The 57,671-nt window shown below is 61.1% G+C and carries 48 protein-coding genes and 4 pseudogenes (1 of these 52 running past the window's edge); 32 read left to right on the top strand and 20 right to left on the bottom strand.

Going from position 1 to position 57,671, the window contains the following annotated elements; genetic code table 11:
* The 3 genes and pseudogenes from FJ941_RS29090 to FJ941_RS25890 all read right to left on the bottom strand — a co-directional run.
* Positions 1–341 (bottom strand): annotated as a pseudogene (locus FJ941_RS29090) (DUF1810 domain-containing protein); it reaches 32 nt to the left of the window's first position.
* 205 nt (positions 342–546) lie between these two features.
* A pseudogene (locus tag FJ941_RS29550) lies at positions 547–764 on the bottom strand (metallophosphoesterase); the annotation flags it as partial.
* 154 nt (positions 765–918) lie between these two features.
* Positions 919–1,101, bottom strand: a complete 183-nt coding sequence (locus FJ941_RS25890; protein WP_027143691.1) for a CsbD family protein — start codon at positions 1,099–1,101, stop codon at positions 919–921.
* Between the two features lie 296 nt (positions 1,102–1,397).
* Between FJ941_RS25890 and FJ941_RS25885 the strand changes: the two genes are divergently transcribed.
* Together FJ941_RS25885 and FJ941_RS25880 are read left to right on the top strand one after the other, a co-directional pair.
* Positions 1,398–2,432, top strand: a complete 1,035-nt coding sequence (locus FJ941_RS25885) for a PAS domain-containing protein (protein ID WP_140510091.1) — start codon at positions 1,398–1,400, stop codon at positions 2,430–2,432.
* A gap of 313 nt (positions 2,433–2,745) precedes the next feature.
* Positions 2,746–4,833: an HWE histidine kinase domain-containing protein gene (locus FJ941_RS25880; RefSeq protein WP_140510089.1), complete on the top strand. Its 2,088-nt coding sequence runs from the start codon at positions 2,746–2,748 to the stop codon at positions 4,831–4,833.
* A 450-nt stretch (positions 4,834–5,283) separates the two neighbouring features.
* Here FJ941_RS25880 and FJ941_RS25875 read toward each other — a convergent pair whose 3' ends face one another.
* The gene (locus FJ941_RS25875; RefSeq protein ID WP_140510087.1) at positions 5,284–5,805 is read right to left on the bottom strand and encodes an SRPBCC domain-containing protein; all 522 of its coding nucleotides are present in this window, start codon (positions 5,803–5,805) and stop codon (positions 5,284–5,286) included.
* Entirely contained in the window at positions 5,783–6,148 is a 366-nt protein-coding gene (locus tag FJ941_RS25870; protein WP_140510085.1) for a metalloregulator ArsR/SmtB family transcription factor, read from the bottom strand. Before FJ941_RS25870 ends, FJ941_RS25875 begins: the two co-directional genes overlap by 23 nt.
* Positions 6,149–6,610: 462 nt before the next feature.
* Between FJ941_RS25870 and nadE the strand changes: the two genes are divergently transcribed.
* On the top strand, positions 6,611–7,450 hold the full coding sequence (gene nadE / locus FJ941_RS25865; RefSeq protein ID WP_140510083.1) for an ammonia-dependent NAD(+) synthetase: 840 nt from the start codon (positions 6,611–6,613) through the stop codon (positions 7,448–7,450).
* A gap of 115 nt (positions 7,451–7,565) precedes the next feature.
* On the opposite strand, the gene FJ941_RS25860 is transcribed toward nadE, so the two are convergent.
* Positions 7,566–7,772 (bottom strand): hypothetical protein, encoded by a 207-nt coding sequence (locus FJ941_RS25860; protein ID WP_140510081.1) that lies wholly within the window; start codon positions 7,770–7,772, stop codon positions 7,566–7,568.
* Positions 7,773–8,073: 301 nt separating this feature from the next.
* Here FJ941_RS25860 and FJ941_RS25855 point away from each other — a divergent pair, with 301 nt between their 5' ends.
* Positions 8,074–8,379, top strand: coding sequence for a hypothetical protein (locus FJ941_RS25855; protein ID WP_140510079.1), 306 nt, complete (start codon positions 8,074–8,076; stop codon positions 8,377–8,379).
* Between the two features lie 339 nt (positions 8,380–8,718).
* Here the strand turns inward: FJ941_RS25855 and FJ941_RS25850 are convergent, their stop codons facing one another.
* The 7 genes from FJ941_RS25850 to FJ941_RS25820 all read right to left on the bottom strand — a co-directional run bounded on the left by FJ941_RS25850 (position 8,719) and on the right by FJ941_RS25820 (position 15,875).
* Entirely contained in the window at positions 8,719–8,922 is a 204-nt protein-coding gene (locus FJ941_RS25850) for a KTSC domain-containing protein (RefSeq protein WP_027143699.1), read from the bottom strand.
* 147 nt (positions 8,923–9,069) lie between these two features.
* On the bottom strand, positions 9,070–10,710 hold the full coding sequence (locus tag FJ941_RS25845; protein ID WP_140510077.1) for an ABC transporter ATP-binding protein: 1,641 nt from the start codon (positions 10,708–10,710) through the stop codon (positions 9,070–9,072).
* Positions 10,700–11,524 carry an ABC transporter permease gene (locus tag FJ941_RS25840; protein ID WP_246674006.1) on the bottom strand — a complete coding sequence of 275 codons (825 nt, stop codon included), beginning with the start codon at positions 11,522–11,524 and terminating at the stop codon, positions 10,700–10,702. Before FJ941_RS25840 ends, FJ941_RS25845 begins: the two co-directional genes overlap by 11 nt.
* 65 nt (positions 11,525–11,589) lie before the next feature.
* On the bottom strand, positions 11,590–12,636 hold the full coding sequence (locus FJ941_RS25835) for an ABC transporter permease (RefSeq protein ID WP_140510073.1): 1,047 nt from the start codon (positions 12,634–12,636) through the stop codon (positions 11,590–11,592).
* A gap of 63 nt (positions 12,637–12,699) precedes the next feature.
* A complete protein-coding gene (locus FJ941_RS25830; RefSeq protein WP_140510071.1) occupies positions 12,700–14,307 on the bottom strand; it encodes an ABC transporter substrate-binding protein in 1,608 nt (535 codons plus the stop codon).
* A gap of 120 nt (positions 14,308–14,427) precedes the next feature.
* Positions 14,428–14,781: a Rieske (2Fe-2S) protein gene (locus FJ941_RS25825; protein ID WP_140510069.1), complete on the bottom strand. Its 354-nt coding sequence runs from the start codon at positions 14,779–14,781 to the stop codon at positions 14,428–14,430.
* A gap of 11 nt (positions 14,782–14,792) precedes the next feature.
* On the bottom strand, positions 14,793–15,875 hold the full coding sequence (locus FJ941_RS25820; RefSeq protein ID WP_140510067.1) for an amidohydrolase family protein: 1,083 nt from the start codon (positions 15,873–15,875) through the stop codon (positions 14,793–14,795).
* 132 nt (positions 15,876–16,007) lie between these two features.
* Here FJ941_RS25820 and FJ941_RS25815 point away from each other — a divergent pair, with 132 nt between their 5' ends.
* Both FJ941_RS25815 and FJ941_RS25810 read left to right on the top strand, forming a co-directional pair.
* The gene (locus FJ941_RS25815; protein ID WP_140510065.1) at positions 16,008–16,865 is read left to right on the top strand and encodes a LysR family transcriptional regulator; all 858 of its coding nucleotides are present in this window, start codon (positions 16,008–16,010) and stop codon (positions 16,863–16,865) included.
* Between the two features lie 89 nt (positions 16,866–16,954).
* Positions 16,955–18,034, top strand: a complete 1,080-nt coding sequence (locus FJ941_RS25810; protein ID WP_140510063.1) for a hybrid-cluster NAD(P)-dependent oxidoreductase — start codon at positions 16,955–16,957, stop codon at positions 18,032–18,034.
* 452 nt (positions 18,035–18,486) lie between these two features.
* Here the strand turns inward: FJ941_RS25810 and FJ941_RS25805 are convergent, their stop codons facing one another.
* Positions 18,487–18,909, bottom strand: coding sequence for a low affinity iron permease family protein (locus tag FJ941_RS25805; protein ID WP_140510061.1), 423 nt, complete (start codon positions 18,907–18,909; stop codon positions 18,487–18,489).
* 685 nt (positions 18,910–19,594) lie between these two features.
* Between FJ941_RS25805 and FJ941_RS25795 the strand changes: the two genes are divergently transcribed.
* Positions 19,595–19,816 carry a DUF768 domain-containing protein gene (locus FJ941_RS25795; RefSeq protein WP_140510059.1) on the top strand — a complete coding sequence of 74 codons (222 nt, stop codon included), beginning with the start codon at positions 19,595–19,597 and terminating at the stop codon, positions 19,814–19,816.
* A 969-nt stretch (positions 19,817–20,785) separates the two neighbouring features.
* Here FJ941_RS25795 and FJ941_RS29545 read toward each other — a convergent pair.
* Positions 20,786–21,199, bottom strand: coding sequence for a hypothetical protein (locus FJ941_RS29545; protein WP_246674004.1), 414 nt, complete (start codon positions 21,197–21,199; stop codon positions 20,786–20,788).
* 397 nt (positions 21,200–21,596) lie between these two features.
* A complete protein-coding gene (locus FJ941_RS25780; protein ID WP_281405578.1) occupies positions 21,597–21,890 on the bottom strand; it encodes a helix-turn-helix transcriptional regulator in 294 nt (97 codons plus the stop codon).
* A gap of 593 nt (positions 21,891–22,483) precedes the next feature.
* Here FJ941_RS25780 and FJ941_RS25770 point away from each other — a divergent pair.
* From FJ941_RS25770 to FJ941_RS25750, 5 genes and pseudogenes are all read left to right on the top strand, one after another.
* Positions 22,484–23,561: pseudogene (locus FJ941_RS25770) on the top strand (PHB depolymerase family esterase).
* Between the two features lie 498 nt (positions 23,562–24,059).
* Positions 24,060–25,235, top strand: a complete 1,176-nt coding sequence (locus FJ941_RS25765; protein ID WP_140510055.1) for a zinc-dependent alcohol dehydrogenase — start codon at positions 24,060–24,062, stop codon at positions 25,233–25,235.
* A 10-nt stretch (positions 25,236–25,245) separates the two neighbouring features.
* Positions 25,246–25,794 (top strand): hypothetical protein, encoded by a 549-nt coding sequence (locus FJ941_RS25760; RefSeq protein WP_140510053.1) that lies wholly within the window; start codon positions 25,246–25,248, stop codon positions 25,792–25,794.
* A 414-nt stretch (positions 25,795–26,208) separates the two neighbouring features.
* Positions 26,209–26,445, top strand: a complete 237-nt coding sequence (locus FJ941_RS25755; RefSeq protein WP_140510100.1) for an AbrB/MazE/SpoVT family DNA-binding domain-containing protein — start codon at positions 26,209–26,211, stop codon at positions 26,443–26,445.
* Positions 26,442–26,833, top strand: a pseudogene (locus FJ941_RS25750) (type II toxin-antitoxin system VapC family toxin). Before FJ941_RS25755 ends, FJ941_RS25750 begins: the two are co-directional and overlap by 4 nt.
* Positions 26,834–27,346: 513 nt before the next feature.
* Here FJ941_RS25750 and tssH read toward each other — a convergent pair.
* Positions 27,347–30,091, bottom strand: a complete 2,745-nt coding sequence (tssH, locus tag FJ941_RS25740; protein ID WP_140510051.1) for a type VI secretion system ATPase TssH — start codon at positions 30,089–30,091, stop codon at positions 27,347–27,349.
* Between the two features lie 332 nt (positions 30,092–30,423).
* Between tssH and tssA the strand changes: the two genes are divergently transcribed.
* From tssA to FJ941_RS25655, 17 genes are all read left to right on the top strand, one after another.
* Positions 30,424–31,599 carry a type VI secretion system protein TssA gene (gene tssA, locus FJ941_RS25735; protein ID WP_140510049.1) on the top strand — a complete coding sequence of 392 codons (1,176 nt, stop codon included), beginning with the start codon at positions 30,424–30,426 and terminating at the stop codon, positions 31,597–31,599.
* 5 nt (positions 31,600–31,604) lie between these two features.
* Positions 31,605–32,141, top strand: a complete 537-nt coding sequence (gene tssB, locus FJ941_RS25730; protein WP_027143717.1) for a type VI secretion system contractile sheath small subunit — start codon at positions 31,605–31,607, stop codon at positions 32,139–32,141.
* A 3-nt stretch (positions 32,142–32,144) separates the two neighbouring features.
* Positions 32,145–33,650: a type VI secretion system contractile sheath large subunit gene (tssC, locus tag FJ941_RS25725; protein ID WP_140510047.1), complete on the top strand. Its 1,506-nt coding sequence runs from the start codon at positions 32,145–32,147 to the stop codon at positions 33,648–33,650.
* An 81-nt stretch (positions 33,651–33,731) separates the two neighbouring features.
* Complete coding sequence (locus tag FJ941_RS25720) at positions 33,732–34,181, top strand: Hcp family type VI secretion system effector (protein WP_027143719.1); 450 nt, start codon at positions 33,732–33,734, stop codon at positions 34,179–34,181.
* Positions 34,168–34,920: a type VI secretion system baseplate subunit TssE gene (tssE, locus tag FJ941_RS25715; RefSeq protein ID WP_140510045.1), complete on the top strand. Its 753-nt coding sequence runs from the start codon at positions 34,168–34,170 to the stop codon at positions 34,918–34,920. The genes FJ941_RS25720 and tssE overlap by 14 nt, the downstream gene beginning before the upstream one ends.
* 1 nt (position 34,921) lies before the next feature.
* A complete protein-coding gene (gene tssF / locus FJ941_RS25710; protein WP_140510043.1) occupies positions 34,922–36,796 on the top strand; it encodes a type VI secretion system baseplate subunit TssF in 1,875 nt (624 codons plus the stop codon).
* Positions 36,760–37,827 carry a type VI secretion system baseplate subunit TssG gene (gene tssG, locus FJ941_RS25705; protein ID WP_140510041.1) on the top strand — a complete coding sequence of 356 codons (1,068 nt, stop codon included), beginning with the start codon at positions 36,760–36,762 and terminating at the stop codon, positions 37,825–37,827. The genes tssF and tssG overlap by 37 nt, the downstream gene beginning before the upstream one ends.
* Positions 37,824–39,278, top strand: coding sequence for a type VI secretion system-associated FHA domain protein TagH (gene tagH, locus FJ941_RS25700; RefSeq protein ID WP_140510039.1), 1,455 nt, complete (start codon positions 37,824–37,826; stop codon positions 39,276–39,278). The genes tssG and tagH (FJ941_RS25700) overlap by 4 nt, the downstream gene beginning before the upstream one ends.
* Before the next feature lie 3 nt (positions 39,279–39,281).
* On the top strand, positions 39,282–39,734 hold the full coding sequence (gene tssJ, locus FJ941_RS25695) for a type VI secretion system lipoprotein TssJ (RefSeq protein WP_140510037.1): 453 nt from the start codon (positions 39,282–39,284) through the stop codon (positions 39,732–39,734).
* Positions 39,735–39,770: 36 nt separating this feature from the next.
* Complete coding sequence (tssK, locus tag FJ941_RS25690) at positions 39,771–41,105, top strand: type VI secretion system baseplate subunit TssK (RefSeq protein ID WP_140510035.1); 1,335 nt, start codon at positions 39,771–39,773, stop codon at positions 41,103–41,105.
* A 4-nt stretch (positions 41,106–41,109) separates the two neighbouring features.
* Positions 41,110–42,438 (top strand): type VI secretion system protein TssL, long form, encoded by a 1,329-nt coding sequence (tssL, locus tag FJ941_RS25685; RefSeq protein ID WP_140510033.1) that lies wholly within the window; start codon positions 41,110–41,112, stop codon positions 42,436–42,438.
* A gap of 1 nt (position 42,439) precedes the next feature.
* The gene (tssM, locus tag FJ941_RS25680; RefSeq protein WP_140510030.1) at positions 42,440–45,982 is read left to right on the top strand and encodes a type VI secretion system membrane subunit TssM; all 3,543 of its coding nucleotides are present in this window, start codon (positions 42,440–42,442) and stop codon (positions 45,980–45,982) included.
* Positions 45,964–46,506, top strand: a complete 543-nt coding sequence (gene tagF / locus FJ941_RS25675) for a type VI secretion system-associated protein TagF (protein WP_140510027.1) — start codon at positions 45,964–45,966, stop codon at positions 46,504–46,506. Before tssM ends, tagF begins: the two co-directional genes overlap by 19 nt.
* Positions 46,506–47,603, top strand: a complete 1,098-nt coding sequence (locus FJ941_RS25670; RefSeq protein ID WP_140510024.1) for a DUF2169 domain-containing protein — start codon at positions 46,506–46,508, stop codon at positions 47,601–47,603. Before tagF ends, FJ941_RS25670 begins: the two co-directional genes overlap by 1 nt.
* Positions 47,600–48,625, top strand: coding sequence for a 3-oxoacyl-ACP synthase (locus FJ941_RS25665; protein WP_140510021.1), 1,026 nt, complete (start codon positions 47,600–47,602; stop codon positions 48,623–48,625). Before FJ941_RS25670 ends, FJ941_RS25665 begins: the two co-directional genes overlap by 4 nt.
* Positions 48,622–49,689, top strand: coding sequence for a PAAR-like domain-containing protein (locus FJ941_RS29540; protein ID WP_246674002.1), 1,068 nt, complete (start codon positions 48,622–48,624; stop codon positions 49,687–49,689). Before FJ941_RS25665 ends, FJ941_RS29540 begins: the two co-directional genes overlap by 4 nt.
* A 28-nt stretch (positions 49,690–49,717) precedes the next feature.
* Complete coding sequence (locus tag FJ941_RS25655) at positions 49,718–50,623, top strand: hypothetical protein (protein WP_140510019.1); 906 nt, start codon at positions 49,718–49,720, stop codon at positions 50,621–50,623.
* A 55-nt stretch (positions 50,624–50,678) separates the two neighbouring features.
* Here FJ941_RS25655 and FJ941_RS25650 read toward each other — a convergent pair whose 3' ends face one another.
* The 3 genes from FJ941_RS25650 to tssI are packed head-to-tail and all read right to left on the bottom strand — an operon-like array spanning position 50,679 to position 53,779.
* The gene (locus FJ941_RS25650) at positions 50,679–51,017 is read right to left on the bottom strand and encodes a hypothetical protein (RefSeq protein WP_140510017.1); all 339 of its coding nucleotides are present in this window, start codon (positions 51,015–51,017) and stop codon (positions 50,679–50,681) included.
* Entirely contained in the window at positions 51,017–51,442 is a 426-nt protein-coding gene (locus FJ941_RS25645) for a DUF6484 domain-containing protein (RefSeq protein WP_140510015.1), read from the bottom strand. The genes FJ941_RS25650 and FJ941_RS25645 overlap by 1 nt, the downstream gene beginning before the upstream one ends.
* Before the next feature lie 9 nt (positions 51,443–51,451).
* Entirely contained in the window at positions 51,452–53,779 is a 2,328-nt protein-coding gene (gene tssI, locus FJ941_RS25640) for a type VI secretion system tip protein TssI/VgrG (protein WP_140510013.1), read from the bottom strand.
* Positions 53,780–54,025: 246 nt separating this feature from the next.
* Here tssI and tagH (FJ941_RS25635) point away from each other — a divergent pair, with 246 nt between their 5' ends.
* From tagH (FJ941_RS25635) to FJ941_RS25625, 3 genes are all read left to right on the top strand, one after another.
* Positions 54,026–55,105 carry a type VI secretion system-associated FHA domain protein TagH gene (gene tagH / locus FJ941_RS25635; protein WP_140510011.1) on the top strand — a complete coding sequence of 360 codons (1,080 nt, stop codon included), beginning with the start codon at positions 54,026–54,028 and terminating at the stop codon, positions 55,103–55,105.
* A gap of 437 nt (positions 55,106–55,542) precedes the next feature.
* Positions 55,543–56,895 (top strand): type VI secretion system protein TssL, long form, encoded by a 1,353-nt coding sequence (gene tssL, locus FJ941_RS25630; RefSeq protein ID WP_348640757.1) that lies wholly within the window; start codon positions 55,543–55,545, stop codon positions 56,893–56,895.
* Positions 56,896–56,915: 20 nt separating this feature from the next.
* Positions 56,916–57,671, top strand: a 756-nt coding sequence (locus tag FJ941_RS25625) for a type VI secretion protein IcmF/TssM N-terminal domain-containing protein (protein ID WP_348640761.1), incomplete at its 3' end; no start/stop codon positions are given.

Here is a 57,671-nt window from a genome sequence, read left to right as displayed (position 1 = left end):
CGCCGCGAAGAAGCGGTCTAGTGCCTCGCGGAAGATTGAGCCGTCGACGCCGGCGGTTTCGCCAAACAGCGTCATTGATGAGCAGAACTTCACATCGTCTGGAGAGCCGAAGATGAGCCGCGGCTGTCGCATGATGCAGGCGTTCGCGGCGCTTCATCCTTGGACGAGATGCCATAGTACTGCGCGTTCGGCGAGTGTCCGAGTCCGCGCAGCTGCGGGAAAACAAACCACATCCAGTGGGAATGCTTGCGGCCAGCGCGCAGCTCGGCCAGGGCGGCTTCGAAGACCGGCTCCTGGGCGGCACGAAAGCGCGCCAAGTCGTATGGATCGTCAAAGGCCATGCTTAGCTGACTGGCCGGTTCTGGCGTGCGCCGGCGAATAGCGCGCGCTTTAGTCGGTGGCTGCAATAATATACCCCAACCAAATATGCAGATCGTCGCTGGCCGCGAATTTTGTAAGTTCGTAACGGTTCCAGGGCATGGTGGTCTCACATCTTGTAGCCGGGCTTTTTTAGATCTTGTCCCCCTGGTGGATGAGGTCGGGAACAATCGAGGTCTGGTCGCCATCGTAAAGATCTCCGGCAATGACCAGAGCATCGACACGCGCCGCTAGGCAAAGGTCCACTATTGCAGCGAATGCCTGTCGGCTGGCATCACCGACGAGCTCGGCGACCTCAGAATTTCTGAGCGCGAGCGAGCGCAACGGGAATCGAGATGGATGTCGGCCGTATGAATAGATCGAAATTTATTCCGTGAACTCTCCAAGCCTGAACAGAGGGCTGTAGTTCGTCCAGATTAGCAGAAAGGTGCTACAGGCAGTTCAATGGCCTGATGAAGACTGAAAGCGGCATCTTTTCCTATTTGGGTTAGCCCAGCAACCTGAACCCTCGCAGCATCGCCGCGTCGTCAAGCTCGGCGTTCAATCCTTCAAGGCGTCCCGAATTGCGTCCTTTGCCTTGCCAACCCCTTTTTGCAGGCTGCCTTCGGCCTTGTCGGCGGCCCCATCAGCGCGAAGCTTGTCGTCGCCCGTTGCCTTTCCGACCTTGTCCTTTACCTCTCCGCGCAGCTTCTTTGCTGAGCCCTTGACTTCGTCCTTGTGCATGGTCTTTCTCCTCGGTTGATCAGAACCAACGTGTGCGGCATCTGAAATGTTCCAGAGGAGCAGGAATAGCCACGTGCCGGCGCCGTGCCACCCCACCCGATGCGCTAACCTCATTGCACACCTTCCCGAATGGCGGCGGGTGATAAACGCCATTCTCCCGCAGTTGATTGCACCTTTTGCCTTCGAACAGCCACCGAAGCTTTGAAGGACGGTGAGGTGTACTGACCATTTCCAAGGGAAACGTTTTAGTTCCATCGACGTTGTTCCTGAGCTCATGTCAGCTCAGGGAAACATCGATGGACAAGGAAGGCACATCCGGTCTCCACGGTGATGAACCGGTCGCCGTTACCGATCGGGCTATGCCTGATGTAAAGGAACTGGCTACGATAGCCCTGCAACGGACGAGAATGCCGATGGTGGTGACTGACGCCACCAAGGAAGATTTTCCTATCGTACTAGCGAACCAGGCTTTTCTGAACCTCACGCGCTATGGGGCAAGTGAGGTGCTTGGACGCAATTGCCGGTTTCTTCAAGGCGCAGCGACTTCCCCTGCGGCCATCGCCGAGATCCGAGCAGGATTGCAGGAGGAGCGTGAGATCAACGTCGAGTTGCTGAATTACCGGAAAGATGGATCGGCGTTCTGGAATCTGCTGCACATCAGTCCAATCCATGACGACGATGGCCGTCTGGTTTACCATTTCGCATCTCAGATAGACCGCACAGATTTTCGCAGGATCGAGAGCCTAGAAGCGTCAGAGCATCGGTTGCTTTTGGAGGTGGACCATCGAGCCAACAATGTACTTGCCCTTGTCGACAGCATCGTACGCTTGACGAGATCTGACGACCCCGCGCTATATGCCGCCTCGGTCCAAAGGCGCATACAGGCCCTGGCTAGGGCGCATGGCTTGTTGTCGCAGCGGGGCTGGCACGAGATTCCATTGCAGGAAACAATCTCGTCTCAGATTGAGCCGTACGGAGCGTCTCGCGCTCTGCTGGATGGTCCTGATGTCATGCTTGCAGCGCATTCTGTTCAGCCCTTGGCGCTGTTCATTCATGAACTAGCAGTCAACGCCGCTTCCCACGGCTCGCTTTCGAAAGAGACGGGTCAGCTACAAATCAAATGGCAAGCCAGACCCCAGAATAATGGGTTTATCCTCGAGTGGCAGGAGACCGGTGGACCGCCCCCACCCACGCCTCGGCGAAAGGGTTTCGGGACACTCATGACCGAAGCTACAATACGGCGACAGCTTCAGGGGTCGTTACACCGCGAGTGGTCCGATCAAGGGGTAAGGATCGTAGCTGAAGTGCCCAACGTCACAGTCTCGCGATAAAGAGAGGCTGCATGTCCATGGCGGTCTCTGCCTAGCATTGTGCTCGCACCTGAACGCCTTCGCCCTTCTGGTTTGCACGATGGCTGCTTCGGCAGCGACAACCCTGCTGCCACAATCCAAAGCTTGCGGAAATGAAGAGCAAAGGCGGACCGGTTCCGGGCTCGACCTTGATGGGCCCGCGCAAGCCGGCAAGCGAGACGACAGCGCCCGCTTCGCCGGACCAGGGGTCCAACGGCACTATATTCGCTTGAACTAACGCTTGCTGTTCCTGGCCCGCTGACTATGGTTGAGCGTTCCTGAGGCGGCACGGGATATGGACTTGCCTCGTCGATCAGTTCGATCGCACCTGCTTGGTTTGATCGCCGCCGCGGTTGTCCCGGTTTGGCTGTTTGCCGGCTATTTACTAGGCCAGTATGCCCTGCATGAACGATATCGTTTTGAACAGGATGCCGTGCAAACGGCTCGACAGGTGTCGCTCGTTGTAGAAGGCGAGCTCGCAAATCTCCAAACCATTCTCGACGGCCTTTCCAGATCCGCCGCGCTCGCCAATGGCGATCTGCGAGCCTTCCACCGCGAGGCGCTCGATCTTGTCCATGGGACGGACCGGACGATTGTCCTGCGCGATCTTGGCCGCAATCAGCTGATGAACACCGAAATCGGCTACGGCGCCGCTTTACCGTCCGTGGAACCGATAGCTGCTGTTGACCGCGAGAAACTCAACCGCTCAGGTGTTTTCGTCAGCGATGTTTTCACCGGCAAGGGGTCAGGCGAATACCGCGTTGCTGTTGCCATCCGGGTGCCCGCCCCGAAGGGGGAGGACCTGCTTCTTTCGCTTTCTGTACCGACTGCCCGGATCCGCGATGTTTTGATGCCGGCCGTACCGGAAGGATGGACTGTGGGCGTGGGAGATCGCGACGGAAACTACGTGGCACGTTCCAAGTTGCACGACGAATGGACCGGAAAGCGCGGATTGCCCGAATACGTGGCAAAGATCGTTGGGCGCTCCGGTTCCTTTACGTCCCACAACTTCGAAGGGGTGACGCTGCTGGCCGGCTACTACAGATCCCCGTACTCTGATTGGTTCTACACCGCAAACGTGCCTCTTTCAGCGGCGCAGGCGCCGCTTTGGCGCTCGCTTGTGGCGATTTGCGCGATAGGTCTCCTGTCGCTCCTTGTTTCCGTTGCTCTCGGATATGTCGTCGGCAAGAGATTTACACAGGCCACCGCTGAACTGGCGACACGGGCCGAGGCGCTCGGTCATGGCCGCAGCGTCGAACCCCTGTCGACTTCCGTTACGGAGTTCGCCACCATCGCCCATGCGATGGTGGACGCAGAGCGTGCGATCGCCGAACGGCGGTATGAGTTGGAGGCGGTGTTGGAGACAGCGCCGGCGGCGGTCTGGTTTACTTATGATCCGAAAGCCCTTCAGGTGATCCGCAACCGCTTCGCGGCCGAACTCATGGGCCTGCCGACGGATGCGCACAAGTCCTTCGGCAGGCCCGAACTCGTCATCGACACCGTGGCCGTCAAGGACGGCCACATAGTGAGCCGCGAAGACCGCCCACTTAGCCGCGCCATGCGCGGGCAGCTGACCGATCATGAAGAGTTCGCCTACACGCTGCCATCAGGGGTCGAGCGCTTTCTACTTTCCAGCGCACGTCCAATTCGCAACCCGGCCGGCGACATTATAGGCGCCGTACAAATCAGTCTCGACATCACGGACCGCAAACGCGGTGAGGAGCACCTGAAACTGTTGACCAACGAGCTGAACCATCGCGTGAAGAATATCCTTGCTGTGGTTCAGTCCATTGCCACCCAGACACTCCGCAACGCCACAAGTTTGCCCGAAGCAGGACGCACGCTCTCCAGCCGTCTCGTCTCGCTGGCCAAGGCTAACGACCTGCTGACGCAGCAGAACTGGAGTGGCGCCGACGTCAAGGATCTGATTGCCACATCAATCCGCTCACACGCTCCGATCGAGCGCTTCAAGATCAGTGGCGAGTCTGTTTGGCTTCCACCGAACGTCGCTCTTTCAGCCGCTCTTGCTTTTCATGAGCTTACGACGAATGCGCTAAAGTATGGAGCGCTGTCGAACGATACAGGCACGGTGTCGATTCAGTGGAAGCTTCTCGGTCAAAAACAGCATCGCTGGCTGGATCTAGAATGGCGCGAACGGGGAGGTCCGGCTGTGGAACCTGTCGAGCGAAAGGGCTTCGGCACGCAGCTCCTCGAGCGTGTATTCGCGTCCCGCACCTCAGGACGTGTCACTCTGAAGTTCCTTAAATCGGGACTGATCTGCAACATGCGAGTGAGTTTTGCGTCTGAGCTCAATCCCGTGGTGGACAACAACGACACCTCCGAGCGGAATCGTAGAAAGTTTTCCCGGCAACGCTCCGGGTGATCGAACGCGCCGCTCACCCGGGGACGCGAACCGCTATGGCGGTTGCCACTGGCGGTCATCGGGTCATCACCGCTCACCCATTCGTCGGGATCTCTGTCCACGTTGGCCGAGGCATCGTTCTTGCGCGTAGGTCTTCCATGCAATCTCGTGTCGCCGCGGTTCATTTGAGTGATGTCTAGCGCCAACCTAATGGTGGAGGTCGGTCAGGCCTTGGCATCAAGCGGGGGGCTGCGCTTGGCCGCTTCGCTGAAGGTCGAGAGCATCCTGTGCCGGCTCGGCCTCAGTAACTCATCGACGGCCTCAATGTCCTCGGCCGCCGCCCTCAACTGGCAGCCCCCTCGCCCAGGCGCACCGAGCCAAATGCCCGGTGAAGCGCTCGACCTCGACGCTCCCTGAGCTAGGGGACACCGCAGGTGACAGGCTATGCGGCCGAGCGCGAGATCTAAGACTTCATGAACGGCCGGCGCTGCCGTGCAGCGTGACGAGAAGCTTGTCCAGTTGGTCGAATGCCTCGCCCATCGCATCAGCTGCCCCGGTGCCGGCGGCGTCGAGAGCTTCCTTCGAAGGATAGAGCTCATTGACGACTAGCAGTGTCTTGCCCCCCTTTTCCTCGAAGGTTACCGTGGTGAGGGATCCCTCGTCACCGCCTTCGTCATTGCTCCAAACAAGGCGAGAGTACGGTGTCACCTCGATATACCTGCCGAAGAACTCGTCAGTATTCGAGGCATCATGTCCGAACACCAAACGGTACCCGCCCCCTACACGAACGTCCATCTCGCAGGAACGCAGCACCATGCCCGTCGACTTCGGCACCCACCATTGCTTGAACAGCTCGGGTTTGGTCCAGGCCTCAAACACGACGCGCGCCGGACCGTTGAAGCTCCGTGTGACGACCAACTCACGCTCCGACGTCCGTTCCACCGTCGTGGGGTTGTTCGAGGGGGTAGGCTCACTGTTTCTTCTTTTGTCCATCGACTTTCTCCTTGCGTTTCAATTCCTCGACCACCTTGTCCAACGCGTCGAAGCGTGCGTCCCAGAGTTGCCGGTATCTCTCGATCCATGCCGCCTCCTGCTCCAGTCCGCCAAGGCCGAGCTTGCAGGTCCGCACGCGCCCAACCTTCTTCGTGACAACCAGCCCCGCCTGCTCCAGCACGCCCACATGCTTCTTCATGCCGGTTAGGGTCATGTGGAATTTCTCGGCAAGCTCCGTGATCGAAGCGTCCGCACGTCCGAGCTGCTCGAGAACGCCGCGTCGGGTGGAGTCCGAGAGCGCGGCGAACGAGGTATCGAGAGGGACTCTTAAATACTGAACCATGTGGTTCAGTATCTAGCGCTCGGATTGGCGCAATGCAAGGGAGATCAAGCGAACTGGGCGGCGCCTCTGCTGTGGGACGCTCGGCCCGGATCGCGACAACCAACGCAAAGCGCCTGGTCTCGCTTTGCGTGACGATGGCGGGCCAATCAGGCCCGTGGGTCTCCTGAAGGGCTCTCGCATTTCACCGTCGCGAGCTTGATCCACAGCACGCAAGCGTCTCGATCGAGGTTGGGCGTGGACGCGGTGCGATGCCCCTTAAGTGGTCGGATGCGATACACGGTTAAAAGGACCAGAATTCCGCTTCGGCCAAGGTGATGAGCGACCGCCCTGGTCTGACGGCATGGGCTCGGTTATTGAAACATTTTCCGGTTTTCCCACGCAGAACGAGACCGGGTTGCCAAATCTGAATCGGGGGCACCAACGACTGCCATGAATCAAGGGATGACAGGAGCATATCTCGACATGACAGAACAAGAAGCGATCATCAGCGCCTTGGGCGTCGCTCCGGATTTCGATGCCGCATTGGAGGCGCGCCGGCGCAGCGACTTTCTTGGCACCTACCTGCGTGCAGCCGGCCTCAGCACGTATGTGCTGGGCATCAGCGGCGGGGTGGATTCGCTCGCGGCCGCACTTCTGGCTCAACGAGCCGTAACCGAACTGCGGAGCTCAGGATACGATGCCAAGTTTGTTGCTGTCCGGCTGCCGTACGGCACACAGGCCGACGAGAGGGACGCTCAGCGAGCACTCGACACCATTGGGGCGGACGAAGTGCACAGACTCGACATCAAACCGGCGGCCGACGCAATGCTTGACTCGATCAAGGTGGCTGGCGTGGAACTCGGGGATGCCCATCGGGAGGATTTCGTGCTGGGCAACATCAAGGCCCGCCAGCGCATGATTGCCCAATTCGCGCTCGCTGCTGGCAGCCGAGGACTGGTGATAGGCACCGATCATGCGGCCGAGGCAATGATGGGCTTCTTCACCAAATTCGGCGACGGCGCCGCTGACGTCCTTCCCCTTTCCGGGCTAAACAAACGCAGGGTGCGCGCCCTGGCAGCGCATCTGGGCGCTCCGTCCGAACTTGTCAACAAGGTGCCGACCGCAGATTTGGAGAACCTTGTCCCACTTCGTCCTGACGAAGATGCATATGGGATCACATATGATCAGATCGACGATTTCCTCGAAGGTAAGGAAATCAACGAGGCGGCGCGAAGGCGTATCCTTGATGCGTATTTCAGCACCGCTCATAAGCGCTCGCTTCCGGTGACACCCGATTTTCGGACAGGCTTGCCGGTACCGTAACGTTGTTTCGTCTGTCCTGCCTGTTATCGGATGGGGCACGACAATGCTGGCATTTGCTTACCGTTGAGGTTCGGCGGCCGAGCCGGGATGACAGGTCCGACGGGGGCCGGAGCGATTAGGCCGCTGTGGCCTTGAGCTGTTCGAGATGCTCAACAGCGAGCTTGTACAGCGTCTCCGCCGTCTCTTCCGGAGTCCACCCCTGGGCGGTGGAGGTGGCGACAAGGGCCGCGAAGGCAGTTTCCAGAGCGACCTCGCAATTGACAGGTCGGTCGGGGCTGGTCTCGGCGAGAAGGGGTGGGGCAACTTCAGGGGTTTTTGTCATGCAGAGGAATCCGCGCCGCTGAAAAAGGTTCCAGCGACGGCGGAGGAGTTGTTGGCACCCGTACTTCGCACCCCACTCCGCCACCCAAAAGGGCGCAGTGAACGTGGCAGCGCCAAGCCCGATCGGCTGCGGTGGGCAGCCTTCACACATGCCGGTACGCAGATCCTCGGTTCTCAGCTGCAATTCAAATGATAGGAGGCGCCATGCCTTCCAGGCATGGCCGCGCGGTCGTTTGTTCCTCTGCGCCGTGACACATTACCGCTCGCTTGACGAAGCCGTTGGCCGCCCCAGAATCATGGGAATGGCAAAGGGCATCAACATCGGCGACGAGGTCGTAATCACCGCGACAGTGCGCAAGCGTGTCACTGAGGACCGGGTGAGCGTTTCCATACCCTCCTATGGGCAACCCCACTCGGTCGTGGACCAAACAACGAAGCTGCAGAAGGGACAGCACATCGAGTTGATCGGCAACGTTACCCATATCCAGGAAAACCGTGTAACCGTGAACCTCGGGACTCCCGTCACGGTCGATGCCGCTGTCGTCAGGCTGGTGAACGCCTATAAGGCCCCTACGAGGAGCACACCCCTGGTGGACAAGCCGACATGAGGCCGCCTCCCCACAACAGCAACGAAGTGGAAGAATGCTGGTCGCATAAACCAATGGCTTACTGGATGATTAGCCAACCCACATCCTTCGTATGATCCCGCATGGTGGATCTGGCGAACTAGAGACACTGCAAGTGGATCATTAGCTATTTAGCGCGCCGCCCTGACCGCCCACCGCAGGCTCGCAATTCGCGTTTGCCGAACATCCTGCGAGGTTGTTGGCTCCGGCCTGGTTGGACCCACCTCCCCTCTGATGACGAACATGGGGGCCTTGCGGACGGTCACTCATGGAAGGCAGGCGTGGCAAGCCGCCCCCTAGATAGGATACGCTTGAAGCCTGTTAGCTGTCGCTTCGGCGGTAACGGAAATGGTTGCGGATGTGGCTGTTGAAGTACCGCCCCTTGGCGAAGGCGGATCGAAATGCATCAAAGGTTTCGGGCGGTACATCCTCGAAATCATAACGCTTGTCGCTGGTCATTAGCCATACAGAGAGGATCCGTCTGTCCGGATCGTACTCCGTTCTGCGTATCAAGGTGGATGGCATCGCAGTCAACGGAAGACGGGACCACGCGTTCCTAAGGGCGTCGAAGGGGACCGTTGGCGCGACAACCCTTAGCTCGAAGATGGCCCCTGAGTTTCGGCTAACAGAGAACCGGAAGATAGTCGGCGAATGCCGGTACCGCTTCTATTGCTATTTGAAAATTGGGTCCCGTCGAGCAAGCAGGCCCGTGAGCCAGTCCGGATCCATCTGCGGCACCGAGGAGAGAAGCAGTTCGGTGTAGGCTGCGTGGGGTGGCGTCAGTATCTCGGTTTTCAAACCCTGCTCCACCACCTGCCCTTTGTGCATAACCACGACCTCGTCAGCAATCGCTCTTACCGTCGCGATATCGTGGGTAATGAAGATATAGCTGATGCCGAGTTCGTGCTGCAGGCGCATCAGGAGCTTCAAGATTTCTTCCTGCACAATTTGATCCAGTGCCGAGGTGACCTCGTCACAAATGATGAGCTCCGGATTGGCAGCGAGCGCGCGGGCTATGCAGATCCGCTGCTTCTGGCCACCGGACAATTCACCGGGCAGTCTGTCGAGGAAGCTTTCGTCCATCTCGATCATGTGCATGAGCTCGCCGACCCGCTCGTCGCGCTGCTGCCCCTTCAAGCCTAAGTAGAACTCGAGCGGACGCGAAATTATCTCCTCCACAGTCTGGCGAGGGTTAAGGGCGCTGTCCGGCGACTGATAGACCATTTGGATGCGGCGCAGCAGGTCTTTCGAACGTCCTTTCAAGAAGAGGGCAAGCGGCTTGCCATCAAATGACATCGATCCGGACATCGCAGGCAGCAAACCGGTAACGACGCGCGCGAGCGTCGATTTCCCCGACCCTGATTCGCCCACGACTGCTACCGTCCGGCCGCGCGGAACCTTGATGGACACATCAAGGAGCACCTTAACCCTTCCAGAGTAGGCCGCGGTGACGTTGTCGATGGTCAGTAGATGATCCTGGGTCCGAATCTCCGGCTTCGCAAGCTTGCGCACGGCCCAGAGGGTCCGAGTGTATTCTTGGGTAGGAGCCGTAAGCATCTGTCGCGTATCGGCTTCCTCAACAGTCTGTCCGTGTTGCAAGACCATAATCCGGTCCGCCATCTGCGCCACCACCGCCAGATCGTGCGTCACATAGATCGCTGCTGTGTTGAATTCCTCGACAATCCTGCGGATCGAGGCCAGGACCTCCACTTGCGTCGTCACATCGAGCGCAGTGGTCGGCTCATCGAACACGATCAGGTCGGGCCGGCAAGCCATGGCCATGGCCGTCATGGCTCGCTGCAACTGACCACCGGACACCTGATGCGGATACCGGAAGCCGATGGTCTCAGGTTCTGGAAGCTGGAGGCGTCGATAAAGCTCAATAGCGTCGCGATTGGCCTTGTCTCTGCTGGCGATCCCGTGCGCAACTGCCGTTTCCACGGTTTGATCGAGGAGCCGGTGAGCCGGGTTGAACCAGGCGGCTGCGCTTTGCGCCACATAGGCGATGCGGGAGCCCCGGAGCCGCCGACGGCGGGCTTCGCTCATTGACAAAAGATCGGCACCGTCGAACAGCACCGAGCCCTGGCTAATACGGCACCCCGGCTTGGCATAACCCATTGCCGCAAGGCCGATGGTCGACTTCCCGGCGCCGGATTCGCCGATCAGGCCAAGCACTTCTCCGCGTTTAAGCGAGAGATCGACGCCCCGAACAATCGGGTGCCAGCGCTCGTCCGAGAAGCCTTCAACGTGGAGGTCCCGGACCTTGAGAAGATCTGTTCCCTTTTCGCGCGCCGTGGCACTGCTACTTTTCATCACGAAGTCCGCTGGTTGAATGTAGAAACCAGTCCACGACGAAGTTCACCGCTACCGTCAGGAGGGCAATGGCGCCGGCCGGCAGCAGCGGCGTGACATCGCCATAGGTGATCAGTGTTGCGTTTTCCCGCACCATCGACCCCCAGTCAGCCGATGGCGGCTGTATGCCGACGCCCAGGAACGACAATGCCGCGATGGTCAGAAACACAAAGCAGAATCGCAGGCCAAATTCCGCGATGAGCGGCGGCAGGATGTTGGGCAGGATTTCCTTGCGGAGAATCCATGCGGGACCTTCGCCGCGCAATTGCGCGACCTCGACATACTCCATAACCACTACGTTCAGGCCAACGGCGCGCGCCAGACGAAACACGCGTGTGGAATCCAGCAATGCGATGATCAAGACGAGACTGGTTATCGAAGAGCCGAATATCGAAAGCAGCATCAGCGCAAAAATCAGGCTTGGGATCGACATCAACACGTCCACCGCACGTGACAATATCTGGTCTGGCCACCCCCGGTACATTGCCGCCAGCAGGCCGAGCGTCACACCCGCTGCAAAGGATATGATAGTTGTGGTGACGGCGATGCCGATCGTGTTGCGAGCCCCGTAGATGAGTCGAGTGAGCATGTCGCGACCGAGCTGGTCAGTCCCGAACATAAACTCGTGGCTCCACGGGGCGAATGCCTCGCTAAAGACCTGCGTCTCTCGATAAGGAGCGATGAGAGGCGCAAATAGAGCGACCAGAACGTAGCAGAGGGTTACAACCATGCCGAACCAGGCACTGAGCGGCGCCTTCTTCAGCGCTATCCTCATCCGAGATCGGCGTGTGCGCCTTACCCTGGGCGCTCTCGTGGTCTGGATGAGGGGCTCCGCACTTGTCATCTTGGGTGCAAAAGCCTCGGATTGGTGGCGATCGAAATGATATCGGCGATCAGATTGAGCAGGATGTAGGTGGCGGCGAAGACAAGGGCGCAGGCTTGCACGACTGGTACGTCCCTCGATTTCACGGCATCGACCATCAGTTGGCCGACGCCGGGGTAGACGAACACTACCTCTACGACCACGACGCCGACGATGAGGTAGGCAAGATTGAAGGCGACAACCGTCACGATCGGGGCCCAGGCGTTTGGCAAAGCGTGCCGGAGCACGACCACCATTGGCGTCATTCCCTTCAACCGAGCCATGTCGATATAGGGGCTTGAAAGCATGTTGATGATCGCCGCGCGCGTCATTCGCATCATGTGAGCGACGATGACGAGTGTAAGCGTGATGGACGGCAGAGCCGCACGCCAGACATGCTCCCAAAACGGAGTCTGGTCGCTGATATTCGCCAGGGTCGGGAACTTAGGTACGACGTTCAAGGTCCAGTCGATCGAAGCTGCGAGCCAGACGGGTAAAGACTGTGCGAGATCGGTGCCGGCGAACGTGTCGCGCGAGATGATCAGGAAGGCGAGCATGTAGGCGACGAAGAATTCAGGGAACGAAATTGTCGTAAGTGTCACCGTGTTTACAAGCCGATCGAACCAGCTGTTGCGGTAGAGGGCCGCAAGAATACCCAACCCCAACGCCAGCGGCACCGCGACCAGCGCGGTCATTACCGCCAGGAACATGGTGTTGTAGAGACGTGGTGCGATGATCTCCGCGACCGTTCGCCGGTAGCCGGTCCGGCTGGCGAAGGAGGAACCAAAATCACCCTGTGCCATCTTACCAATCCAGCTGAAGTAGCGCTCGATTGGCGGGCGATCGAGGCCGATCTCGTGTTGAAGGGCCGCGACTGTTTCGGGGGTAGCGGCTTGACCGAGCGTCGCCTTGGCGAAGTCGCCAGGCAGCATTGCGATCGCCGAAAAGATGATGATGGAAACGACGAACAACGTGATCAGGCCGAGGCCTAACCGTTGCATAACCGTTTTTGCGACCGGATTCACACGCATGCGCGCAGTCCCAAGAGCGCGCCGTCCGCGGTGCGGGCGGCGCGCTTGGCAAACACCCTATGCCACAGCCATCCACCAGCGCTCGGCCATCTTCAGTCCGTCATTTTCCCAATTTGGCGCCACATCGCCATGGGCGAGTTTCTTGGATTTGGCGCTGACAAAGTTGTTGAACACCAGCACGATAGTACCGCCATCATCATGGGTCAGCTGCTGCATTTCGGCATACATGGCGGCGCGCTTGGCGTCATCCGTCTCGGCTCGGGCTTGGACAAGCAATTCGTTGAAGCGTGGATTCTTCCAGAACGACTCGTTCCAGCTGGATTCGGCTGCGAAGGCTTGCGTGAACATCCAGTCGGCGGTGGCGCGACCGCTCCAATAGGAAGCGCACCAGGGCTTCTTGAGCCAGACGTTGTCCCAATAGGCGTCCTCCGCTTCGCGCACGACATTGACCTCGATGCCGCACTGTGCGGCCGTCTCGCGAATGAGTGCGGCCGCGTCTACTGCACCTGCGAAAGCCGCATCTGCGACCGAGAGCTCGACCTTCAGCTTATCCAGCCCCGCCTTCTTCAGATAATGGCGCGCCTTGTCGGGATCGAAACTGTGCTGCGGCTCCGGGTTCTTGTAAAACTTGATGGCCGGCGCGATTGGATCGTCATTGGCTACGGTAGCATGTCCAAGGAAGATCTTGTCGGCGATCTCTTGTCGGTTGATCGCCCATTTCATTGCCATGCGCACATCCGGATTGTCGAAAGGCGCCATGGTGACATTCATCGGCAAAGTATAATGCCCGTAGCCGGTGATCTCGATGATGTCGATTTTGGGATTGCGCTTCAACATGCCGAGTGTTTTCAGGTCGGCGCGGCCAATGTAATCCACTTCCCCGGTCGAGAGCGCAGCCATGCGTGCGGCCAAATCCGTAATGGCGACGAACTCCACCTCATCCAGGTAAGGCTTGCCGTTCTTGAAATAATTCGGATTGCGCTTGAGCTTGGCCGAGACGCCAGGCTGAAAATTCTCGAGCACGAATGCGCCGGTTCGGGCCCCTGATGCCCAATCCGCTTTCCCGTCAACGCTCGGCATGATCACGAGATGATAATCGCTCATAATGTAGGGGAAATCGGCGTTGCCGCTGTCGAGTGTGAATACAACCGTTTCTGGCCCGTCCGCCTTAATGTCCTTCACAGACGCAAGCAGAGGCTTCGCCGCAGACTTGGTGTCGGCGCCCATGTGATACCGCATAGAGGTCACGACGTCGTCTGCCGTCACGCTCTTGCCATTGTGGAAGGTCGCGCCCTTGCGTAGCTTGAAGACCCACGTCTTGGCGCCATTGGAAGATTCGAAGCTTTCTGCCAGGTCCGGCTGTATGCCGCCCTTCGCATCCACCTCGGTCAGGCTGTTAGACATAGCGCCTGAAAAGGCGGTTTGGGAGAAAGTGTCGGGATACCCAGCCGGATCAATAGAATCTGTCGTCGCTCCATGCGCCATGCCGAGCTTTGCGAAACCGCCTTGCTGCGGTTCTGCTCGTGCCGCAGTGACAAAGAGCTGATCTGCGGCGACGACGGTCAGGCCTGCCGCCAATCCTAGATGGATGAAGTCACGCCGCGAAACCTTGCCGCTCCCGATAAGACCTTTCGCGATGCGCAGTTTGTACTCTGATTCCGACATTGCCGTTCTCCCATTGCGGATTTTCCGCGTTCTTTTTTCAACCGTCGTCAAGCACGCGATGCGTAAGTGCTCCTTCTCCGCCGTTCTGGTCCTTCGTCGATTTGCCTCCCGTCTGCCAGATCAGGCGGTCACATAGATGTTGCCGTCCTCCACCATGACGGGAAACGTCCGCGCACGCACAGTGGGATCGACCAGCGCCGAACCCGTCTTGATGTCGAACTCCCAGCCATGCCAGGCGCAGCGCACGATCTCGTTTTCTCGATGATAGATGAAGCGGGCTTCCTCGACAGGCGCGGTCGTCCCGCATTGCGGCCCCTCACAGAGCGGCGCGCCGCGATGCGGACAGATGTTGAGCAGCGCATGGAAGCTCTCTCCGATGCGGAACACGCCCACCGAAAGGCTCCTGACCTTGGCAATGACGGGTGTCCCGGCCTTGATCTCGTCGACGCGGCATATGTAGGTTTTCTCGGCCATGTTCTGCTCCGTCAGGCAGCATTCGCGGTTAGGATGGCAGGAATGCGCTTGTAGACGTCCAGCGCATTCTGACCCATCACCTTCGTTCTCCAGGCTGGCGGGATGTGCAGCGTGTTGGCGTCGTCATAGTCCCAATGCGGATAGTCCGACGCAAACATCAGCGTGTTCTCGCCGTCCATGGCTTCCAGGATGGACCAGAGATGCTGCACGTTGGCCGGCTGCTCCAGCGGCTGTGTGGAGAAGCGTATGTTACGGCGGCAGTACTCCGATGGCAGCATCTTCAGCCATGGTGTTTCCTTGCGCAGCGCCTTGTAGTCGGCGTCGAGGCGCCACAGCACCGTCGGCACCCAGGCGACGCCGCATTCGACTACGACGAAGTAGAGTTCTGGCCATTTCTCGAACACCCCGTGAGCGATCATGCTGGCGACGTGACTGATCGCCGACATGTGCAGGATGGCGTGCGTTTCCCAGAAGAAGGTCGTGGGGGCAGGCGCGACGGCGTTCCAGTTGACACCACCGTGGCCGCCCAGGTGAATGGCAAACGGCAATCCCATCTCCGCACAGGCTTCGTAGATCGGGTGGTAGAAGGGATCACCATACGGCTTCACGGAGCCTTGGGAGGCTAGAACCTGGACCATGCGGGGGTGAGTGCCGAGCCGACGGATCTCGGCGGCCGCCAGCTTCGGATCCTGAGGCGCAATGATGATGGAACCCATGAAGCGGTTGTCTTTCGGCAACCACTCGGCGATCTGATAGTCATTGTAGGCACTGACCAGCGCACTGGCGTAATAGGGGTTTGCGAGAGTCGAGGCTTCTATAGGCTCGTCCCCGGTGAGGATCGCCACGCCGACATTGTATTTGTCGAGGTGTTTTTCCTTCATGATCCGGTAGTTGTCGGCTTCGGTCTCGGGTCGCACATCCTTCCGGGAGAAATCCTGCGGATGGAACCAGGGGCGATGGCCATGCGGGAAGGACCCCCTGGGGCCGGTCTTCTCGCCCTCGATGAACATGTCCTTCCAGATCCCGGAAAGATACGGTTCCAATACCGTGGCGCTGGACCAGTAGTTGTGACAATCGCAGTCGACGATAAACACTTTAGCTTTCGCTCCCTCTCCAGACCGCGGCTTTACTTGCCGTTTAGCTCGCCTAGCTTCCGCCTTGACAATTGCCGGATCAAGCCAATGATCTCTGGGTAATGATCGGGTTTTTCGATTGGGGGTTTGTCCGTGCAGCTGGACCACATTGAGACGTTCCTGGACATCATCGAGTCCCGGAACTTCAACCGGACTGCCGACCGGCTCAACATTACGCAGTCGACGGTAAGCAGCCGGATCAAGAGCCTCGAAAGCGCGGTAGGATCGGAGCTCTTCCATCGTGGTCGCGCCGGCGCTGAACCGACCGCGGCGGGACGACGTTTCGAAGCCTACGCGCGGGCGATGCTGTCGACCTGGTCGCAGGCGCGTCACGACGTGCGCGCGTTCAACCGGTTCGAAGGAACCCTTCGCGTGGCCGCGCAGGTTGGCATGACACGCTCAGTGCTGCCTGGGTGGGTGGAGGCGCTCTGTCAAGCCCTTCCCAAAGCCTCGATCCATGTGGAATCCGACTACTCCAACCAGATGGTGACCGATCTCAGCATGGGAAATCTGGACATAGCCGTGCTCTACGCCCCCCGCTATCTTCCCGAAATTGCTTATGAGCACCTTATGGTCGAGGAGTATGTGATGGTCTCGACCTTTGCCAGGACGATGTCGGAGGTCGATCCCGACAGCTACATTCGGCCGGGCTACACCGTCGTCCTTGAGAAAACCCATTCCGAGCTGATCCCTTCGTTGGCAATTTCCCGCCTTTCCATGGGATCCGAGAGCCTGGCCGAAGCCATGCTGCGGCGAACCGGGGGGAGTTGTTACATGCGCAACGACGATGCCCGCAGGTTTACCGCCGAGTGCCCGTCCTTCCTGGTCGACGGCGCACCGACGCTCTACCAGCCCGTCCATACGGCCATGCTCGCCCGGCGCAAGCATGAGCCGATCATCCGCAAAGGGCTTCGTGCGCTGCAGCTGGCGGTGATGTCGCTCGAGACGTAGATCGAAATTCCCGATTAAAAAGCTGGGCTCAACCCACTGTTCCGGACAGCCTGCGGCTGCCATGTTTGGCGCGTCATTGAGAGCCAAACATGAACGCACATACTTCGTTTCCGGCTTCCGATTTTTTCGCACCGATGCGGCAGCGGCAATGGGCCGACGCATCGCCACAGGCAATGCTCTGCCGTGCGGTCATCGACGAGACGCACGACGTAAAGACCTTTGTGTTCTCGGCCGCCTCAGATTGCATGTTCTGCTTCAATGCGGGGCAATACGTGGTCCTTCACCTCGCGATCGATGGCGTTGTGGTGGCCCGGTCCTATTCCGTTTCGTCGCCACCAACACGTCCGCTCGACCTGCACATTACGGTCAAGCGGACACCAGGCGGGCTCGTTTCCAATTGGATCCACGAGAATCTGCGGGCGGGCGACGAAATCAAGATTGAAGGCCCGCGGGGCTCGTTCAAACTTGACGGCTTGCCAGGCGAAAAGCCTCTCTTTCTTGCGGGCGGCAGCGGGATCACGCCTCTTATGTCTATGCTGCGAACCCTGACGGACAGAGCTTCCGATCTGGACCTGTGCCTCATTTACAGTGCCCGGTCGCCGCGAGATCTCATTTTCAGGTCGGAACTCGATGCGCTCGCTGCCCGATTCCGCAACCTGAGCGTGACATGCGTCTGTTCCAGGGCAGATCCCTCCTGGGCAGGACCGACGGGCCGCATGGACGGCCCCTTGCTCCTGCGCCTAGTCCCCGATCTTCGCGAGCGCACGGTCTACGCCTGCGGCCCCGAACAGTACATGAAGGCGCTGCGAGACGGTCTTGGCCAGGCAGGCGTTGACCCCCGGGGTTATCATGAGGAGAGCTTCGGGGGCGCCCTGGGCGGTGCTGCTCCGGATGTGGCCTCTGCGGTTTCGTCCTCGGTCCATTTCGCCCGTTCCGGATTGGAGCATCGTTGCGCACCCGGAGAGACCCTGCTGGAGGCGGCGCGCAACTGTGGTGTCTATGTTCCGACCGGCTGTCAGCAGGGAATTTGCGGTGCGTGCCGGATTGCCAAGCTCTCGGGCGAAGTTGCGATGCAGGATCTTGGCGGACTTACGTCCGAAGAAAAGTCAGCGGGCTTTGTCCTGGCCTGTTGCAGCCGCGCTCAAGGCTCAGTTTTACTCGATCTTTGACTTCGGTTGAGATCTGAACGGGTGATTGCCGAATTGACCGAAAGCTGGTCACGCATGCGATTTCAGCTGAATTCCAGGCGTGAGTTCCAAGAAGGGCAGACCCAAAGCTGTGTGGCTAGGTGCTCCGGGAACGGCGTTTGAGTGCCTGAGTCCGCATCAAAATTTTGGCCGGACTTCAGGGCGTCCGGTATTCGGTGGCGATGTCTGCTGCCAAGGAGTGGCAAAGCCGATCTGTGCGGCTGAGATGAGGGGCGCATACCAGCCATTCAGTAGCTGACCTCAGCCTGCCGGTGATCATCCAGTCCACGTTGTCGATCGGAGAACGGCCTGAATATGTTCTGCGAGCTCAAGTTCGCCCGCCTCGATCTGCAAAAGATATCGGGCTCGCCAGCAGGAATTTATTCAACCCGTGAATGGGGAGCGGCTCTAGTGCCGTTTCTCTTCGGTGCCCCTCAGGTGTTTTGAGCTTGCGGTTGGCGACATTTCTCTTCCTTGTCCCTCTTGCCTGCCGGTTCCGAGGATTGGGAGCGGGCAACTGCGGCCTCGCAGGTAGACCGGATCTCTTCGACCTCGGCCGCCGTTAAATGATCTATCCCGATGAAGCTGTTCTTGCCCGCGCTCACGCGCACCAGTTCGTCAAGCTTTGCCTGTACCGCTGCCCCATCTCGATTCTGCGTATTCTGGATAAGGAAAACCATCAGGAAGGTGATGATCGTCGTCGAGGTGTTGATGATGAGCTGCCAGGTTTCCGAAAAACCGAGGAAAGGTCCCGAAAAGCCCCAGACCGCGATCAAAGCCATGCAAAGGATGAAGGTGATCGGACGACCTGCCCCGCGAGCGACAGCGTTAGCGATCCTTGCGAATGTCTTTTCCATTCAGCTCCCAAGCCATCACAAGAAACCCCGCCGAGCGGGGTTCCTTTGAACTCAATGGGCAGCCGCTTTTTTCTTGGTGGCCGATTTGGGCTGACCAGATCTACCCCTGGCCGCGGAGTCCTTTGAGTGGGCTGCCATAGCTGGGGCAGCTCCAGTCTTCTTGGCCGTGCTCGCCTTCGCAGTCGCTGCTTTCTTCGTCGCTGCCTTCTTAGCAGGCGCCTTTTTCGTGGCCTCCTCGTTCGAGGAGAAAATGCCGGTGATGCTGCCGATGATGGACACTGCGCTGCCCTCCGTTGAACTGGACCATCAATGCGCATCCGCCCGAAACGGTTCCATTAGACCAGCGTGGCAGCCGTAAGGTCACGACAACTGTTACAGCGCGAACAATTTGGGGGAGATGAGGTTGGAAAGCAGTCGCAATGCGCGATCCAACCAGTGGAGATCGTAAATATCCCGCTTTGATTCCGGTCGCCGGCGAGCGGGGACATTTCGGACTAACAATGTTAGTCCGGCTACGATCCAGCATGATCCCGTTCAACCAACATCGGATAGCATCCTTGTGGCCGCGGCACGTTTGCAGGCGGCGATCGACAAGCGAGCCGGCAACGATAGCACGGGACCCGAAGACCGCCGGCGCGCGCGGGGCACCAGCGGAACCTAATATCCCCGCGCGACTTGTGTCGGAATGAGCACGCGCGGCATCAAGTTCCTAAAACAATGGATCGCGAACAACGTCCCTGAGAGCGCTACGGCGGACGTCATCTCGATTGATGAACTCACACACAAGCTGATCGCCGATGCCAAGGCGATCGGTATCAAGCGGGTAGAGATCGATGAGGATGTCGACAGCGTCTACCGCACGATCTTCGATGCTATAGTGCGTTTTGGTCCCGGTTTGACTGAGTAGCCGTACACTGCGCTTTTCGGTTCATGGGTCTTTGACTACTTCGGGCTTCAGCCGCTCATGCCTCGGCTGCTCGTGCCACATCGCCTGATGCGAATCGTGATGTCGACCGGCTGTCCGCAGATCTTGCACTGTAGAAATGGTCGCCCTCGTAGGGCTCGTGCGGCTTGCACTTGATGGGCGGCCCAAGGTGTGAAGGCTTTGCCATGGGGCAAGCAACATCCCGCCATGGTAAGAGTTCCGGAACTATTTTAGCTAAAGCTGATGATTGACTAGGGGTTGGCAGCAGGGGGGCCTACTTGGGATCGCCTGACCTCGATCCCGTGAGACCCGCCGTTGGGCTTGAATGTGGAGTCAACCGGGAGGGCCAGAGTGGGTGTGGTCCTTGTCCCCTCATCCCTTGCCAGGACGTGATCCGCCTGATTTGGCAATCGCCTTGGAATTCAAGCTTGTGCCGAGCAGGAGAGTTACAGCCAGCGGCGAGAGCGCAGCGAAACGCCCCGCCCTCTTAAGAAAAGTCCCGGCGCGCTTGAGATTCCGATACAAGGCCCTGGTCGAGTTCTTTTCGTAGCGGTTCGTGTTCTGGGTCGACATTTACAAGGCCTCCAATTCGACACCACCGTACCACTCGCAGTATCGGTCGCAGCAAGCATTCGACTTACATGGGTGCATGGAAAGAAGTAGAATACTTAAAGGAGAATTCGGCCCGCCAGTGCGGTGCATGATGCGCGTGGCTGCTGCGGAAAGCTTTTATCTTTCCGGACGGGAACAGCCGGACGGGCGACAAGTTCGGGCGAACGCAGCCGAGTCCCTTTGCTGCTGGCCAAGCGGGTAGGTTTGGCCGGCCCGCGCCTTTCTGCCAGGGCGCGGGCCAATTGCGTTGGGGCAAGATGCGGGTCCGCGAAGCGTCCGGTGATTGGCGCTCGCGGCTGGCCCGGCCGGCGGCGTCTCATTTCCGTTTAGGAAACTGGATCACCTTCGCCTCGGGCTTCGCTCCAGCGGCTCATGGCCGGGCATTTCATGCCAGAAGACTTGGCCCAAATCGCGCTGATCGACGGGCTGACCGCATGCGGGACAGTTGTAGAAGTGATCGCCCTCGTTGGTGAGCTCAAGTCCGTGCACCTTGCCATGAATCGGAGGACCGAAGTCGGAGTGCTCACTCCATTCCAAGAGGTCTGGACGTTCGTCAGGTCCGACCAAGCTGTACTCATACGCGGTGGCTTTCTCTTCATCGACCACCCGGAACCAATGATCCTGCAGTGCTCTTGGCGACACTCTTTGTTGTCCGGCGGCGGCCTCGGCTGCTTTCATAGGATCGCTCTCCACGACAGTGCCAGATGACACGACTGTATTGCTGTAGATTTCTTCGACCTGATACTTCGTCATCGTCGCCGCATTCCGATGAGGTTGCAAAGTGGTAGCTTTGTTGCGTCGCGCATGCAGTATGCAGTTCCGGAACTCTTTTAGCTACAGCTAATTGACTGGCGGTTGGTGGCAAGGGGGCGCGAGGTGCCGCAGTATCGGGTGAGATCATGGCCGCCGGATCGGCTGTGTCTTCGAGCATGGTCATCGCACAGCTTCTCTTCAAAGCGGCAGGGGCACACATCGGCCAGCCTGTCAGGCGCCAGGAGGAAAGCTGGGTGCGTGTCACGGAGACCAAGGGCGAAAAGCGAACCTTCGCTTACGTTTGTCGGACGGCATGAGCGCTTCCGTGGCGGTCCCTTCCTTTAGGAAATGCCAAGGTTCACCCTCACTTTTCCCTCATCGATATGTGGAGTTTTCTTCATTCCGCCGCGCGATTTGTCTGCCGGCGGCGCCACGTTCTATTGCCGGTCCGGCGACTAGTCTGCCCTTCAGAGCGCGCTAGTAATGGGCCCCCTTCGGCGGGAAAGACAATTCCCGCTCCTTCGAAAGCCAGGAGCAAGGCGGCGACAGTGCGGGGATGCGGTTTCCTTACCCCGTTTTCAAATTCGCTGATCGTCGCTTCGCTAAGATTGCACTTGGCGCCAAGCCGCACTCGCGACCAGTTCAATAGCGCTCTTGCTGCTCGCGACTGCTCTGCCGTCAGGTTTCGCACTTCATGGACCTCCTTGCCGACGAACAGCGGACCGTGCGGAAGGTTCCCGAAGTATTTCAGCGCGCGCTAACGGAACGGAAGCGGCTCTCAGCATGCCGGCGAGGGCCGATTGTCGTTTGTTCCGCCGTGCTCTTGATCGGGCGACGACTGGATCCACGCGATCAAGTATGACGGGTTCCGCACCCAGCTGATCCTCGATTGGGATGGCGCCCGGGCCGACACCAGGACCGGCAGCGACTGGTCGAAGCGCGAGGAAATCCGATAGTCGCGCTGCCTCGCCGGATAGGGATGCATCTTCTCGTTGGCAGAGTAGTAGCCGCGATCCGTTCGCAGGACCTCAGAGGACAAGGTCACCGGCCGCCCGGACCGCTCTCTTCGCATGCGGCGAGCCGAGGATGGTTGCACATGACCTGAATGTGCCGTCATTACCGCGCCCGCTCCGGCCCCAAGGCGAGGTGTGTTCGCCAGAATGGATGCGCAGGAGAAAACCTGTTCGCATAGGCAGGTATTTATGCTGCAGCGCAGCAACCAACTTGGAAAGGCGGCGTTCCGGTATTTGATCTGCTTTGGATTTCACGCAAAAGGATGCCGACATGAGAAGTCTCGCCGATATCGTCGCACGCTTGGCTGCTCGGCGAAAGCAAAGCAACTCGGTCGTGGCCGGTGACGTCGGAAGGGATCGATTTTCCGAACTTCAGGCGTTCGGGTCCAACCCAGGACGGTTGCGGGGCTGGACATACCGCCCCAAGGACCTCGCAGCGGATGCACCTCTGGTCGTTGCTCTCCATGGCTGCACGCAGTCGGCTGTGTCCTATGACCGCGGCACGGGCTGGTCGAGGATGGCAGATCGCAAGGGCTTTGCCGTGCTCTATCCAGAACAGCAGCGTAGCAACAATGCCAATCTTTGTTTCAACTGGTTCGCCCCAGACGACACCCGAAGAGGCTCGGGTGAGGCACTTTGATGTGGACCGGACTGGGATCTTCGTCACCGGACTTTCCGCTGGCGGGGCAATGGCCGCCGCGATGCTGGCCACTTATCCGGAAGTCTTTGCGGGCGGGGCCATCATAGCTGGTCTACCCTATGGCAGCGCCACTACCTTGCCGCAGGCATTCGACCGTATGCGAGGTCATGGCGGCCCAACCGCGAAGCAGTTGGCGTCGGCAGTCAAGCAGGCGTCCGGTCACTCCGGACCGTGGCCGAAGCTCTCCGTCTGGCATGGAAGCGCCGACACGACGGTCAGTCCCGTCAATTCCGACCAACTCGTCCGGCAATGGCTTGCACTTCATGGACAAAGTGAAGCTCAAGCCGACACCGCGGAGCGGCAGGGCTATCGCCGCGACGTTTGGAGGGATGCTACGAATCAGGAAGTCGTCGAATCCTACCTCATCCCAGGTATGGCGCACGGGACACCTGTGGACTCGGCAGACGGCTTGAGTGACGGCGGATCTTTTATGATCGACACCGGCATATCATCCACTTCGCTTATCTCCCGGTTTTGGGGACTAGCCGGCACTGAGGGCCAGTCGCCAGACGCCCATCCATCGACGAGATCGGCGCGACACTCCCCTTTGGCGGTCGCGCACCCGCCGTTCCAGCCGCCGAGCGGCTCGGACGCCGGCCCTGGTCAGATTATCGAAGACGCTCTTCGCGCTGCCGGCTTAATGAAATAGAGTAACGGCCATACTTTTGTTTCAGGCCAGCCCCCGAGCCTCCCTATTCGAAAACGGGACCGTTAACGCGCGACTTTAGGCATCCTTGGCGTCGGGAGGTCAGGTGTGCCGGGAACGCTTTTGTTGAACTTTAAACCCTCCACTCCCGCAGGATCACACCCTGAAGCTGCTTCTGGACAATTGAATCGATCATGGTCGGGCCGAAGCTGGGCTCCCCGATGGAAATCCAGATTATTATCCCAGGCTTCGCCACCGCAGTCTAAAGCCGCCATGAGCCTGCCAGCTGACTGCAAGCGGCCCAACGGGAACATTAGGCGATGATTTGGCGCAGGCGCCGGTCTCCGGCCGGCACAAGCGAAAGATTCGTCCTTGTCCCGGAACATAGAACGACCGTCGAGGTTGGACGGCAGCGGGCACAGTCGACCAACCGAACTGCAGCGGCTCGCTTCGGAGAGGCGTGAGCCCGCCATAAGGACCTGGCGAATAGAGGAGCGACCTATGCGAGCGTTGGTCTGGCACGGCAAGGAAGACATACGCTGCGACGAGGTTTCCGATCCCGAGATTGAGGATGAACGCGACGCGATCGTCAAGGTGACGAGTTGTGCGATCTGCGGCTCCGATCTCCATCTGTACCACAACTTTGTGCCGGCCATGCTGCCCGGCGACATCATGGGTCACGAGATGATGGGAGAAGTCGTCGAGATAGGCTCGGGGGTCAACGGCGCTCTCAAAAAGGGGGACCGCATCGTCGTACCCTTCACCATCATTTGCGGTCAGTGCGACCAGTGCAAGCGGCAGAATTTTTCCGTTTGCGAACGCACGAATCGCAAGAAGAACCTTGCCGAGAAGGTGTTCGGGCACGCGACGGCGGGATTGTTCGGCTACACCCATCTGACCGGCGGCTATCCCGGCGGACAGGCCGAGTATGTGCGGGTGCCCTTTGCCGACATGACGCACATCAAGGTGCCCGACACTCTGACCGACGAGCAGGCGCTTTTCCTCGGGGATATCCTCCCCACGGGATGGCAGGCAGCTGCCCAGTGCGACATAGAGCCCACCGATACGGTTGCCGTGTGGGGCTGCGGCCCTGTCGGGCAGATGGCGATCCGCAGCGCGCTACTGCTCGGTGCGGGGCAGGTCGTAGCCATAGATTACCTGCCGGAACGGCTTTCGATGGCCGCGGCAGGCGGCGCCATACCCGTCAACTTCGCTGAGGAGAGTGTCGTCGAACGGCTGAACGAGCTCACCAGCGGCAAGGGTCCGGAGAAGTGCATCGACTGCATCGGCATGGAAAGCCACGTTTCGCTCGCCCAGCCGGACACCGTTTGCGACCGCGCAAAGCAGATGGTGCTGAGTGAAAACGACCGGCCGCACGTTCTGCGCGAAATGATCTACGTCTGCCGGCCGGCCGGCGTGATCTCGATCCCGGGTGTCTATAGCGGTCTGCTGGACAAAATCCCGATGGGGCAGGCAATGAACAAGGGGCTCACCTTCCGCATGGGACAGACGCATGTGAACCGCTGGACGGACGATCTGCTGCGCCGCATCGAGGAGGGTCAAATCGACCCGTCTTTCGTCATTACCCACACCGTGGGGCTCGACCAGGGGCCCGACATGTACCGGGTGTTCCGCAACAAGCAGGACAGTTGCATCAAGGTGGTACTGAAACCGTAGGAAAAACGTCATGAACTTGGTTGCAAAACTCACCAACATCAGCAGATCGCCTGGCGATCCCAAAGTGCTGAAGATCGGCCCGAGCGTGATCGGCGCGGCCGACAGCCTCGCGCGCAAGCTAGGCTGGCTCAGTATAGCGCTGGGCGTCTTCGAACTCGTAGCGGCAGACAGGGTTGCCGGCGCGCTCGGTATGAGTGGGAAGGAAAGCCTGATCCGGGCTTATGGGACTCGCGAAATCAGCAGCGGCATACTCTCGCTTTCGGTGGACAAGCCGGCGGGGATGTGGAGCCGGGTAGCGGGTGATGTACTGGACATCGCAACGCTATTGCCCGCGTTTCGGCATGAAAATCCGAAGCGCGGCAATGTGGGCCTTGCACTTGCCATAGTCGCCGGCGTGGCATTGCTCGACCTCGTCGGCGCGCAAGGCGTAACCACACGCCATTCTCGCGGCCACGTCAAACCGCGCGATTACAGCGATCGCACCGGCTTCCCGGGCGGCCTCGCCGCCGCCCGGCAAGCGGCCCGCGCGGGTCGTACTTCAGCAGCCGGGGCCGCCTGAACAGGTCGCGGCGCCAGGCGACGCGAGCCGGATGGCCGCGTGCGAGGTCCATCAGGATCGCGCGACGTGTTTCCTGCCTAGGCCAGGTTCTGGAAACCCGTCAGGGCGAGCCTCGCTTGGGCAACTCCGCCGCTTCCGCTACCTGTCTTTGCAGACATCTTCGGGAGCGCTCTGCCCAATCGGAGCCATCCCTGACCTCTGTCCAGTCGAGTTCGCGCTCGATTGTGTCCCGCGACCCTTCTGCAGGATCTCGCTCCAGGGCTGCGTCAGGGTCGTATCAATCTGGCCAGCGCGGCCCTTGCCGCGGCGACGGCACGATTTCGCCATCCTCAGGTCCCCCTCATCTGTCTTTACTCCTCGCCTCTTGGCGGCACGTATCTGGGGTGCTTGCCTGTCAAGTCCGGGTTCTGGAAATTGCCCACTCAGGGCCAAGTCACGCTCAAGCGGGACTTGCTGCAACATCTCGGCATCAAGCCGGGAGAACGGGTCGATTTTGAGAAGCTTCCCGGCGGCGAATTGCGGGTGCGGGCGGCGCGGCCGACCGGCACGATTGACAGCTTCCTTGGACTGCTCGCCGGCAAGACGAAAAACGTCGCCACGATCGAGGACATGAACGAGGCCGCCGCCGCCGGTTGGGCGGGCGAGGAGTGAAAGTCACCGTCGACACCAACGTGCTGGTCCGGAGCGTCGTCCGCGACGATCTAAAGCAAGCCGCCGCAGCAGACAAGGTGCTGAAGAGGCGTCGCTGATCGCCGTTTGCCTGCCGTGCCTGTGCGAATTGGTGTGGGTGCTGCGCCGGGTCTATGGCTTCGAACATCCGGTCTGCGCGACCGCAATCCGCGCATTGCTCGATACCGGAAACGTCGTCATGAATCGACCCGCTGTTGAGGCCGGGCTTGCGTTGCTGGACGCAGGGGGCGATTTCGCGAATGGTATCATGGCCTATGAAGGCACTTGGTTGGGCGGCGAGACCTTTGTGTCGTTCGATAGAACGGCTGTGAAGCTACTTTCCAGGGAAGCCGCAAAGCTGCTGTCGTGAACGCCGCCTTCATTGGCGGCTCGTGGCTCCGCTGGATCGGCGAGACATGGTTCCTGTTACGCTCAACTGCTTCACCCTGCTGCCCGTCCAGAGACTCAGCAATGGCGATCTATATGACCCAAGGGCGGCCGGAATTCTGTTCGTGCTGCCAGGGAAAGTGGCCATGATGTTGGCGCTGTCCAGGCGCTATGGGGCTCCAGTCGTCCTGCAAATCCCTGGATTTGCCAAAGGCAGGAGTGAAGACGGCGGCGAAACGCGTGTCGCATTTGCGCTCTCGCGCCGGCGGCACTCTGACCACAGGCCATCGACGACAGGAGCGCCCTGCGCGGTTCGCTGCTCGTCACTCTCATATGCCATCGCTACGCCGGCGATCAGGCTGGTAATCCCTGTCGCCTCCTCGCGGCCGAACAAGCGGATGGATCGCGTCAGCATCGATGAAACGACGGGGCAGCCAGCTGCACGTGTGACCCAGATCGTGGGCGCGAACGCGTGACGGCGAATCCTGATCGGGCTCTATTCGAAAGAGTAGGTAAATCCTTTCGCCGAGGCCCCGACGATGACTTTCGTCATCTTCTTGCCCTCGAGCGCGCGATTGAGCACGCCGCGGCTGAGTTCCGGCAGCAGCGTGTTGGTGAGGATGCCGTCGATCATGCGCCCGCCGGATTCGATCTCGGTGCAGCGCGCTTTGATCATATCCAAGACACCCTCGCCGATCACCAACTCGGCTTCGTTGGTTGCTTTGAGACGCCGCGCGATCTTGGCGAACTGGTGTGTTGCGATCGCCTCGATCATTTTGTCCGAGAGCGGGTAGTAGGGGATTGTCACCACGCGCCCGAGAAAAGCGGCAGGAAATACTTCCAGCAGAGGACCGCGCAAGCCGGTGTCCAGATCGTCGAGGCCGATACGCAAGGTGCCGTTCCTCGTGCGATCCATGATGACCTCGGACCCGACATTCGAGGTGAGCAGGATCAGCGTGTTCTTGAAGTCGATCCGGCGGCCCTCGCTATCGTCCATCATGCCCTTGTCGAAGACCTGGAAGAAGATCTCGTGCACGTCCGGATGCGCCTTCTCGACCTCATCGAGCAGGATCACCGAATAGGGCTTGCGCCGCACGGCTTCGGTCAGGATGCCGCCCTTGCCAAAGCCAACATAACCGGGTGGCGCGCCCTTCAGCGTCGAGACCGTGTGCGCCTCCTGGAATTCGGACATGTTGATCGAAATCAGGTTCTGCTCTCCGCCATAGAGCGTCTCGGCCAGCGCCAAGGCTGTTTCGGTCTTGCCGACGCCGGAGGGGCCGCAAAGCAGGAACACGCCGACCGGCTTTTCCGGCGCGCCAAGGCCGGCGCGGCTGGTCTGCACGCGTCGCGCAATCATTTCCATCGCATGGTCCTGACCCACGACGCGCTCGGATAAAGTGGCGGCCAGCTTGAGCGCCTTCTCAGTCTGGCTGGATAGCATGCGTCCGGTCGGAATGCCGGTCCAGTCCTGGACGACGGCGGCCACGGCATTGCGGTCGACCGACGGCAGCATCAACGGCGTCTCGCCCTGCGCGGCGGCAAGTTCGGCCGTCAGTTCGCGCAATCGTGCCAGATCAGCTGCGGAATCGCGCGCTGGAGCAGGCTCCTGGGCGGCAAGCGCCTTTGTCTTGCGCGCCTCGCCACCTGGGACCTCGAGAGCTTCGGCCGTGGCTTCCTCCCCCTCCTCCGGGTCAAGGGGCATACCCTTGCCACGGAGTTTGGCACGAAGGTCAAGAATCGCGGCCACAAGCGCCTTTTCGCGATCCCAGCGTGCTTGCGCTGCCGCAAGCGTGGTCTCGGTTTCCGCCAACCCGGCCTCCACGCGAGCCTGTCGGTCCGTCACTTCGATGCCGATCGCCGCCTCGCGGCAAATGATGCCTTTCTCGACTTCGAGTGCCTGGCGACGGCGCAGGATGTCCTCGACCTCGGCAGGCGTCGCGTGCTGAGAGATGGCAACGCGGGCGCAGGCGGTGTCGAGCAGGCTGACCGCCTTGTCGGGCAGCTGCCTGGCCGGGATGTAGCGGTGCGAAAGGGAAACCGAGGCCTCGATCGCCTCGTCCAGGATTTGCACCTGATGGTGCTGCTCAAGAACGCCGGCGACACCACGCAACATCAGCACGGCCACCGATTCGGAAGGTTCGTCGATCTTGACCACCTGGAACCGACGGGTCAGCGCCGGATCCTTCTCGATGTGCTGCTTGTATTCGGCCCACGTCGTGGCGGCGATGGTGCGGAGCTCGCCGCGCGCGAGAGCAGGCTTCAAGAGATTGGCTGCATCGCCGGTTCCCGCCGCGCCACCCGCGCCGATCAGTGTATGCGCCTCGTCGATGAACAGGATGATCGGTGTCTCTGAGACCTGGACCTCGTCGATGACAGCCTTCAGCCGCTTTTCGAACTCGCCCTTGACGCTGGCGCCCGCCTGCATCAGGCCGACATCGAGCATGCGCACGCTGACATTCTGAAGCGGCGGCGGCACGTCGCCCTGGGCAATGCGCAAGGCAAAGCCCTCGACGACCGCCGTCTTGCCGACACCCGCCTCGCCTGTCAGGATCGGGTTGTTCTGCCGGCGCCGCATCAAGATGTCGACGATCTGACGGATCTCCGCATCGCGGCCGACGACCGGATCGATCTTGCCATCACGGGCGCGCTGAGTGAGGTCGGTGGCGTATTTGGCGAGCGCCGAGTCACGGCCCGGGCCGCGTTTCATCGGTGTTTCGGCGGCAGCTGTCGCGGGCGGTGAGCCGGATTCGAGCGAGCCTTCAATGACCTCGGCGAACCGCGCAATGGCCCCATCAGCATTGATCTTGTCGAATTCGGCGCTGATCTTCGAAATCAGCCCCTCCAGCACCGGTGTCTTCAGGCAGGCGAGAAGAATATGCGCGCTGCGCACCTCCTCGACCCCGAATTCCAGTGTGGCCAGGTTCCAGCCTTCCTGTATGGCGTGGAAGATGTGATCGGAGAATTCCTCCACCGAGGTCGCGCCGTAGGGCAGCTTGTCGACGGCACGGGTCATATCCGCCGTCAGCCGACTGACATCCAGCCCGGCATCAGCGACGATCATCTGTACATCCGAGCGCTCGGACAGCACCAATTGCTGGACGAAATGGACGAGCTCGACATACGGGTTGCCGCGCAACTTGGCCGTGTCCGCGGCGGCCTTGAAGGCGCGCACCCCCGTGGGATTGAGCTTCGCAACAAGTTCCTTGCGCTTGAAACTCTGCGACGACCGGCGCTGTTCCATTTGAACCTGCCCCCGAAATCTGCTGACCCTACCCTGCCACAGAAGCAGCTGCTTGACAAAGCCGTGTGAGGAGACGGTCCTTCTGACCTGTCCGCGCGGCACCTTGTGGTTACACAAGCCTAGCAAACTCCTGCAAAGAACCCGAACTGCAATCCGAAATACGCGAGCCATTGCACATACCCGGTCCGCCGATCGCCGCATGGGTTTCGTTGAAAGATAACCGAGCATTCAGCTTCTGTTGGTTTTCGAGCATGTGCTCAATTGTCGTGGCATGGGACCGATGATAACGTTGCGTCACATATGAGGCGCGGAGCCGCTCGCTGGGGGTACGTGTGATTGATCTCGCACTCTGGCTGAATCCTCTGGACGGTGCGAATCCGTCGGGAGCGGATTTGCGCAACGACCCGGCTTTTCACGAGCTGGAGCGGCTGACGGAAGCCCAGCTCAAGGTCGTGCACGACGGCGGCAGCAAGCCTTCGCAGTCAGCCAGCTCGGTCGACTGGGCCGCCATCCTCCAAAAAGCGGAAGAATTGCGCTCACGCGGTCGGGATTTGCGCCTTCTGGTCATCGTCACGCGCGCGCTGGCCAATGAAGAGAGGCTTGCCGGCCTCGCCCAGGGCCTGACCCTGATCGCAAAGACTCTCGACCAGTATTGGGATTCAATGCATCCGGCTTTACGGCCGGCTGGCGCGCCTCGCGACGCGGCGCTGCGACGCATCAACGCGCTGCTTGACCTCCAGAACGGGCAAGAAGGCCTGCTGGCGAACCTGAGGCAGACCGTCTTCTTCTCACCGCGCACGATCGGGCCGATCAGCGGGCGAGACCTGGAACAGGCAGCGCTCGACGAGCGCGTCATGCTCCAGGAAGCTGCCTCCGGCCTGGGGAACGCCGAAAAGGCGGCGCTAACGGCCGCGCATAACCAGATGCTGAACCGGGTGCGCACCGCATGCGCGGCGCAGATCGATCAGGCCGTGGACGCCATCACCACCCTTTTGAGCGATGCGCGCGCTGCGATTTCGGCGCTGGATGCGGTCGATACCGCGCTCAACGCCCACATCGACGGCAATGGCGCGGCCGTTCCGGATTTGAAGAAGTTCCTGCAGCGCTTACTGACGACGCTGGAGTGGAATTCCAGCGCTGCCGCCGTGGCCAACGGTGCGGCAATGCCTGCCCCGCAGCCGTCCCAACCGGCATCGGCGCCCCCTCGAAACGGACATGGAGCCGAGACGATGGCAAGTGTGGCAAGCTCTGCGCAAACCAGCACCGGCCTGCCTGACCGGATCTACTCGCGTGACGAGGTCGTCAAATGCCTCGATCTCGTGGTTGAATTCTACGACCGCACCGAGCCGTCCAGCCCGATCCCGCACCTCGCCCGGCGCGTGCGGCGGATGGTGCACATGGATTTCGTGGAACTGATGGAAGATCTCGCCCCGTCGGGGCTGAAGGAATTCCGGCTGCTTGCCGGTGTTTCCGATCCCAAGAAGCCGGTCCAGAAGGATGAAAGGTAACAACCATGCCAGCAGAGAGCAAAGCCAAGGTCATCGAAAGAAACCGCGCGCCGCGAGTGCAGATCGCCTACGACGTCGAAACCTACGGCAGCCCGACGACGATCGAGTTGCCGTTCGTCATGGCTGTCATGGCCGACCTTTCCGGCGCCTCGCAGACCAAGGAAGCGTCAAAGTCGGTCCTGGATCGCAACTTCGTCGAAACCGACGCCAATCGCTTCCCGAAATTCATGGAGGCGATGGGGCCGCGCGTAAAAGCGCGCGTGAAGAACACGTTGCCGCAAGTGGAAGGGGCCGAGCGGGACGAGGAATTGGCGATCGATCTCACCTTCTCCAAAATGGGAGATTTCGCGCCCGACAAGATCGCCGAGCAGGTGCCGCAACTGGCCGAGATCCTCAAGATGCGGCGCCAACTCGAGGAACTGCTGGGCTTCATGGATGGCCGCGTCGACGCTGAAAAGCGCATTGCGCAGCTTCTCAACAACGAGCCGCTGCTGAGCAAGATCGCCGGCCAGGCGATCTCTGACGGCAAGGGCGAGGAATAAGTCATGGCCGAACAGCAAAAGACCGCAGCCGCAACCGCCGAGGCGGAAGCTATCGATCTGGGCGAATTCAGCGGGCTCCTTGAAAAGGATTTCAAGGTCAGGAAGGACGACACCGAGAAGCTCCAGCAGTTGGTGCGCAACTTGGCGCTGGCCGCACAGTCGCGATCCGAGACGACGACCATATCATCCAACGCGATCAAGTCGATCAAATCGCTGATTGCGGGCATCGACAAGATGCTGACGACGCAGGTTAACGAGATCCTGCACGCCCCCGAAGTGCGGGAGATGGAAGGCACCTGGCGAGGCCTTTGGTACCTCATCAACAACACCGAGACGGATACCAAGCTCAAGATCCGGGTGATGAACATCTCCAAGGAGCAGTTGGCCGACACGCTGGAAGACTATGAAGGCCAGATGTGGGACCAGAGCCCGATCTTCAAGAAAGTCTATACCGACGAGTATTCGATGCTGGGCGGCGAGCCGATCGGCTGCATCATCGGCGCCTACGAGTTCTCCAACCACCCGCGCGATGTCGGACTGCTACGCAACATCTCGGGTGTCTGTGCCTCGGCGCACACGCCGTTCATCGCGGCCGCCTCGCCGCGGCTGTTTCGCATGGACAGTTGGCAGGAGCTGCCAAACCCCCAAGACCTGCAGATGATCGTCAACAACCCGGCCTATGCCTCATGGCAGTCGCTGCGTGAGAGCGAGGACGCCCGCTATATTGGGCTCACCATGCCGCGGGTGCTGGCACGCCTGCCCTACGGCTCGGAAACCGTTCCGGTGAAGGGCTTCACCTTCGAGGAAGAGGTGGGCGGCGACCATAACAAATATGTCTGGATGAACGCCGCTTTCCCGATGGGCGTCAACATCAACCGCAGCCACAAGCTGTATGGCTGGGGAACGCAGATCCGCGGCGTCGAGAATGGTGGCACGGTGCTCAATCTGCCGGTGCATGCTTTCCCGACCGATGACGGGTCAATCGCGATGAAATGCCCGACCGAGGTCGCCATCGATGACCGGCGCGAGGCGGAACTGGCCAAGCTCGGTCTGATGCCGATCTTGCACCGCAAGAACACCGACCTCGCAGCCTTCATAGGCGCGCACTCACTTCAGGACGACGAGACGCGGGCTGGGCGTCTGGTCGACCCCGACGCCCAGGCAAACGAACGGCTGAGCGCCAACCTGCCCTACCTCTTCCCGGTCTCGCGCTTCGCGCATTACCTCAAGGCGATCGCGCGCGACAAGATCGGCTCGTTCAAGGAACGCACCGATATGGAGACATGGTTGACCGAATGGATCAACCGATACGTGCTGGCCAATCCAGCTTTCGCCGACGACAAGGCGCGGGCCAAGCGGCCGCTCGCCGCGGCCGAGGTTCAGGTCGACAGCGTCGAAGGCAGACCCGGTTACTACAACGCCCGTTTCTATCTGCGTCCGCATTACCAGTTGGAAGGCATCAACGCCTCCCTGCGGTTGGTGTCGGAACTGCCGTCGGTGAAGGGCTGAAACGCAGCGAAGTCATCTTGTTTGGTTTGAAAGCGGTGGAGAAAGACAATGCCGACCACAGAAAGAAGTGACGCTCCTTCCATGAAGATCGATGGTTTTTTGAAGGTTCCCGACATCAAGGGCCCGAGCAAGCGCGACGGCCACGAAGATGAGATCGAAGTGCATGGCGTCGATTACAAGATCATGGCGCCCTATGATCCCAACTCGCTTTCGCGACGCGGCCGCGTGTCGATGGGAATGATCAAATTCTTCAAGCACTACGACAAGTCGTCGCCCTATTTGAAGAAGGCGCTATTCGAGAACAAGGCGCTCGACGAGGTGGTGTTTTCGGCACGCCGCACCATTGACGGCGAGACCAGCGACTATCTGGTCGTGACGCTCACCGACGCCTCGATCATGGAGTACGATATGCGGCAGGCCGCCGATGAGGCGGACCTTATCGAGGAAGAAGTCAGCTTCGCCTACAAAAAGATCAAGTTCGTCTACGACAAGGACGACGAGATCGAAATGGACGTCTATGTCGGCAAGTGAGACCAAGCGGCCTGGCGCGAGGGCGCAGCTTGGCGGCAGTTCGCGCGCAAGGCGCGAAGCGGTTCAGCCGTCCCTGTGGGACCGCCTCGTCAACGACTTGCCAGGACTGACGTCGGAGATCGATGGGCTGCGCCGTCTCTTGGAGGAAGAGCTCGGCGCCGAGCGCGTCGAGGCTCTTCTTGCCGGCAATGCGCGCGCCATCGATGCCGACGCCGAACTCACATCCGAGCAGAAACGGCGCCTGCACCGCCTGGTCTTCCAGGCCCAGCATCGCGCCGAGATCGAAGGCCGCGGCGTGGTCGTTTCGGCACGCGTGTTGAGAGAGGCCGTGCGGCGCGACATCGAGGCCCTGTTCAACACCGAGCGTTTCGAATCCGTACCGATGCTCTCGGACGCCGAACACGAACAGCCCCTGGAGGAACTGCCCTCGCTCGCTGACTTTCCGCAGGTGCGCCGCAGCGTGGTCAATTTTGGCGTGCCGTCTTTTTCCGGCCGCTCGTCGCGGGATTTCGACCGCGATGGGCTGGCACGCGAAATCCGCGCGGTGCTTGCCACCTTCGAGCCGCGCCTGAAGGAGAGCGCCACGATCATCAACGTCACGCTTGGTGACAAAAACGTCGGCCTCAAGATCGAGATCGACGCGGTGCTGATCATGGCCCCGACACCGGAGCGCATGCGGCTGCGCACCACAATCAATCTCGACAACGGCCTGGCACGAACCGAATTCCGGGAGACCTGAGATGGATCGGGTCTTTGTCGAATATTACGAAGAAGAACTGACCCATATCCGGGCGCTGGCCGCGGAATTCGCAGACATGCATCCGGCGGTTGCTCGTAATCTTTCCCTCGACACGGTCCCGTGTCCCGATCCTTATGTGGAACGGCTGCTTGACGGCGTTGCCTTCCTCGCCGCGCGCACCCGTCTGAAGGTCGACGCGGAGCGCTCGCGCTTCTCGCGCGCCGTGCTCGATGTGCTTTACCCCGATCTGGTGGCGCCGGCGCCGGCGACGGGGATGGCTGTGCTGAAACCCGGCCAGCAAGTGCACTCGATGATCGCTGGCCACGCCATCGCGCGCGGCACGCGACTGGTCTCCACCCTGCATCCAGGGCTTTCGACACGCTCCACCTTCACCACCGCGCAAGAGGTCACGCTGTGGCCGATCGCCATCACCTCGGTCAGCTATTTCCAGGATCGTAGCGCGCTCGCCGCCGCCGGAATCGCGCCGGTCGGCGACATGCGTGGCGAAGCGGCCTTGCGCGTCACCTTCGCCCGGACAGGAAAAGGCAAGCTCAGCGACCTGTCGCTCGATCGTCTCGACCTCTATTTCGCCGGCCGTGCCAAGGCGCCGGTGATTTTCGATGCGATCTTCGGCGCCTGCTCGGCCGTCGGCGCGCGGGCGCAAGGCAAGACCAATGCGCTATCGGCGCTGCCCGAACCCGAAATGATAGGTATTCACGACGACGAAGCGCTGATGCCGCGCACCCGTCCCACCTTCGAGGGATATCGGCTGCTGCGCGAATATTTCATGATCCCGGAGCGCTTCCATTATGTACGGGTTGCCGGCCTCCAGCCGGTGGTGCGCGCGTGCGAGGCGGGGATGGAGATCATCTTCCTGTTCCGGCGTGCGGTGCCTGAACTCGCCGATGTGACGGCTGCCGAATTCGAGCTCTTCGTGACGCCGGTCATCAATCTCTTCGAACGCGAATGCAACGACATTGAGATCGATCCGCGCAAAACGCGCCAGGTGCTGCACGCCGACCGCACCCGGGCGCGGGATTTTGAGATATTCCGGGTCACCCGGGTCGAGGATGCCGACGCGGAGAGCGGCGAGGCGACAATTCCCGAACTGTTCAGCCTGGGGCAAAACCGCGGCAGCGGCTGGGTCTATTCGACTGAGCGACGTCCGCGCCGGGCCACCGAGGACGAGCGGCGCGACGGCCTGACCCGCACCTCCTACACGGGCGATGATGTCTTTATCGCCGTCTCGCGCCCGCCAGGAAGCACGCCAAACCGGCTGCTCAAGCGCCTCGGCATCGTGGCGCTTTGCACCAATCGCGACCTGCCGATCCTGGACGACACGCCGACGCTTACGCTGGAGACGGCCGATCCGGTCGAAGCGGTGCGCTTGCTTGGGGCACTGCGGCCGCCGCAGCCGGCCATCCCGGCATCTCTGCCGGCCGGGGCTGAAGGTGAATCGCGCGCCGACAACCTTGCCTGGCGGCTGGTGGCGCAGCTCTCGCTCAACTTCCTCAGCCTTGCCAAGGAAGGCCGTGGTGTCGATCCGCTGCATGCTTTGCTCGACCTCTATGCCGATCGGGGCGATCCGGGTCTTGCCCGCAACGTGCACTCGATCGTGCGCATCGATTCGCGCCCGGTGATCGAGAGGCTCCGGATCGATGGGCCAATGTGCTTCGGACGCGGCACCGAGGTCACACTGCATATCGACCAATCCGTGCTGGCCGGTCAAAGCTTATTGCTGCTTTCGGCCCTGCTTTCGCGGCTGTTCGCCCGCCATGCGGGCATAAACGGATTTGTGCGGACCCGTACGCGATTGCTGCAGAAGCAGGAGGATGTGCCATGGCCGATGACGCCCGGCAATCGCTACCTGATCTAGCGCAGCACGCAATGGTCGCGGCCGAAGCGTTGTCGGAAAGCTTCGACTTTTTCGAGTTGCTGCGACGCCTGGAGCAGCGCGGCGGATTGTTCGGCCATTCCGGAACGGCTGACCGCGAGCCGGCGAGACTCGGCCAGCATGTGGGTCTGAGCTTTTCGGCCCGGGACGTCGTCAAGGTCGAGGACGCCGGGGACAAGGCCCGGGCGCGAGTGACCGTCGCCAATTTCGGGCTGCTTGGACCGGAAGGACCGATGCCATTGCATCTGACGCGCTGGGTGCTCGACCGGCTGTCGCAGCGCTGGTTTACAGGGGCCGATGCCGAGCAGACCAGCGACACGACCTTCGTCGATTTCGTCAACATCCTGCAGCATCGGATGATAGCGCTTTACTACCGCGCCTGGGCCGATGCGCATCCAGCGGTGCAGGTCGAGCGTTCCGTCGGTGGGCACGTTCGAGCCATGCTGGAGGCAATGTCGGGGATCGGCCTCCCCGGGACGCAGGACCCCGAACTCGAGACAGTGCGCCTACGACAGGCTGGATCGCTGGCCAACCAGGTCGACGGCGTGGAGCGGCTGACACTGTTTCTCACCACGGCCTTCAAGGTGCCGCTGCGGATCAAGGAGTTCGTTGCCGCTTGGATCACCATACCCACGCCACTGCAGACGCGTCTCGGCAAGGCCTATGCCGGGCTCGGACGCGGGGCGACGATCGGGCCGCGGGTGTTCAGCCGCCAGAGCAGGATCGAATTGCGCGTCGGTCCGCTGAGCCTCGACGAGTTCAAGTCTTTCCTGCCCGGCGAACGGCGCCTAGGCCTGTTCAAGAAAGCTGTGCGCGACATGATCGGCGAAGCGCTCGATGTCGATTTGCGCATCGTGCTGGCGCGCGATGACGTGCCCCCGCCACGGGTCGGGACTGTCCAGCTTGGCCGGACGGTCTGGCTCGAACGGCCCGCAGATAGGGGGGATGCCGACGATCTCAGATTGCACACCATCGTCGGCTGGCGGCCCGAAATGGCGGAGGCGGCCGCATGACCCTGCTGCTGACCCTGGAACAAGGCCCTCGGTCGCAAGTGGTCCGGCAGACCCGCCTGGACGAGGGCGAATTGGTGATCGGGCGCAATGCCGATGCTGGCTGGCAGATCGACGACCCGGACATGTTCGTCTCGCGCGCGCATTGCAAGATCAGCGGCAACCAGGACGGCTATTTCGTTACCGACACGTCGAGCAGCGGATTGTTCGTCGACGATTCCGACAGCCCCGTAGGACCTGGCAGGTTGATGCGGCTGCAAAGCGGCATGCGGCTGCGCATGGGCGATTACGTGTTCCATGTCGAGATTCAGTCCAAAGCGAGCCAGACGTCAGCCCGCCCGGCCCCGGTCGCCAGCCATACCACGCCGGCGTGGTCATCGTTGCGAGCGCGAACGCCGGCCAGCATCGGCAGCGACGACTTCTTCTCGGCCAGGATCGAGGAAGAACCGCGCACGCCCCGTCCAGCGGATTTGCCCAACCCGTTCGAGCAGCCCGCGCCGGGGGCTTATGATCGCGCATCGAACCAACGCAGTTCGCCTGCCTTTGATGACCCGTTCAGCCTCGACCCGGTGGCAACGCCGCAAGCCAGCGACGCCGCTGCCGCGGGCCAGCCGGATCCCTTCGGGTTGGGCGAAATGTCTTCGCCCAGCGATGCGTCCTGGCACACAGCAAAGCCGGCCAGCTTCGATGACGATTTCAGCCTTGGGCCGGCCGCTACGCCACCTCTCAGCAACGGCGCCGATCCCGCAGGACGTGCCCAGCATCAGGCTGAAAAGCCCCGCGCCGGCAATCCTTGGGATATGCCGCAGGCAGCCGCATCGCAGGCACCGCGCCGAGCCGTTGCAGCGGCGAAGCTGGCGCGCCCGGCGCAGCCAGCAGCAAGCGATATGGCGCTTCGCGCCGCATTCTTGCGCGGCCTGGGTGTCGAGGACGCCGATTTTCCCGGCCGCGATGCGATCGCCGAAATGGAAAAATTCGGTCGTGAATACAGGCTGATGCTGGAGGGCCTGATGCAGCTCCTGCGCAAACGCGCTGAGGAGAAGGGAAGCGCGCGTGTCGCCCAGACGATGGTCGGCGCTTCCGAGGTCAATCCGCTTAAATTCCTGCCGACGGTCGAGGATGTCGTCGTCACCATCATCTCGGAACGCAGTCCGGGCTTTCTCTCCGGCGAGGCGGCAATCGGCGACGCGGTGAAGGATCTTGCACAGCATCACGTACGCGCCTGGCGGGGCGTCCAGGCAGCACTTCGGCGCATGATCGACCGTTTTGATCCTGCCGCGATCGAAGAGGAGCTCAAATCGAACTCCGCCATCGGCAATCTGCTCTCCGGCGGGCGTAACGCCAAGCTGTGGGAGCTCTACCAGAAACGCCATCGCGACATCGCCCAGAGCGCGGAATCGAGTTTCCTGGGCGAGATCGGCGCAGACTTCAGGGACGCATATGAAGAGGAGTAGGACATGATCGACCGACGCGAATTCGTCGTTGCCCTTGGCGCTACGGGGCTGCTGGCGGCTTGCCAGAGCGGCCCGCCGAAACCATCGGTTATCTCGGTCAACGTCACCGGCGGTGCGGGCATGAATCCAGGACCGGGCGGCGGCGACCGGCCGGTGACCGTATTGGTGGTGCGACTTGCCAGCACCGGCAAGTTTAACTCCGCCGACTATTTCGCGCTTCAGGGCGACGCGGGCTCGGCCCTCGGTGCCGACCTCATCGGCTCCGACGCGATCTCGGTTGCGCCTGGCAAGACGGCGGCCAAGACCATCACGGTCGAGCCAAACGCGACGGCGCTCGGCTTCGTGGCGCTCATCCGCGAGCCGGGTGGACGCAACTGGCGCACCACCAAGTCGGTGTCGCCAGGGTCGAAATTCACCATCAACGTCAGCCTCGGCAAGGGCGGCATTTCCGCCTAGCGACAAGGCAGACGGGTGCGTGCAGAAAGTAACGGTATGAGCGATGCAAACAGGGTGCTGTGGTCGGAGGGCCTGTTTCTCAGGACCCAGCACTTCCAGCAGCAGGATCGGTTCTTCGAAGGCATGGTGCGCGGCGCATTGCAGGCCGGCCAGCTTCATACTTTCGGCTTCCAGCACCTGACCCTCGACCAGTCGCTGCTCGACGCCGGTCAGGTCTCGATCGTATCCGCCCGGGGCATCCTCCCGGACGGCACGCCCTTCTCCATCCCGGACCTGATGGACGCGCCGAAGCCGCTGCCGGTCACGGCCGACACCGGCGCCGGGCCGGTGCTGCTTGCACTGCCGCTCGAGCCGCCCGGTGGCGTCGGATACGATCCGGCGCATGCCGCATCGACGGGCGCGCGTTACCACGGCAAAATCGTTTCAGTGCGCGACGCCGTCCAGGGCGGCGCCGATCCCGAAGAGATCGAGATCGCCCGGCCGCATGCGGCCCTGCTTGCGCCCGGCAAATCGGCGGGCGGTTATACCGCCTTGCCGATCGCCCACATAAAAGGTCTGCGCGCCGACGGCGGCGTCTCGCTCGACGAGACGTTCCTGCCGCCGACGCTGGTCACCGGCGCGGTCCATTGGTACCGGCAATTGCTGCAGGAGGTCGTCACCGGCCTCGACCAGATCGCCGAAGCGCATGGCAAGATGGTGATGGGCGGCGCCGGCCGCAGCGTCGAAGACCTCTTGATGCTGCACCTGGCCAATGCCGCTCGCCCCCGGCTTGCCCATATGCTTGCGCAGGATGTCTTTCATCCTGCCGAACTCTATCTCGAACTTGCCGGACTGGCCGGCGAGATGACAACCTACGGCTCGAGCTCGCGGCGGCTCGGCGAATTGCCGGCCTACGACCACATGGCCCCCGGCCCCGCCTATATGGCACTGGCCGACGCCTTGCGTTCGCTCATCCTCAGCCTGCGTTACATCGAACCGAAATCGCGCGCGCTGCCGGTCATGCGGCACGCGACCAATGTCTGGAAGGTGCGCATCGACAACCCTAAGCTCCTCATCGCCAGCCGCATCGTCATCCGTGTTGGATCGGAACTCTCGGACGACGCGCTGCGCAAGATCTTCGTCAACCAGGCGACAGTCGGCGCCGCAGACGAGTTCGAAGGACTTTGGAAGTCGCGCCTGCCCGGAATTCCGCTGAAACCGCTTCATTCGCAACCACGCGAGATTCCCTATGATGGTGACCGGCTGTGCCTGGAGCTCGACCAGAAGAGCGAGCATTGGGCCTCCTTGCTCGACGCCCCGGGATTCGTCATCGGCGTTTCCGGTGTCCTGGAGAGCGAGCCGCAGGTCGACTGCTATTCGGTGAACAGGTGAGGCCATGAGCCGGGATGATCCTTTCGGACTGTCGGAGGATCGCGAGCGCACACGCATCCGGCTGACCGGCGCTGCACCCCGGCCGATGGCGCCGTTGGCGCCGGGCGCGCCGGTCAAACGGGCGCGCGCTCATCCCAACCCGCTCATCAACATCTTCGCGCCATTGCTCGAATTCGCGCCCGAGCTCGAAAGCGCACTGGCGCCGGAGAACCCGGAAGCAATGCGCACGCGCCTGCTCGACGAGTTGGTTCAGGCGCGCGACGCCGCGATGGCAGCGGGCTCCTCGCTGGAACGCGCCGACCAGGCAGCATGGGCCGTGGCGGCGTTGCTCGACGACCTGGCACTCAACACGCCATGGGGCGGCGCCAGCGCCTGGCCGCGCCAGCCGCTCGTGGTCATGCTACGCGGCGACGTTGATGCCGGGACCCAGTTTTTCACCCGCCTTGACGAGCTGGAGCGCCATCCCAACCGCGACCGCGAAATGCTGGAGCTTCAGTATTACTGTCTGGCGCTCGGCTTCCGCGGCAAGTATCGGGTGCCCGGCCGCGCCGGCGACCGCTCGCTCAATGCCGTGCGTGTGGCAGCCGCGCGCTTCCTGCGCGATGCGGACGCCGAGAACGCACCGCTGTCGCCGAACTGGAAAGGCGTGATCGCGTCCGACGAGCCGCAGCGCTTCATCGTCCCGATCTGGGTGATGGCACTTGCCGCAATTGTCGCCGCCGCCGCCGCTTACATCGGTCTATCGGTGAGCTTGAGCAGCCAGGCGATTGAACTCTCCGCGCTCGTGCGCACGCTGCCGCCGGCCTCCCGCGGCGACGTCGCTCGCGCCGCGCCCAAGCAAGATGCTCCTGAACCCGAGGCACCGCAGCCGGTCGATTTCGCGCTGTTGCCCGCGTTCAAGGCCGAAGCGCCAGCCAGCCTCAAGGGCGCGCTCAGCGGCACCGAGAGCGTCTCGCTGGCCAAGCTGATCATCCAGTCTTCCAACCCCGAGCTGTTCCAGTCCTCGCGGCCGACGCTGTCGCAAGGGTACGAGCCGCTGATCGCCTCGATCGCCAAAGTGATCCTCGCCAATCAGGAGCTGATCGGAAACATCACGATCATCGGCCATACCGACAATGTGCGCCTGCAACGGTCCAACCCGCTCGCGAGCAACCAGCGGCTCTCGGAGGCGCGCGCCCAGACCATAGCGGACCTCCTGGTTCAGGCTGGCGTGCCACAGGAGCACATCCATTCCGAAGGGCGCGCCGAGACCGATCCTGTGGCCGACAACGCGACGCGCGAGGGCCGTGCGCTCAACCGGCGCGTTGAGGTCCTGGTCGAGAAGAGACTCTGAGATGTTCATCCTGCGCTTCCTCTGGGCCGTCATCACCTCGCGATTCCTGTGGACGCTGATTGGCATCGCGCTGCTTTCGCTCTTGATCTGGGTGTTCGGCCCGATCGTAAAGGTCGGTCCTTACGCGCCATTCGAATCCGAGAATGTGCGCATCGCCATGATCGCGGGGCTGATCATCCTGTGGCTGATCTGGCTGATCGTCGCGCAGCGGCGTGCCATCCGCGCTAACCGCATGTTCGTCGCGGAGATCGCAGCACCCGTGGCCGAAAAACAACTCACCCCCGGCGAGGAGAGCGTCGCGGCCGTCGGCGCCAAGTTCCGCGAGGTGATGGCCGAGCTCAAGCGGCGCAAGCTCGGCGGCAGAAAATTCCTGCGCGAGATGCCGTGGTATGTAATCGTTGGGCCGCCAGCCACCGGCAAGACCACGGCATTGCGCCAATCGGGCCTCAATTTCCCGATCGACCTCACCGATGATTTGCAGGGCGTCGGCGGCACGCGCAATTGTGACTGGTTCTTCTCCGAAAACGCGGTGCTGATCGACACTGCGGGCCGCTACGTCCAGCAGGAGAGCCAGCCGGATGTCGACGCTGCGGAATGGCTGGGTTTCCTTGACCTTTTGAAAAAGCACCGCGGCCGCCGCGCGCTCAACGGCGTCATTGTCGCGCTGTCGATCGATGCGTTGTCGGAGGGCGACGAAGCGATCAAGGCGCACGGCCGCAAGATCCGCCGTCGACTGGCGGAGCTGAACGAACGACTGGAGATCCGTCTGCCTGTCTACATGATGCTGACCAAGGCAGACCTGATCAAAGGCTTCGAAGCCTTCTTCGGCGGCTTGTCGACGACGGCGCGCGAGCAGGTGTGGGGAACGACTTTTCCCCTCGACGCCCGCGTCAACGCCGGCACGATCCAAGCGGAGCTAGCCAGGCTTGCCGCGGAGCTTGAGCGGCGGCTGGTGCCACGCCTGGAAGACGAAGACAAGCTCGGCCAGCGCGCCGAGATCTTCCGCTTTCCGGCGCAGCTGGCGAGCCTTGGCGAGCCGATCAAGACATTGATCGAGGCGATGTTCGGCGAAAGCCGCTACGAGGAAGCCGCCTGGTTGCGTGGCCTTTATCTGACGTCGGCGACACAGGAAGGCGCTCCCATTGACCGGCTGACCGCGGCGCTATCATCCTCCTTCGGGCTGCCACCGCGCCGCGCCATGCCGGCGTCGCGTGTCGAGAAGCGCAGCTTTTTCCTCAGGAACCTTCTCACCGAAGTGATCTTCAAGGAGGCCGGCCTTGGTACGTTCGATCCGCTGGCGCAGCGTCGCCGCGCCTGGATCTGGCGCGGGGCTGCCGTCGCCTGTGCGCTCGCGGCTTTGCTGGCCGGCGGCCTGTTCACCTGGTCTTACCTCGACAACCGCAATGCGATCGTCGAACAGGCCAGCCAGTTCGAAGCCCTGCAGGGGCCGCTCACCGAGGTCGCAGCCATGCCGGCCGAGGTCGAGCAGCCGACCATGGACGGTGCGCTAGCTGCCATGGACGCCGTGGCGACGGCGCGCACCGCCCCGCCGGACGCTGTCCATAACCTGCTCGGGCCGACTGCTTCGGCGGAGTTGGCGCGCGCGCAGACCGATACCTACGACCATGCGCTGCGCAACGTGCTCGAGCCGCACATGGTCGCCCTGCTCGAAGCCACGATGTGGCGGCAGATCCGCGATCCGGACTTCATGCTCGGCGCGCTGAAGACCTACCGGATGATGACCGGCCTGTCGCAGATGGACACCGATTTCGTCCAAAACTGGTGGGTGAACAGTCTGCCGCAATTCGCGCCGGCTCCGCCCTTCCCCACCGCCGACGCCGAACAGCACCAGCTCGCTGCGATCCGCCGCATGGCCATCGACGACAGCTACATCGCCGCGGACAAGCAACTGGTCGGCGAGGCGCTGAAGACCGTGTGCACGATCTCCCTGCCCGAGCGCGCCTACAGGCAGCTCCTGGCCGACCCGGAAGTAGCAGCCGTCAAGGAATGGGTGCCGGCCAATTTCGCCGGGCCGAACGGCGCCAAAGTGTTCGCGCGCCGCTCCGACAAGACGTTGCGCGTTGGTGTTCCCGGGCCCTATACCTATGCCGGCTTCCACGACGCGATCCTCGATCGGGTCGAGGATGTCGCGGGACAGGCGGCCCTCGATCGCGCGGTGTTTGCCGGCGGCTGCGCGGAGAATTCCGAGACATCGGTTTCAGCACTCTCGCAGGACATCTTGAAGCTCTACTATGACGACTATATCGCGCAGTGGGACTCTTTCCTGCGTGACATGCGGCTTGCGCCGCTTACCGATCTCAACATCGCCAGTGAGAACCTCAAGGATCTTTCAAGCGCCGACTCCGCGCTGAAGCGCCTGTTGACGGCAGTCGTGCAGGAGACCGACCTCACCCGCTCCGACGATGCGCCGGCCGGCGACAAAAGTGGCGCTGCCGCCAGCACCGGCTCGAAGCTCTTCAGCAAGCTCGGCAAGCTGGGCAAGGTCGTGACCACAGGCGCGAAGCTCCTGCCGCGCGCCGGATCCGCCAGCCACGTGGACATGACCGGCAGCCTCGTTGCCGAGCATTTCAAGCCGCTCAAAGGCACCATCGCCCAGGTCGACGGCCAGCCGCCAGCGCTCGACGCGGCGATAGTGGCGCTGACGGCGCTGTCGAATGTGCTGCAAACGGTCACCGCCAATCCGAACCCGCAGGATGCGATTAAGAAGCAGGGCGGCCTTGCCGAACTGACAGGCGCGGTCGCCAGGCAGGCGCAGATCCTGCCCTCGCCGATCAACGACTGGCTCGGCGGCATTGCCGGCGACACCAGCGGCCTGTCGCAGAAGGCCGTGACCAACGAGCTCAACGCCATCTGGCGGGCCGACATACTCCCCTTCTGCCAGGCGGCGCTCAACAACCGCTATCCATTCAGCGCCGACAGCGCGGTCGACGTCAATGTGCGCGACTTTCAGCGTCTGTTCGGACCCACTGGCATGATCGATGCGTTCATCAACGACCACCTGATCAACTATGTCGACACCGCCAGCGAACCATGGAAATGGCGGGCCGATTTCGGCCTCGACCCGGCGGCGCTCGCAGCGTTCGAGCAGGCCAGGCATATCCGCGACGACCTGTTTCCAGGCGGCACTGGCCCGGTGATGAACTTCACGCTGGAACCCAAGGACCTCTCACCCAACGTGGCGCGGGTCACGCTCAACCTTGATGGCCAGAATCTTGTCTACTACAACAACGCGACGAGGCCGCAGCCGATGACGTGGCCCGGCAAGGATGGCACCGGCGTGATCTCGCTCGCCTTTCAGCCGGTCGACGGCTCGCCCGAAGTGATGCTCAACGAGACCGGCAGCTGGGCCTGGCTCAGAATGCTGCGCGGCGGCCGCTTTGCCGCGAACAAGCTCACCGACGTCTACAGCCTGAGGCTCGGCACCAAGGGGATGTGGGCCGATTTCGAGCTCAAGGCCGCCAGCGTCGAGAACCCATATACGCTCGAGATGTTCAAGAAATTCACATGTCCGCCGCAGATCTGATCCAGCCCGGCTTCTACGGCAAGATGCCCGCCACCGGCGATTTCGTGACGCGGCGGCTGCCGGCGGATTTCGTGCGCGCATGGGACCGCTGGCTGGCGCAGCACATCGTGCCGCTGTTCGGGATGGAAACCTGGTCCCAGGGCATGGCGTTGCGTTTCCTCGCTGGCCCGATCTCCTTCGGCCCATCGATGGGCGTCATTGTGCAGAGCGCCGACCGGGTCGGAAGGCAGTTCCCGCTCAGCGTTGTCGCGCGCCTGTCAGAGGCACCTCTCACGCTTGCTTATGCCGATGCATGGTTCGATGGCGTCGAAACTGCCGCGTTCGCCGCACAGCGGGGTGAGCTGGCGCCGGACGAACTGGATGCCGCGTTGTCCGCCCTGCCGGTGCCGAGTGTCGAACCCGATGAAGATGCCGTTGACGACCTGGTCGCCTGGACCGCGCGTTCGGATATTTTCGATGTCGATCCGCAGGCGCCGCAGCCGACCTTGGAGCAGATCTTCGCCGCAAGCTGGGAGACCAGTTGATGCAGATCTGGAACCAGATGGGCTATCCGCATCAGTTTACCATGGGGATGGATAAGGCCGGCCACGAATGGATCGTCGTTGTGGTAAAGGGCACGTTCGATTTTCCGGCGAAGCCTGGTGACCTAGTTCAAAGATCGGCAGAGCAGGTTCCGCTAGCCATGGCCGACACGCAGACCGGTGTGCCCGGCTATTCAGCAACGCTCTGGGAGACCGATTTTGCTTTCCGCAAACCCCGCTGCGATGTGGTCGCCAATGGCTTTGCCTATGCACCCGGGGGACGGCCGGCAGAACGCGTGCGGGTCGGCGTCAAGGTCGGCAACTGGTCAAAACTGTTTGAAGTTGTTGGGCACCGCGAATGGCGTTCGATCGGCCCGGTGTTCAGCTCGACGGCGCCGCAGCCCTTCCTGAAACTACCAATCTCCTATGACGTTGCGTGGGGCGGTGTCGACCGGCTGGACCCTGAAGACAAGCTCCCCGCCAGCCACAAATACAACCCCGTCGGCACCGGCTGGTCGCGCACCAGGAACCAGCGCCTCATCCCAGGCTTGCGACTGCCAAACACCCAAGCCGTCGGGGAAGAAATCCGCTCACCCTTCGGCGACTACAAGCCGATGAGCTTCGGGCCGATGGGCCGCGGCTGGCCTGGCCGCATCGAGTTTGGCGGCACCTATGACGACAACTGGACGAAGAACATCTTTCCGTTCCTGCCGCCGGACTTCGACGAACGTTATTTCCAGATGGCGCCTGAGGACCAGCAGATCGACCATCCAAAAGGCGGCGAGGAGGTGGCTCTGGTAAACCTCACGCCCGATGGGCCTATAAGCTTTCGGCTGCCGGCAACCGCATTGCCAATCACCTTGTTCAAAGGTAGGCAAAAGGCCTACGAAGCCGATATTTTTCCAGACACCCTCCTCCTTGACCCCGAGAGGCGCCGCTTCTCATTAGTCTGGCGCGCCTCACAGCGGATCCAGCGGACCATCCTCGATTTCTCCGAGTGCTGGGTCGGTCCGCCGACGCCGGCAATGCTGAGGGCACGCGCGACAGGCCGCACCTATATCCGCGCCAACGGCACCGCGCCGGAGGAGGAGGAAGCATGACCTCGCCGGTCGAGATCGTTGCGGTTGGTATGGTCACGGCCGTTGGCCTCGACGCGCCCTCAGCTTGCGCAGCAATACGCGCTAGGCTCGATGGCTTCCAGGAGACCCGTTTCGTTGGCTCACCTGCGGGTTGGCTTACGGGTGCGCCGGTACCGCTGCCACGAAACTGGATCGGCGAGAAACGAATGGCTCATCTGGCAGCCGGAGCGATATCGGAAGCCTTCGAAAATCATCCGCAAGTGCGAGGGCAGACGGCGCTCATCCTCTGCCTGCCAGAGGAGGATAGGCCTGGCCGCCCGGTTAGGGACAATCTCGCGCTGCTCCGCCTGATCAGCAAGATCGTTGAAATCGAACCTCATCTGCGCTCTCGTATCGTGTCTTATGGTCGTCCTTCCGGACATGTGGCGTTCGATCAGGCGCGCAGACTAATTGGATCTGGCGAAGCTCCCTATGTCATGATTGTAGGTGTCGACAGCTATCTGACCGGACCAACGATTTCTCACTACCTCGGCAAGGGACGGTTGCTGACGGCGGATAATTCCAACGGCTTCATTCCAGGCGAAGCTGCTGCGGCCATTCTCTGCACCCGAGCGCAAGGTAACGGTTTCAGACTCTTCGGTCTCGGTCTTTCGCGCGAGGAGGCTTCTATTTACAACGACCAGGATTTACCATTGCGCGCCGATGGCATGGCGGCTGCTTACGATGCAGCGTTCCGCGAAACCGGGATTGACATGAACCGGCTCGGTTATCGCATCGCCGACCTGATTGGCGAGCAATACTGGTTCAAGCAGACCGCGCTTGCTTCGATCCGCCTGTTGCGAGGGCGCCATGAGTTCCAGGACCTATGGTCGCCCGCGGAGTCTCTGGGCAACATTGGCGCCGCAGCCGTTCCAATTATGGTCGGCATGGCGTGGACCGCAGTCGGCAAAGGATATGCCGCTGGCAATCCGGTTCTCATCGAGGCGTCCTCCGACGCAGGTGCGTGCGGCGCCGCTGTGTTTGGTTACGGAACGAGGGCATGACCGTCTACGCCAATGGCCTTGAGGTTGCGTGCAAAGCGCAGGCCAACCAAGTCATCGCGGCCTTTCCTTACGTCTGCTTCACGCCGCCACAAACTCCGGCAACACCGCCCGGAGTTCCGGTTCCCTATCCAACGTTTGGAATGGACAGTGACACAGACAACGGAACCGGCACAGTCAAGATTGGTGGAAAGACTGTCACGCAGAAAAACAAATCCTACTACACCAGATGTAGTGGCAACGAGGCTGGCTGCGCGCCCAAGAAGAACATCATCACCTCGGTAAATACAGGCAAGGAATACGCCCACGCCTGGTCCGGCGATGTCAAGATGGATGGCGAGCCAATCAGTCGTTTCACTGACATTTCATCGAACGATCACGCCTCCCCTACAGCGGGCGGACCTCCAATGCCCAAAGTGGCCACTGCCACGCCGGCAACCTTCAAATGCTCCGATCTCGAGGTAAAGCCGTATAAGGAACTGGAATGCCCGGAAGGCTACGAAAAGGAGCATACCGTCGAGGTCCAGTTCTTCACCGCCGAAGGCGTGCGCGACCTCACCTTGGACTGCTGCAAGGACTACGACGACAAGGAGGCGCCATGTATTTGCATGAAGGCGAAATGGCTGGCAGGCGAAGCCGCCAAGGCAAAGGCGGCAGGCGCGCCCGGCAAAAAGGTAGTTGGTAAGAAGCGTAAAACTCCGCACAACCTAAAGTCGGCGGATGCCCGTAACTGGCTGAGCAACAATTCCTCCGGCAAGCTCGGCGATTTTACAGACACCTGCGTGAACAGCACGGTCAAGAATTTGGATGATCCGAAAATTCCGCTTGCCGTGCAGGCCGCTGCCACAGAGTGCCTCAAGACAGCCAATATGGAATACATGAAGAAAGCCATGAACAAATCCGAGAAGGAGGTGAAGGACAAGAAGGCCTGCCACGCGACATGTCCCAAAGCGAAGGATCAGGCTCGACTCGTGCAAGTCGCAAAAAAACGCTTGAGAAAAGCAGCGGGAGGAGAGCCCATCGTCGTGACAGCCGCAGATGTCGCTCCCTCCAAGGTTTCTTGTTAGCCGACAAAAACGCAAGAGGATGAAGCGGATGAAGATGGACAAGGAAGACCTCGAGGGATTCGCAACCGATCCGGATACTGACATCGAGTGCCTGCAGATTGCACCGTTGAGCGGCGGCAAAGTGGCGATCCTGTTTCTGCTCAGCGACGCCGACTACGTCACCACTGTCTCAGTGATCTTTGTCGTCGAAAATTTCGACCCTAAGAAAGCTCGTGGGGTCCTTGTGACTTCTGAATGGCTCATGGCGCTCTCAGCCGCGCCTTCAGGCGAGTTGTTCGCGCTTGAAGCCACCACCTGGATCTGGAGATACGGCGGTACGACTTGGACGCGTGATAAGGCCAGCGACAAAAGCCTCAGGCAGGTCTGGGCAGAGGATAACGGAGGGCCGATTACGGTTGGATCGGACGGGGTGGCTTATCGCTTGGTTGGCTCGCAGTGGCAGTCAATCACGCCCCTCCAAACTAATGAATACCTGGATATTCATGGGCATCCTAAGCAGGGCATCTATGCCTGCGGTGAGATGGGCACTCTTCACCGTCTGATTGGAACAGGCTGGCAGTCCCTGGAAACGCATCGGCACGATCGGCTGCGTGGTATCGACGTCGCGCCGGACGGCAAGATCAGGGTTGCCGGCGATGACAGCGTCTGCCTTCGAATTGCAAATGATGAAGTGACCGAGATGTCCGCCGCCGCCGACATGACATATCTCTCCGTGCGAAGCTTCAATGGCAGAGCCTACTGGGGCGATGAGGCCGGGCTCAATATCGAAACGGCCGACGCGCTTCAGCCGTTCGAGGACACCGGCATTGCTTCAGATCTCCGCACTGATGGCGAGTTCCTGTACGTCGCCGGCATCGACACCGCGTGGCGGTTTGATGGCCGAAGATGGAAGACGCTTACACTCGTCTATGATGACGGCCTTCGACTTATCTGACAGTACTCAGTTGGTCGCTCGCCCCATCCACCGACAAGTTCGGAAGGTGTTGTGGTCATGAACGGCTGTTCTGCGACAGATATGCCCGAACCTTGGCAAGGTCGAGTTCGGCAATGCGTTTCGGCGCGCCGTCGATCAACATGCGCAAGACGAACATTTCTCCGGGTTCGGGATACTCGGCGTAGAGGGCCTCCGCAATTTCCCGTCCCGCGTCGCCGGCGACCCGAAGGCCATCGAGATGAGCATCCAGCCTTTCAACGAGGCGCTCGAGCCGCTCCTCGTCCATATCGGGATTCTCGTCGGGATTCAGCAAATGATGGTCATAGACCGTCCAAAGAAACGCCGCCATTTCCGCGTGCTGCCGCACAATCTCGCGCAGGATAACGTTGGGCATCAGTTCAAGTTCACCGATGCCCCACGAATACGGTTCGTAGCGCTGGCATGGCTCGTCACGTAAGTGCCGCGGATCGTGATGCGTCCGTCCTTTTCCATGATGATTGTGGCCTTGCCGCAGCGAAATTCAATTCGCTCGTTCGCATTGATCCGCACACATTCTCCGTCTCGAACGACGTGCGGTGCATTGGACTTGTGCGCCGGGTCAACGATGCGCCCGACAATCAGTGGCCGACCTGGGTCGCCGTCCTGAAAGAGCAGTGCCACTTCGGCGCCGATCATGCCTGAAGTCAATTCCGTGAGGCTTCGCGCTGAAACGGCAGTTTCCATTGGATTGCCGGGAAAAACCACAAGAGGTAATTCCTCGCCGAAACCCAAGAAAATACCGATCACAACGCCATCGATCCGTTCTTTTGTCACCGCCATGGCGCGCCCTCAGTTCTGCTTTATCTCCGAGCCCTTCATTGTAATGTCGCTCGAGGCTTTCACGTTGATCTTGCCGGACCCCTTGATGGAGATGTCCTTGCCTTCGATGGTGATAGTCCCGTCTTTCTTCATCGTGATTGTCGCGGACCCGCATTTAAGCGCTATCGAATCGCCGGCCTCAAGCAGAAACGTTTTGCCCACATTTACGGTCGTATCCTCGCCGACGCGGGTCATGCTGCCTTTAGCGATCTTGATTTCGTGAGCCGCGCCAATCTCGGTTACGTCATTGTTGGCGATCTTGGTGTTGCGGTCCTTGCCTATTTGAGAAGCCTGGCTGCTGGCGATCGCGAAGCTTTGGTCCGCTCCCACCTGGACGCTCTGGCTGGCACCAATATTCCAACTATCGGAAGCCCCGATGTCGTGGCTCTGCGTGGTGCCAACCGTGACCGACCGCGAAGCCCCAATAGTGTTCGTCTGTGCCGCGCCGACGCTGCGTGTCTCGGTGGCGCCCACCGTGTCGATGCGCGCCGCCCCCACGGTCACCGTCTGCACCAGTCCGACCGCCTGAGAATGACTGGCGTCGATGTTCTCCGTCGAGTTGGCTATGACGTGGATCGTCTCGTTGGCGCCGACGATCAGCGAGCGATTCGCGCCTACCGTCTCGGTGTCGTTGCTGCCGATATTGGTCGTTTGATTGACGCCAATCTTGACTGTCTTGTTATTCCCGACGTCTTCGTCGAGGTTGTGGCCGACGGAGTGCTTGGCGTCGTGGTCGATGCGGTCGGACTGGTCGTGCTGCACGGTCTTGTTGCGATCATGCTTGATCAGCAAATGGTGATCTTTCTGCGCCTGGAAGTTGACCAGCTCGGAACCGGCCTTATCGTCGAACATCAACTCGTTGTAGCCACCGCCACCTTTTGACGAATTCGACTTCCAGCCCGATTGCGTCGCGTTGCCCGGCAGCCCGTAAGGCGGCATCTCGGCGGCATTGTAGACCCGGCCGGTGATGATCGGCAGGTCCGGATCGCCCTCGATGAAATCAACGATGACCTCCTGGCCGATACGTGGGATCTGGATGAACCCCCAGCCGCTACCGGCCCAGGTCTGCGACACGCGCACGAAACAGGACGAGTTCTGGTCCTTCTTGCCGAGGCGGTCCCAATGGAATTGTACCTTCACACGCGCGTATTTGTCGGTGAAGATTTCCTCGCCCGACGGGCCGACGACGGTCGCTGTCTGCGGGCCGCGCATGATCGGACGCGGCGTGATGCGCGGCGGCCGGTAGGGCAATTTGGTGGGCGCCACGCCAAGCACCACCTTGAAATTCTCGTTGTGGGCCTCGTTCTGGGTCCGATAGCCTGGATCGAAGAGCCGGTATTCGGCGCTTGTAACCAGATATTCAGCATTTTGGTCGTCGCGCGGAAAGCTTTCGAGCGTGAATTTGCAGCCTGAAAAGAGGCCGCGCACGGTGCCCACCGCCGTACTGTGCTGGTGCACCGCCTGAAGTTCCTCGCGGCGGATACCCGCAATCTTATCGCCCCGCCCGACATCGAGATGCGCGCCGGGCTGGCGATAGTTTTCGCCCGAGGCTTCCTTGTGGCTGAACGGCTGGGCGGATTTCGCCATCAGATCGGCGCCTGGCTTCTCGAAATCATAGTCGGTATGGGCATAGGCGCCTGGCCGCACCGCACTGCCCGGGATCCATTCGGTAATGTATTCGACATCGCGCCGCGAGCCGTGCCCTTCGAAATTATAGAGCACCTTTTCATAGCCTGGCGCCGGCTTCAGCTTGCTCATCGCATCGCACAGGACCAGCGTGTGCTTGCCCTCGTCATGCTCGAAGAAATAGAAGATGCCTTCGTGCTCGAGCAGCCGCTGCACGAAATCGAGATCGCTCTCATCATACTGCACGCAATATTCGCGCGAGGGATAAGACCCCTGCAGCCGCTTTTCGAATTTGGCGATGCTGTATTTGGAGAATATCTTTTCGATGATCTCGACCGCGGTCATGTTCTGGAAAATGCGGCAGTCCGTGGTATCGCCGAGGAACCAGAGCCACGGCCTGACGGTTGCCTCGTAGAACGCCAGCCGGTCCTCGATGCGGGTTAGCTTGAAATCCGAGACCAGGCCGCTGAACCAGCGCTTTGGATCCGATTCGCCTTCGACCGAAACGAGGCCGCCCAGCATCCTCAGCGGATCGATGTCACGGCTCTTGCTGACGAACCCGACAGTATAGGCGAAAGATCGGCTGATCTCGTCACGACCGACAAGATGGGTAAAGGTCAGCACATCGGCGCCAACCGGCGTCTGCACAACCGTGGCACGTTCGTTCGGCATGGGTCGTGCCCCTCCTGGACGCCGCCCTCAGTGTGATGGATTGAAGCCCCCGCCCTGCAAACTGCATCACGTTCGGGAAGTTTTCGAATTCACCGCACCGGACCATTGCAAGCCTAGCATATGTTTTCTGGCGGCCAAACAAAAGCAATGGCTAACCGTAGAGTGCATTCATGTTAAACGCACCTCTCCCACCGCGCTGGCAAGCTGCTAGAATACCTTGGATTTCAGCGTTGACAGTGGCCTCGAATGTTCATTTCGCTCCAGATCAGCAATGTCGACAGGCTGCCGCCAGGGGTCGCGACGAGCTATGCCGCGCGCGACCGCAGCTTTGAAATCGGGCGCGAAAGTTGCGACTGGACACTCTCGGACCCCGACAAAATCATCTCGGGCCGGCATTGCGAAGTCCGCTATCAGACGGGCTCGTTCTGGCTTTATGACCTCTCGCGCAACGGCACTTTCGTCAACGGCTCCAGCCAGCGCATCAATGCGCCGCATCGACTGACCCGAGGCGACCGGCTGCTGATCGGCCGCTATGTCATCACCGTTTCGATCGATGAAGAGCGCGGCGCCACCGGTCATGCGCAAGCAAGGACCGGTTCGACGCAACGCGAGTTGTCGCGCTCGAGGGGAAGGCCGGTTGAACTCGGCAGTACACCATTCCTCAATCCGGGGCAGCAGCGACCGGGCGAGGCAGCGCCCATCTCGACGCCTTCGGCGCCGCTGCCCAGCCCGGCTGTCCCAGCCAAGCAGCCGGCGGATGCGGTCGGAATACTTCGCGACATCGCCTTGGCGGCCGGTCTGTCGCCGGAGCTGTTGTCGTCACGCGACCCGCATGACGTCGCGACCGAGATCGGCGGGGTCTTGCGAACCACGGTCGAGCAACTGTCCCTCCTGCTCAAGGCGCGCGCGGCGGCCAAGGTGCTCGCCAAGAGCGCGCACCGCACGATGATCGGCGCCGAGGACAACAACCCGCTGAAATTCGTGCCGGGGACCGACGACATGCTGGAGATCATGTTTGCCAAGCGCCGGGCAGGCTATCTCGATGCCAAACGTAGCATCGAGGACGCGTTCGGCGACCTGAAGACCCACGAAATCGCAACCTACGCCGCCATGCAGGCCGCACTCGCGAGGCTGCTCGACGACCTGTCGCCGGAGGCGATTGCCAAAAAGATCCCGCCTGCCTCCTTTTCATCCAGGAAAAGCCAAGCCTGGGATGCGCTCGTCGCTACGTGGCGCACGATGGAGGACAAGCATGAAAACGGCATGCTGGATGTCTTCCTCGCCTATTTCGCTGAAGCCTATGCCAGGGCCTGTAAGCAGAAATAGCCGTACTCGCCAAATCTCGTTAGCACCGCTCTTACGGGCTCTATTACGAGCCCCATAGAAGAGGCCGCTTGCTTGATCAGCCCGCTTTCCGATTTCAATCGGCTGCCTGTGCGACTAGAATACACACGGGCGCTTGCCAAGGCTGGCAGAGCGGCGCGGCTTGGGGCGTGTGCAGGAATGTCATGTTTCGGCAAGATCAGGCTTTCCACGCGGCTCGCTGCTGATCCTGACCCTTGCGCGCCGCTTTCCCCTCCCGTGAAAGATGTTCGTTGCACCTCGACGGTGGTGCGCCGATGAGCTCGAAGGACGATTCCTCCGAGCCTCCGGACAAAACCGTCATCCGCGCGCCACGGCCAAGGCAAAAGCGGCTTTTGGCCCCCGGTCGTTCCGGTGCGCCAAGCGTGCCCCCTCTTCCATCACCCGCCAGGGAATCGACGGTGTTCGACCCCGGCGTCGGCCGGCAGACGCCCCCCGGCTGGTCGTCCCGAACCGTGGTCATTCAGGACGACGAAGCGGTGCCTGCAAGGGCACCGGCGTTGCAGCAGGATGTCTTGCTCAACGCCACCGTCGGCGTGAAGTATGCCGCGGCCAATCCTATCCTTGCCGCCGCAGCCCCCTTGCTCATGCTTTTCGGCCAGTTGCGGTTGATACCGGTCGAATGGCAAGCGGCCGCTCTGGCGGAGCATACCGCAGACGTTATCGAGAGGTTCGAGCGTACCACCGCCAAAGCCGGAATTGGGGAAGAAGACGCGCGGATCGCAAAGTTTGCACTTTGCGAAACTGCCGACGATCTCATCGGCAACCTACCCTGGCCGGAAAAGCAAAGCTGGGCTCAGCACAGTATGGTGGTGAGGTTCTTCCACACGCAGTCCACAGGTGCGGGCTTTTACGAAGCGCTGAACAATATCCTCACCAAGCCTGAAGCGCATTGCGACCTGCTCGAATTGATGCATGCCTGCCTGTCCCTGGGATTCCAGGGCCAGTATCGGGGGTTGCCGCGTGAACGCAACGCGCTGGAGCGCGTCCGGCACGACGTCTACGACACATTGCGCTATTTCCGGCCGCGTGCCGCCGAAGACATTTCGCCGCGGTGGCAAGGCATGGCGGCGGCGCTGGCCAGGCCAGGAGTGCGGCTGCCGCTGTGGGCTATCGCAGCCGCCGCGGCGACCCTGGTGACGGCGGCCTTTTTCTGGCTAAGGATATTGATCACCAATGAAGGCGATGTAACGGCCGGCGAGTTGCTGGCGCTCAATCCTTCCACCCCGGTTACCATTGAACGCGCCAGCGTGGCGGCACCCAGCGAACCGGTGCAAGCCAACCCGCCACCACCTCCTGCGAACACCACGCAGATCGACCGCATCCGAAAGGCACTCGCCAAGGAGGTCGCCGGCGGCGGACTGAGCGTCGGCACGAAGGGCGACTTCATCGTTGTCGAGATCAGCAACCAGCTTTTGTTCGTATCAGGCCAGGCCGAGTCGACGGCACAATTCCAGCCCATCGCGGCGGACATTGCCACGGCGCTCGATGCCGAACCCGGACCGATCAAGATCGTCGGCCATACCGACAATGTGAAGCCAAAGAAGTCGAGCCCGTTCAAGTCGAATTTCGATCTTTCCGTGGCGCGCGCAAAAGCGCTGCAGGCCCTGATGGCCAAGCAGTTGAAGGACACATCGCGCCTGAGCGTCGATGGCAAGGGCGAAGACGAACCCATCGCCGACAATGCGACGGCTGAAGGGCGCGCCAAGAACCGCCGCGTCGACGTGATAATCCCAAAGGAGGACGCGTTGTGAGCGGGCGCGGCCAGGAGCGGCTGGTCGGCTGGGTGCTGCCGATCTTCAGCGTGCTTGCCTTGGCCGGCTACTCGGCCGCCATCTGGTATGCCGGACCCCTGATCCGCTTCGCCGATACCCGCCCGCTTGGGTCCGTGTGGCTCAGGGCGGTGATCATCGGTGCGACCATGGCGGCGCTTGCACTGTTCTACGGCATTCGCTTCTGGCAAAGGCGCAAGGCGCAAAAGGCACTCGAAACGGCCATCGTGCGCAGCGACGAGCGGAGCGACGACTCACAGGTGCTCGAAGCACGCATGAGTGAAGCCATCGCAACGCTGAGGCGGACGAGCCGTAAGCGCAACTTCCTTTATGATATTCCCTGGTACATCATCATCGGGCCGCCAGGCGCCGGCAAGACGACGGCGCTGGTCAATTCCGGGCTGAAGTTTCCGCTTGCGGGCTTCGGCAATGCCCAGCCGGTGGCCGGCGTCGGCGGCACACGGTTATGCGACTGGTGGTTTACCGACGAAGCGGTGCTGATCGACACGGCCGGCCGCTACACGACGCAGGAATCGGACCGCGAGCGCGACAAGGCAAGCTGGCTTGCATTCCTGCGACTACTCAAGAAAAGCCGCGTCAAGCAACCGATCAACGGCGTGATCCTCGCCATCAGCCTCGCCGATCTTATCAGCCTCGACGACCAGCAGATCGAGCCGCATATCACCGAGATAAGAAGCCGCCTGCGCGAATTGCACGAGACGCTGAAGGTCCAGTTTCCCGTCTATCTGCTTTTCACC

The organism is Mesorhizobium sp. B2-3-13, assembly GCF_006442195.1.
Classification (GTDB): Bacteria; Pseudomonadota; Alphaproteobacteria; order Rhizobiales; family Rhizobiaceae; genus Mesorhizobium; species Mesorhizobium salmacidum.
This window is presented reverse-complemented; position numbering and strand designations above follow the sequence as displayed.

Coding starts and splice junctions, on each gene's coding strand:
- tssG (WP_140510041.1), top strand. CDS start 36,760: ATGGCCGATGACGCCCGGCAATCGCTACCTGATCTAGCGCAGCACGCA.
- FJ941_RS25720 (WP_027143719.1), top strand. CDS start 33,732: ATGAAGATCGATGGTTTTTTGAAGGTTCCCGACATCAAGGGCCCGAGC.
- tssC (WP_140510047.1), top strand. CDS start 32,145: ATGGCCGAACAGCAAAAGACCGCAGCCGCAACCGCCGAGGCGGAAGCT.
- tssK (WP_140510035.1), top strand. CDS start 39,771: ATGAGCGATGCAAACAGGGTGCTGTGGTCGGAGGGCCTGTTTCTCAGG.
- FJ941_RS25885 (WP_140510091.1), top strand. CDS start 1,398: ATGGACAAGGAAGGCACATCCGGTCTCCACGGTGATGAACCGGTCGCC.
- FJ941_RS25805 (WP_140510061.1), bottom strand. CDS start 18,909: ATGGAAAAGACATTCGCAAGGATCGCTAACGCTGTCGCTCGCGGGGCA.
- FJ941_RS25650 (WP_140510017.1), bottom strand. CDS start 51,017: ATGCCCAACGTTATCCTGCGCGAGATTGTGCGGCAGCACGCGGAAATG.
- FJ941_RS25840 (WP_246674006.1), bottom strand. CDS start 11,524: ATGAGGATAGCGCTGAAGAAGGCGCCGCTCAGTGCCTGGTTCGGCATG.
- tssF (WP_140510043.1), top strand. CDS start 34,922: ATGGATCGGGTCTTTGTCGAATATTACGAAGAAGAACTGACCCATATC.
- FJ941_RS25860 (WP_140510081.1), bottom strand. CDS start 7,772: ATGACAAAAACCCCTGAAGTTGCCCCACCCCTTCTCGCCGAGACCAGC.
- FJ941_RS25645 (WP_140510015.1), bottom strand. CDS start 51,442: ATGGCGGTGACAAAAGAACGGATCGATGGCGTTGTGATCGGTATTTTC.
- FJ941_RS25890 (WP_027143691.1), bottom strand. CDS start 1,101: ATGCACAAGGACGAAGTCAAGGGCTCAGCAAAGAAGCTGCGCGGAGAG.
- FJ941_RS25830 (WP_140510071.1), bottom strand. CDS start 14,307: ATGTCGGAATCAGAGTACAAACTGCGCATCGCGAAAGGTCTTATCGGG.
- FJ941_RS25845 (WP_140510077.1), bottom strand. CDS start 10,710: ATGAAAAGTAGCAGTGCCACGGCGCGCGAAAAGGGAACAGATCTTCTC.
- tssM (WP_140510030.1), top strand. CDS start 42,440: ATGTTCATCCTGCGCTTCCTCTGGGCCGTCATCACCTCGCGATTCCTG.
- FJ941_RS25760 (WP_140510053.1), top strand. CDS start 25,246: ATGAACTTGGTTGCAAAACTCACCAACATCAGCAGATCGCCTGGCGAT.
- tagH (WP_140510011.1), top strand. CDS start 54,026: ATGTTCATTTCGCTCCAGATCAGCAATGTCGACAGGCTGCCGCCAGGG.
- FJ941_RS25875 (WP_140510087.1), bottom strand. CDS start 5,805: ATGGACAAAAGAAGAAACAGTGAGCCTACCCCCTCGAACAACCCCACG.
- FJ941_RS25810 (WP_140510063.1), top strand. CDS start 16,955: ATGAACGCACATACTTCGTTTCCGGCTTCCGATTTTTTCGCACCGATG.
- FJ941_RS25665 (WP_140510021.1), top strand. CDS start 47,600: ATGACCTCGCCGGTCGAGATCGTTGCGGTTGGTATGGTCACGGCCGTT.
- tssI (WP_140510013.1), bottom strand. CDS start 53,779: ATGCCGAACGAACGTGCCACGGTTGTGCAGACGCCGGTTGGCGCCGAT.
- FJ941_RS29540 (WP_246674002.1), top strand. CDS start 48,622: ATGACCGTCTACGCCAATGGCCTTGAGGTTGCGTGCAAAGCGCAGGCC.
- FJ941_RS29545 (WP_246674004.1), bottom strand. CDS start 21,199: ATGACGAAGTATCAGGTCGAAGAAATCTACAGCAATACAGTCGTGTCA.
- FJ941_RS25855 (WP_140510079.1), top strand. CDS start 8,074: ATGGCAAAGGGCATCAACATCGGCGACGAGGTCGTAATCACCGCGACA.
- FJ941_RS25825 (WP_140510069.1), bottom strand. CDS start 14,781: ATGGCCGAGAAAACCTACATATGCCGCGTCGACGAGATCAAGGCCGGG.
- FJ941_RS25850 (WP_027143699.1), bottom strand. CDS start 8,922: ATGCCATCCACCTTGATACGCAGAACGGAGTACGATCCGGACAGACGG.
- nadE (WP_140510083.1), top strand. CDS start 6,611: ATGACAGAACAAGAAGCGATCATCAGCGCCTTGGGCGTCGCTCCGGAT.
- tssH (WP_140510051.1), bottom strand. CDS start 30,091: ATGGAACAGCGCCGGTCGTCGCAGAGTTTCAAGCGCAAGGAACTTGTT.
- tssE (WP_140510045.1), top strand. CDS start 34,168: ATGTCGGCAAGTGAGACCAAGCGGCCTGGCGCGAGGGCGCAGCTTGGC.
- tssJ (WP_140510037.1), top strand. CDS start 39,282: ATGATCGACCGACGCGAATTCGTCGTTGCCCTTGGCGCTACGGGGCTG.
- tagF (WP_140510027.1), top strand. CDS start 45,964: ATGTCCGCCGCAGATCTGATCCAGCCCGGCTTCTACGGCAAGATGCCC.
- tagH (WP_140510039.1), top strand. CDS start 37,824: ATGACCCTGCTGCTGACCCTGGAACAAGGCCCTCGGTCGCAAGTGGTC.
- FJ941_RS25670 (WP_140510024.1), top strand. CDS start 46,506: ATGCAGATCTGGAACCAGATGGGCTATCCGCATCAGTTTACCATGGGG.
- FJ941_RS25765 (WP_140510055.1), top strand. CDS start 24,060: ATGCGAGCGTTGGTCTGGCACGGCAAGGAAGACATACGCTGCGACGAG.
- tssL (WP_140510033.1), top strand. CDS start 41,110: ATGAGCCGGGATGATCCTTTCGGACTGTCGGAGGATCGCGAGCGCACA.
- FJ941_RS25655 (WP_140510019.1), top strand. CDS start 49,718: ATGAAGATGGACAAGGAAGACCTCGAGGGATTCGCAACCGATCCGGAT.
- FJ941_RS25880 (WP_140510089.1), top strand. CDS start 2,746: ATGGACTTGCCTCGTCGATCAGTTCGATCGCACCTGCTTGGTTTGATC.
- tssB (WP_027143717.1), top strand. CDS start 31,605: ATGCCAGCAGAGAGCAAAGCCAAGGTCATCGAAAGAAACCGCGCGCCG.
- FJ941_RS25795 (WP_140510059.1), top strand. CDS start 19,595: ATGAGCACGCGCGGCATCAAGTTCCTAAAACAATGGATCGCGAACAAC.
- FJ941_RS25870 (WP_140510085.1), bottom strand. CDS start 6,148: ATGGTTCAGTATTTAAGAGTCCCTCTCGATACCTCGTTCGCCGCGCTC.